At 38.4% G+C, this 50,591-nt stretch carries 49 protein-coding genes; 18 read left to right on the forward strand and 31 right to left on the reverse strand.

The window, feature by feature from the left end; translation table 11 throughout:
* Positions 1-68: 68 nt before the first annotated feature.
* The gene (locus tag PHY84_RS09745; RefSeq protein WP_299859312.1) at positions 69-1,175 is read right to left on the reverse strand and encodes a sensor domain-containing diguanylate cyclase; all 1,107 of its coding nucleotides are present in this window, start codon (positions 1,173-1,175) and stop codon (positions 69-71) included.
* A 190-nt stretch (positions 1,176-1,365) separates the two neighbouring features.
* Here PHY84_RS09745 and ychF point away from each other — a divergent pair, with 190 nt between their 5' ends.
* Complete coding sequence (ychF, locus tag PHY84_RS09750; RefSeq protein WP_299859314.1) at positions 1,366-2,466, forward strand: redox-regulated ATPase YchF; 1,101 nt, start codon at positions 1,366-1,368, stop codon at positions 2,464-2,466.
* A gap of 26 nt (positions 2,467-2,492) precedes the next feature.
* Here the strand turns inward: ychF and PHY84_RS09755 are convergent, their stop codons facing one another.
* The 6 genes from PHY84_RS09755 to PHY84_RS09780 are packed head-to-tail and all read right to left on the reverse strand — an operon-like array spanning position 2,493 to position 7,549.
* The gene (locus PHY84_RS09755) at positions 2,493-3,776 is read right to left on the reverse strand and encodes a diguanylate cyclase (RefSeq protein WP_299859316.1); all 1,284 of its coding nucleotides are present in this window, start codon (positions 3,774-3,776) and stop codon (positions 2,493-2,495) included.
* Complete coding sequence (locus PHY84_RS09760; protein ID WP_299859318.1) at positions 3,773-4,387, reverse strand: chemotaxis protein CheC; 615 nt, start codon at positions 4,385-4,387, stop codon at positions 3,773-3,775. The genes PHY84_RS09755 and PHY84_RS09760 overlap by 4 nt, the downstream gene beginning before the upstream one ends.
* A gap of 11 nt (positions 4,388-4,398) precedes the next feature.
* Positions 4,399-4,761, reverse strand: coding sequence for a response regulator (locus PHY84_RS09765; RefSeq protein ID WP_299859320.1), 363 nt, complete (start codon positions 4,759-4,761; stop codon positions 4,399-4,401).
* A 53-nt stretch (positions 4,762-4,814) separates the two neighbouring features.
* A complete protein-coding gene (locus PHY84_RS09770; RefSeq protein WP_299859322.1) occupies positions 4,815-5,636 on the reverse strand; it encodes a phosphatidylserine decarboxylase in 822 nt (273 codons plus the stop codon).
* Between the two features lie 2 nt (positions 5,637-5,638).
* On the reverse strand, positions 5,639-6,715 hold the full coding sequence (gene truD / locus PHY84_RS09775) for a tRNA pseudouridine(13) synthase TruD (RefSeq protein WP_299859324.1): 1,077 nt from the start codon (positions 6,713-6,715) through the stop codon (positions 5,639-5,641).
* A gap of 15 nt (positions 6,716-6,730) precedes the next feature.
* A complete protein-coding gene (locus tag PHY84_RS09780; RefSeq protein WP_299859326.1) occupies positions 6,731-7,549 on the reverse strand; it encodes a thiamine-phosphate kinase in 819 nt (272 codons plus the stop codon).
* Between the two features lie 78 nt (positions 7,550-7,627).
* Here PHY84_RS09780 and PHY84_RS09785 point away from each other — a divergent pair, with 78 nt between their 5' ends.
* From PHY84_RS09785 to PHY84_RS09820, 8 genes are all read left to right on the forward strand, one after another.
* Positions 7,628-8,824, forward strand: coding sequence for a diguanylate cyclase (locus PHY84_RS09785; protein ID WP_299859328.1), 1,197 nt, complete (start codon positions 7,628-7,630; stop codon positions 8,822-8,824).
* Positions 8,825-8,972: 148 nt separating this feature from the next.
* Positions 8,973-10,685 carry an FAD-dependent oxidoreductase gene (locus tag PHY84_RS09790; protein ID WP_299859330.1) on the forward strand — a complete coding sequence of 571 codons (1,713 nt, stop codon included), beginning with the start codon at positions 8,973-8,975 and terminating at the stop codon, positions 10,683-10,685.
* 9 nt (positions 10,686-10,694) lie between these two features.
* Entirely contained in the window at positions 10,695-11,672 is a 978-nt protein-coding gene (gene sdhB / locus PHY84_RS09795) for a succinate dehydrogenase iron-sulfur subunit (protein ID WP_299859332.1), read from the forward strand.
* An 11-nt stretch (positions 11,673-11,683) separates the two neighbouring features.
* Positions 11,684-12,565, forward strand: coding sequence for a CoB--CoM heterodisulfide reductase iron-sulfur subunit B family protein (locus PHY84_RS09800; protein ID WP_299859333.1), 882 nt, complete (start codon positions 11,684-11,686; stop codon positions 12,563-12,565).
* A gap of 141 nt (positions 12,566-12,706) precedes the next feature.
* The gene (locus PHY84_RS09805) at positions 12,707-13,342 is read left to right on the forward strand and encodes a hypothetical protein (RefSeq protein WP_299859335.1); all 636 of its coding nucleotides are present in this window, start codon (positions 12,707-12,709) and stop codon (positions 13,340-13,342) included.
* A 208-nt stretch (positions 13,343-13,550) separates the two neighbouring features.
* The gene (locus tag PHY84_RS09810) at positions 13,551-13,691 is read left to right on the forward strand and encodes a hypothetical protein (protein WP_299859337.1); all 141 of its coding nucleotides are present in this window, start codon (positions 13,551-13,553) and stop codon (positions 13,689-13,691) included.
* A 123-nt stretch (positions 13,692-13,814) separates the two neighbouring features.
* Positions 13,815-14,453, forward strand: a complete 639-nt coding sequence (locus PHY84_RS09815) for a GNAT family N-acetyltransferase (protein WP_299859338.1) — start codon at positions 13,815-13,817, stop codon at positions 14,451-14,453.
* A gap of 10 nt (positions 14,454-14,463) precedes the next feature.
* Positions 14,464-14,904: a hypothetical protein gene (locus PHY84_RS09820; RefSeq protein ID WP_299859340.1), complete on the forward strand. Its 441-nt coding sequence runs from the start codon at positions 14,464-14,466 to the stop codon at positions 14,902-14,904.
* A 33-nt stretch (positions 14,905-14,937) separates the two neighbouring features.
* On the opposite strand, the gene mog is transcribed toward PHY84_RS09820, so the two are convergent.
* The 12 genes from mog to PHY84_RS09880 form a co-directional block, all read right to left on the reverse strand.
* Entirely contained in the window at positions 14,938-15,468 is a 531-nt protein-coding gene (gene mog, locus PHY84_RS09825; RefSeq protein ID WP_299859342.1) for a molybdopterin adenylyltransferase, read from the reverse strand.
* 9 nt (positions 15,469-15,477) lie between these two features.
* Positions 15,478-15,999 (reverse strand): pimelyl-ACP methyl ester esterase BioV, encoded by a 522-nt coding sequence (gene bioV, locus PHY84_RS09830; protein WP_299859344.1) that lies wholly within the window; start codon positions 15,997-15,999, stop codon positions 15,478-15,480.
* Entirely contained in the window at positions 15,986-17,629 is a 1,644-nt protein-coding gene (locus PHY84_RS09835; protein ID WP_299859346.1) for an AAA family ATPase, read from the reverse strand. The genes bioV and PHY84_RS09835 overlap by 14 nt, the downstream gene beginning before the upstream one ends.
* Positions 17,616-18,863 (reverse strand): tRNA (N(6)-L-threonylcarbamoyladenosine(37)-C(2))-methylthiotransferase MtaB, encoded by a 1,248-nt coding sequence (gene mtaB / locus PHY84_RS09840; protein WP_299859348.1) that lies wholly within the window; start codon positions 18,861-18,863, stop codon positions 17,616-17,618. Before mtaB ends, PHY84_RS09835 begins: the two co-directional genes overlap by 14 nt.
* Positions 18,864-20,516 carry a mechanosensitive ion channel domain-containing protein gene (locus PHY84_RS09845; RefSeq protein ID WP_299859350.1) on the reverse strand — a complete coding sequence of 551 codons (1,653 nt, stop codon included), beginning with the start codon at positions 20,514-20,516 and terminating at the stop codon, positions 18,864-18,866.
* The gene (gene aroB / locus PHY84_RS09850) at positions 20,517-21,566 is read right to left on the reverse strand and encodes a 3-dehydroquinate synthase (protein ID WP_299859352.1); all 1,050 of its coding nucleotides are present in this window, start codon (positions 21,564-21,566) and stop codon (positions 20,517-20,519) included.
* 84 nt (positions 21,567-21,650) lie between these two features.
* On the reverse strand, positions 21,651-22,256 hold the full coding sequence (locus PHY84_RS09855) for a transglycosylase SLT domain-containing protein (protein WP_299859354.1): 606 nt from the start codon (positions 22,254-22,256) through the stop codon (positions 21,651-21,653).
* A 63-nt stretch (positions 22,257-22,319) separates the two neighbouring features.
* Positions 22,320-23,726 (reverse strand): TrkA C-terminal domain-containing protein, encoded by a 1,407-nt coding sequence (locus PHY84_RS09860; RefSeq protein WP_299859356.1) that lies wholly within the window; start codon positions 23,724-23,726, stop codon positions 22,320-22,322.
* Positions 23,727-23,729: 3 nt separating this feature from the next.
* The gene (trmA, locus tag PHY84_RS09865) at positions 23,730-24,839 is read right to left on the reverse strand and encodes a tRNA (uridine(54)-C5)-methyltransferase TrmA (protein WP_299859358.1); all 1,110 of its coding nucleotides are present in this window, start codon (positions 24,837-24,839) and stop codon (positions 23,730-23,732) included.
* Between the two features lie 12 nt (positions 24,840-24,851).
* Positions 24,852-25,592, reverse strand: a complete 741-nt coding sequence (gene fliP / locus PHY84_RS09870) for a flagellar type III secretion system pore protein FliP (protein WP_299859360.1) — start codon at positions 25,590-25,592, stop codon at positions 24,852-24,854.
* Positions 25,592-26,374, reverse strand: a complete 783-nt coding sequence (locus tag PHY84_RS09875) for a flagellar motor protein MotB (protein ID WP_299859361.1) — start codon at positions 26,372-26,374, stop codon at positions 25,592-25,594. The genes fliP and PHY84_RS09875 overlap by 1 nt, the downstream gene beginning before the upstream one ends.
* Positions 26,374-27,138: a motility protein A gene (locus PHY84_RS09880; RefSeq protein ID WP_299859363.1), complete on the reverse strand. Its 765-nt coding sequence runs from the start codon at positions 27,136-27,138 to the stop codon at positions 26,374-26,376. The genes PHY84_RS09875 and PHY84_RS09880 overlap by 1 nt, the downstream gene beginning before the upstream one ends.
* Positions 27,139-27,268: 130 nt before the next feature.
* Here PHY84_RS09880 and glmU point away from each other — a divergent pair, with 130 nt between their 5' ends.
* Entirely contained in the window at positions 27,269-28,570 is a 1,302-nt protein-coding gene (glmU, locus tag PHY84_RS09885) for a bifunctional UDP-N-acetylglucosamine diphosphorylase/glucosamine-1-phosphate N-acetyltransferase GlmU (RefSeq protein ID WP_299859364.1), read from the forward strand.
* A gap of 31 nt (positions 28,571-28,601) precedes the next feature.
* On the opposite strand, the gene PHY84_RS09890 is transcribed toward glmU, so the two are convergent.
* Positions 28,602-29,408, reverse strand: a complete 807-nt coding sequence (locus PHY84_RS09890; protein WP_299859366.1) for an HDOD domain-containing protein — start codon at positions 29,406-29,408, stop codon at positions 28,602-28,604.
* A 161-nt stretch (positions 29,409-29,569) separates the two neighbouring features.
* Positions 29,570-30,133, reverse strand: a complete 564-nt coding sequence (locus PHY84_RS09895; RefSeq protein ID WP_299859368.1) for a hypothetical protein — start codon at positions 30,131-30,133, stop codon at positions 29,570-29,572.
* Between the two features lie 107 nt (positions 30,134-30,240).
* Between PHY84_RS09895 and PHY84_RS09900 the strand changes: the two genes are divergently transcribed.
* Positions 30,241-30,531 (forward strand): CDGSH iron-sulfur domain-containing protein, encoded by a 291-nt coding sequence (locus PHY84_RS09900; protein ID WP_299859369.1) that lies wholly within the window; start codon positions 30,241-30,243, stop codon positions 30,529-30,531.
* Positions 30,532-30,539: 8 nt separating this feature from the next.
* Here PHY84_RS09900 and PHY84_RS09905 read toward each other — a convergent pair whose 3' ends face one another.
* Positions 30,540-31,646, reverse strand: a complete 1,107-nt coding sequence (locus tag PHY84_RS09905) for a multiheme c-type cytochrome (protein WP_299859371.1) — start codon at positions 31,644-31,646, stop codon at positions 30,540-30,542.
* Between the two features lie 144 nt (positions 31,647-31,790).
* On the opposite strand from PHY84_RS09905, the gene coaBC reads away from it, so the two are divergent.
* The 5 genes from coaBC to truA are packed head-to-tail and all read left to right on the forward strand — an operon-like array spanning position 31,791 to position 36,278.
* On the forward strand, positions 31,791-33,059 hold the full coding sequence (gene coaBC, locus PHY84_RS09910) for a bifunctional phosphopantothenoylcysteine decarboxylase/phosphopantothenate--cysteine ligase CoaBC (RefSeq protein WP_299859373.1): 1,269 nt from the start codon (positions 31,791-31,793) through the stop codon (positions 33,057-33,059).
* Entirely contained in the window at positions 33,056-33,733 is a 678-nt protein-coding gene (gene uppS / locus PHY84_RS09915) for a polyprenyl diphosphate synthase (protein ID WP_299859375.1), read from the forward strand. The genes coaBC and uppS overlap by 4 nt, the downstream gene beginning before the upstream one ends.
* Positions 33,733-34,548, forward strand: a complete 816-nt coding sequence (locus tag PHY84_RS09920; protein ID WP_299859377.1) for an A24 family peptidase — start codon at positions 33,733-33,735, stop codon at positions 34,546-34,548. Before uppS ends, PHY84_RS09920 begins: the two co-directional genes overlap by 1 nt.
* Positions 34,548-35,567, forward strand: a complete 1,020-nt coding sequence (locus tag PHY84_RS09925) for an LptF/LptG family permease (protein ID WP_299859379.1) — start codon at positions 34,548-34,550, stop codon at positions 35,565-35,567. Before PHY84_RS09920 ends, PHY84_RS09925 begins: the two co-directional genes overlap by 1 nt.
* Positions 35,568-36,278, forward strand: coding sequence for a tRNA pseudouridine(38-40) synthase TruA (gene truA, locus PHY84_RS09930; RefSeq protein WP_299859381.1), 711 nt, complete (start codon positions 35,568-35,570; stop codon positions 36,276-36,278).
* A gap of 3 nt (positions 36,279-36,281) precedes the next feature.
* Here the strand turns inward: truA and PHY84_RS09935 are convergent, their stop codons facing one another.
* The gene (locus tag PHY84_RS09935; RefSeq protein ID WP_299859383.1) at positions 36,282-37,055 is read right to left on the reverse strand and encodes a diguanylate cyclase; all 774 of its coding nucleotides are present in this window, start codon (positions 37,053-37,055) and stop codon (positions 36,282-36,284) included.
* 12 nt (positions 37,056-37,067) lie between these two features.
* The gene (locus PHY84_RS09940) at positions 37,068-38,051 is read right to left on the reverse strand and encodes a 7TM diverse intracellular signaling domain-containing protein (RefSeq protein WP_299859385.1); all 984 of its coding nucleotides are present in this window, start codon (positions 38,049-38,051) and stop codon (positions 37,068-37,070) included.
* A 141-nt stretch (positions 38,052-38,192) separates the two neighbouring features.
* On the opposite strand from PHY84_RS09940, the gene PHY84_RS09945 reads away from it, so the two are divergent.
* A complete protein-coding gene (locus PHY84_RS09945; RefSeq protein ID WP_299859387.1) occupies positions 38,193-38,930 on the forward strand; it encodes a hypothetical protein in 738 nt (245 codons plus the stop codon).
* Positions 38,931-38,941: 11 nt separating this feature from the next.
* On the opposite strand, the gene glyS is transcribed toward PHY84_RS09945, so the two are convergent.
* The gene (gene glyS, locus PHY84_RS09950) at positions 38,942-40,963 is read right to left on the reverse strand and encodes a glycine--tRNA ligase subunit beta (RefSeq protein WP_299859389.1); all 2,022 of its coding nucleotides are present in this window, start codon (positions 40,961-40,963) and stop codon (positions 38,942-38,944) included.
* A gap of 173 nt (positions 40,964-41,136) precedes the next feature.
* Here glyS and PHY84_RS09955 point away from each other — a divergent pair, with 173 nt between their 5' ends.
* Positions 41,137-41,523, forward strand: a complete 387-nt coding sequence (locus PHY84_RS09955; protein ID WP_299859391.1) for a class II SORL domain-containing protein — start codon at positions 41,137-41,139, stop codon at positions 41,521-41,523.
* Positions 41,524-41,575: 52 nt separating this feature from the next.
* On the opposite strand, the gene PHY84_RS09960 is transcribed toward PHY84_RS09955, so the two are convergent.
* From PHY84_RS09960 to PHY84_RS09985, 6 genes are all read right to left on the reverse strand, one after another.
* The gene (locus PHY84_RS09960) at positions 41,576-43,738 is read right to left on the reverse strand and encodes a nitrate- and nitrite sensing domain-containing protein (RefSeq protein WP_299859393.1); all 2,163 of its coding nucleotides are present in this window, start codon (positions 43,736-43,738) and stop codon (positions 41,576-41,578) included.
* 98 nt (positions 43,739-43,836) lie between these two features.
* The gene (locus tag PHY84_RS09965; protein WP_299859394.1) at positions 43,837-45,123 is read right to left on the reverse strand and encodes a response regulator; all 1,287 of its coding nucleotides are present in this window, start codon (positions 45,121-45,123) and stop codon (positions 43,837-43,839) included.
* 10 nt (positions 45,124-45,133) lie between these two features.
* Complete coding sequence (locus PHY84_RS09970; protein ID WP_299859396.1) at positions 45,134-46,591, reverse strand: response regulator; 1,458 nt, start codon at positions 46,589-46,591, stop codon at positions 45,134-45,136.
* Between the two features lie 16 nt (positions 46,592-46,607).
* Positions 46,608-47,774, reverse strand: coding sequence for a HAMP domain-containing sensor histidine kinase (locus tag PHY84_RS09975; RefSeq protein WP_299859398.1), 1,167 nt, complete (start codon positions 47,772-47,774; stop codon positions 46,608-46,610).
* Complete coding sequence (locus tag PHY84_RS09980) at positions 47,771-49,483, reverse strand: EAL domain-containing protein (protein ID WP_299859400.1); 1,713 nt, start codon at positions 49,481-49,483, stop codon at positions 47,771-47,773. The genes PHY84_RS09975 and PHY84_RS09980 overlap by 4 nt, the downstream gene beginning before the upstream one ends.
* A gap of 193 nt (positions 49,484-49,676) precedes the next feature.
* Complete coding sequence (locus PHY84_RS09985; protein ID WP_299859402.1) at positions 49,677-50,342, reverse strand: chemotaxis protein; 666 nt, start codon at positions 50,340-50,342, stop codon at positions 49,677-49,679.
* Between the last annotated feature and the right edge of the window lie 249 nt (positions 50,343-50,591).

A 50,591-nucleotide genomic window follows, 5' to 3' on the forward strand; every position in this document is an offset into this window, starting at 1 on the left:
TTACTTTTTTTCATTCTTAAAAACCACCATTTGTGAGAAAGGATTTTTATATTAAGAGTTAAATTACATTAGATTAAGCCATATTTAAGAACCGTGGCGCATTTTGTACCTTTATGTAAATATAGCCGAAGTGCTGCAAACTCATCCCCGCCAATGCGATAAGCATTGATATGCATATCCATAAACCACTGCGCAACTTGCGTAAGAATGCTGTCTGCTGCCTTGACACCAAAAAAATCATTTATCTCACGAAACTTATCTATGTTAAAAACGATGCAAGCATGCGGCTTTTTTTTAATGAGATCTTGCTGTATCTTTCGGCGATTCGGCAGTTCTGTTAAAATGTCAGTGTAGTTTAGTCTTTTAATCTCTTCTTGCGCATTTACCTTTGCAGTGTTGTCAAGCAGATATCCCTTGATGGATGCCACCTCTCCGTTACCCTCATACTCTACAACGGTAAAATCTCTTACCCATATCACATCTTTGTTGCGCTTAATGATGCGATAGTCTTGCGAAAAAGATGTTGCTTTCTTTAAAAAATACTCTGCTGCATCCTCTGCTACTTCTGCAAGATCTTCAGGATGGATAAACTGCACAAAAGGCATATTGGCATCTTCAATCTCCTCATACTCCACACCTAAAAGCCCTGCAACATTGCGAGAGACGTTTTTGATAGGCCATCCATTTTGCGGTAACCACTCAAAGAGAACAACCGGACCGGTGCTTGCAAGGTTGTTCATGGCAGTGATCGCTCTTTCTGTTTTTTTCTGAGCCGTGATATTGCGTCCGCTGCCTATAGTGCCGATAAGTTTTCCGTCTTTATCATAAAGCGGCGCTTTATGCACCTCTAGGTAAGTATGTTCACCACGGACGTTACCATATTCTTCAAACGCCATTGTCTCTTCATACTGAAGCACGATTTCATCACTGTTGAGGCAGAGTTCACCAAAAGTGTGCCACTGAGAGTTTTCAGGATGGCTCTCACGCTCTCTCTTTGCGAAGAAAATATCTGTTTTACCGATAACCTCCTCAGTATCGGTCATAAGCAGATTTTCACAAATAGCACGGTTGGCATAGAGATAACGCCCATGCAAATCTTTTACCCATAGCATGTCCGGAAAATGTTCAGTAATAAGCTCTAAAAAATTCTCTTCTATACTGTTTTTATGGCGCATGCTTTCCCCCTTCAAAAAACTTACATATACTATACACCAAAATATAACTTAGTGATATCAAATACGCATTTTATTATCAAATTTCTTTAAGATATTGTGTTGATTTGTATCAAGAAAACCCAATTTGCCATGTTCTAAGCAACCTTTTGCTATTATTGTGCAATTATTTTTATAGCACAAAAGGTCAATCATGGGTTTAGGTATCGGTCTTGTAGGACTTCCAAATGTCGGTAAATCAACAACTTTCAACGCACTTACAAAAGCACAAAATGCAGAAGCGGCAAACTATCCGTTTTGTACCATCGAACCAAACAAAGCAGTCGTTCCCGTTCCTGACATAAGACTGCAAGAACTTGCAAAAATAGTAAATCCTGAGCGTATCCAACACTCAACAGTTGACTTTGTCGATATCGCAGGACTTGTCAAGGGTGCGAGCAAAGGCGAGGGTCTGGGCAATAAGTTTTTATCAAACATCCGTGAAACAGAGGTAATTTTACACATAGTGCGCTGTTTTGAAGATGACAACATCGTCCATACGGAAGCTGGCATCGACCCGCTAAGAGATGTAGCAATCATTGAAGGCGAACTTATACTTGCAGATATAGAAGTTTTACAAAACAGGATGGACAGACTCAAAAAACAGGCAAAAAACGATAAAAATGCAGTTGGAGTTTTGGCCACAGCAGAAGAACTGTCGGAGTTTTTGGCAGATGGCAATTTGGCAAGGAACTTTCCAAAAGCCGACACGGAAGAGTATAAGCAGCTAAACCATGATGTAAGACTTTTAACAGGCAAAGAGATTATGTACGGTGCAAACGTCGATGAAGACGGTCTGCTTGAAGATAGCGGTTTTGTTCTAAAACTAAAAGAGCATGCGGCAAAAAACAACTGTGAACTTATCAAGCTTTGCGCTAAAGTAGAAGAGGAACTTGTAGGCTTAGAAGATGAAGAAGCAGCGGAATTTTTAAGCTCTCTTGGCGTAGAAGAGTCCGGACTTGAGCAGATTATCCAAAAAGGATTTGACAAATTGGGTCTTATGAGCTACTTCACCGCAGGCGTAAAAGAGGTTCGTGCATGGACTATCCGCAAAAACACAACCGCTCCAAAAGCAGCAGCCGTAATTCACAACGATTTTGAAAAAGGTTTTATCCGTGCAGAGGTTATCGCCTATGCTGATTTTGTCGCATACGGCGGAGAAAACAAGGCAAAAGAGGCAGGAAAAATGCGTCTTGAGGGCAAAGAGTACATCGTGCAAGACGGAGACATCATGCACTTTAGATTTAATGTATAAATTGTAGCAAGAGCATTAAAGCTCTGCTATTTTACAACAATCCTATTTCTTCCGCCATCTTTTGCTTCATAAAGTGCATCATCCACTCTCTTAAATGTCTCTTTTGGCTCTTCATTTTCTCTATATTTTGTCAAGCCAAAAGAAGCGGTGACTTTGATATCGTGACAAACAATATTTTTTTCTATGTTGCTTCTAACCTTTTCCATTATCTTTTGAGCTTCATCAAGAGTGACGTTTTTAAGCATTATGACAAACTCTTCTCCACCCCAGCGTGCAACAAGGTCATTTTCTCTTAGAGATTTTTTGATATTTTTTGCTACACATACAAGAGCGTCATCTCCGACTTGATGCCCATAAGTGTCATTTATGCGTTTAAAATAGTCTATATCAACAATAGCCAAAATAAAATCAACATCTGATTTTCGCTGATTCTTTGCTATAAAGTTGATGGTTTCATCAAAATGGGCGCGGTTATAGAGCTTTGTGAGCGGGTCTGTGATGTAGAGTTCCGCCAAAAGTTTCTCATTTGTAATATCATGAAAAACTGCACTAAACTCCACAATCTCCCGAAGCTCATTTAAGATAGGTACGACACGAGCCAAAAACCACTTTTTTTGCCCTTTTGAAGTCTTATACTGCAGCTCTCCGCTCCAAGGTATTTTGCTTCTTATGGTCTCCCATAAATCTCTGTAAATAACATCTGAGGTATCGGAAAGTTTAAACATAGATATATTTTTTCCCAACAATTCTCTTTTTGTTACTTCAAAAAAATCACAAAAAAATGAACTTACATCCCTGATAATGCCGTTTGTGGATGTTTTCATAACCATGATATTTTTATCTATGACTTCTTTATCTGCTTCAAGTTTTTCATTGAGTGTTTGTACTTTTTGCGCCTCTTTTTTTATAAGCAGTTTTGCTTCAAAAAGCTCACTTATATCATAAATGGAAATCATAACCTTATTTTCACAGGCGATATACGGAGAGATAGTCACCTGCTGCTGCATAAGCCTCAGAGAAGAGGTTGTAACTTTGTTACGCTCTATAGGGACAAATTTTTTAGCGCTGTTAACATCATAAAAAGTAGGCGTGCCTATAGTAAGAGCAGTTTTTATCTTTCTGTAAAGCACTTTATAGTTTATCTGCGGAAAAAACTTCTCTAAACTTTTGCCTATAATCTCCTCTTTTGGGATTTGGGTATTAATACTAAGCCATCTGTTCCAATAACTTACGTTAAAGGCATCATCAACAATCATATGTCCGTTTTCAAGTGAATCTAACAAAACATCAGGGTATTTTATCTCTATCATCCGTAAATCTCTTCCAGTTTTTCATCTATAAGCGCTCGCAAACTCTCTATAGCTTCATCTTTTGTAAGAATATAAATATTGCCCTTTATCTGCTGGTCTTGAAAATCCAAAATCGTACTGATAATGATAATCTTAGAGTATTTAGAGATATCCCCATCATCAACGATTGAGTGTGCGTCAGTAAAATGCAGATACGGAACAAAAAATTGAACTTGTATGCCCAGCTCTTGCGTAAGTCTGCTTACGATGGTTGAAGTAAGGATGTTTGTAAGTTCTATAACAGCATCATTTACCTCATCACAAGACGGTGTCTGTATGGCATATAGATGTCTGCCTAAATTTGTTGCCGATGCCTCAGAGACAAGGAAGATACACTCCCCGCCAAATTTTCCCGTAAAAAGCTGCTTAGTAACATAATACATTGAGTTTAAATCAACAGTTGACTCAATTTTATTTGAAAGTTCACTAGAGTTGCAAATCTCTATCTTTGGTATGTGCATTGTCCCAAAAGCATCCAAAAGACTTGCGAGGCTTGCCGTGGCAGCACCGATAGAGACATTCATAAACTCTCTTAGTGCATCAATCTGTTCTTCATTAAATTCTAAATTCATCCTCTTTGCCTTTATACTAATAAATCTTTTTCAAAAACCAATTTCACAATCTCATGGTTGATAGGCTTTGGATACATATTTTTAGCCCCCGCAGCAAGAACTCTTAGTTTTGCTTCACTTTGGATATCCGCACTCACGATGATAACCTGAGCCGCTTTGTCTATCTCCATAATCCTCTTAAGTGCCTCATAGCCATTCATAACAGGCATAGTCAAATCCAAAAAAACAGCCGATGGTCTCTCTTTTGCAAAAAGTTCTACCGCTTCTAAGCCATTGGTTGCTTCAAAAACTTCAACATCGGGCATAACCCCCACAACGTTTTTTATTACGCTAATTCTTGCGATTTTTGAGTCATCTACCACTAAGACTTTCAATACTGACCCCTTTTCATAATTTTTTATTATAGAACAACTTTAATTAATCTTATCTAAATTACCAACTTCGCTATCGTTTGAGCGTACTTCACATTTTCGCCTGCTTTTACATCAAGCTCCAGCATATCTTTTTGCGCCAAGACAACTATGGTAGAACCCATCTCAAAACAGCCAAAATCATCACCCTTGTTGCAGTAGAGATTTTCATAGCTATATGATGAGCTTTGCAGTGCGTCCGCATCTGTTTTTATGCGTGGCTCAAATGCAACCTGCATCACACCGACATTTAAGGCACTTACAAGCACTATATAAAACCTTTTTTGATTTTGAGTTTCACAAAGAAGCACTACCCTCTCGTTTTCTACAAAAAGATTAACCCTTTTTTTTAGTGATGGAATATTGACGGGATAAAATTTCCCCGGAATATGTACCGCTCGCAACACTTTCAAGTTTGTCGGCATATGGTAGCGGTGATAATCTCTCGGCGAGAGATAGAAGTTTATAAAAGTGCCGTCATGAACGATAGCTTTTTCTTCACTGCTAAAATGCTCCCCTAAAAGCTCATCAGAGTTATATCGCATCCCTTTTATCTGAAGTGCATACTCACTCTCTAACACACCGCATTCAGAGATAAGAGAGTCACACGGAGAAATAAAATCATCGCTATCAAGTGAAAAAACTCTATCTTCTCTTAGTTTTCTCGTAAAAAGCGCATTAAGCGAGCTGTAGGTTTGCGGTGCGTGAAACTCGCTCATGTCAAGCCCCATCAAAGAGACATAAGAACTGTTTATAAAATTTTGAATCGGTGTGGCAAACTCTTCGTTTGCAAACTTTCCAAATGCCTGTGAAATCGCTGATGTGATATGCTTCTCCATAATTACTCCCTAATCTCTCTTTTTGCTATCTCTTCAATAAGAACAGTTGCGTAACAACCCTTTGGAAGGTAAAAGTTAAGCTCATACTGTGCCTCTTCATCTTTGTAACGCCCATCTATATCTTTTGGAAAAACCCATGCATAGCGTCGTGAGCCGTCCTCATCAATGGTATCGTCAAAATCCTTCTCTATCTCTCTAGCCACTCCCGAGGCATGTTTTACTTTTTTACCGCACAAAAGTCCCGTAACAGAAACATCCCTCTCTAAAAATCTGCTCATATCATGCTCATCACCGCAGAACTCAAAGAGCCTTCCGTATGGGTAATGCTCCATGATGTCGCCGCTAATGAGCTTAAAAGGGTGTTTTTGGGCTTTCATCTTTGCAATCTCTTCTTTTGGGATATTTAAAAGATTCTCCAACTCATGCGGTGCAAATTTCTCGATAAGGGAGTTTATCTCAAGCCTTCTTGAGAGCCAAAGGTTAAAAAGATGGCTCTGATATGCACTGATGAGAAGCTCTCTTACTTTTGGATTGCGCTCCCTCTTCTCGCCTCTTGCTATCTTTTGCCCGTCAATGTGATTGTTGCCGTCCGTACCGAATCTTTGATACCCAAAGTAGTTTGGCATCCCGTAAGCGGCGATGTTTTTAAGTGCTTCATCTATCTTCAAAGCCGATGTCGGATTTACTTTTTTGAGCTTTATATAAAACTTGTTACCGCTAAGATGCCCTACCCTTATCTTATTGTTATGGTAAGTTTTTGAGAGAATCTTAACATCCTCATGCTCAAACGCATCCATCATCTGCTCAAACTTTCTATGCAAAGAGATATACTGTTTGGTCATGGCATGCTTATCTTTAAGCCCGGCATAGCCTATCTCTTTGTTTTTGATTCCCAAATATCTTGCAATCATAGAGACAAGTTCAAGAGTAGAAATCCCTTTTTTTCTCACAAAAAGCACAAGATGCTCTCCTTCACCGCAAAACTCATAAAGAGGTACCTCTTCTACTACGAAATCCCGCGGTGTCTGTTTAAAATGAAAATCTATACTTGAGTGAGAAAGCGAATAAAATCTGTTCATGTAAATCCTGTTTTTTTAAAAGTGATGCGCTTTGCATCTGTTTTTGTAATTTTTTCTAACGCACTCACCGATGATTTTTACGGGTGTTCGTGTTAGTTTGGCATGCTTCAAGAGTGCCTTTTTATCTCTTTTGTCAAAACCAAAGAGCATCTCATACTCCTCTCCGCTGCATCCGATGTTTTTTGGTATCTTTTTGTAAAACTGAACTCCAATGCCGTTTGCATTTGAGAGTTTACCCAAATCACTAAAGATTCCGTCTGAAATGTCCATACCCGCTTTTAAAAAACGGCTACACTTTGAGATAAATCTTTCTCTTAGTTCAATGTTTACAAACTTTGATTTCTTATGAAGCTTGCCCAAGTTCATCACTTTTTTAAGCTCTTTTGCGCTTCTGCCGACCACTCCGGTATGCGCTACAAGATAGCCTGTGCGCAACCCTTTTCGCAAAAGCGGTTTTTTCGCCTCGGAGATGATGGTTATAGTAATGTCAAGCTTGGTATTGCTTATGGTATCTCCGCCGATGATTTCTACACCATATTTTGCCGCACTCTCTAAAAAGCCTCTTGCCAATTCGCCTGCTTGCTCTTTTGTGATGCTCTTTGGCATAGCAACGCTTACAAGTGCATACTTTGGTTTTGCGTTCATGGCGATAGCATCGGAGACATTGACTGCCATGGCTTTGGCAGCTACCTGATAGTGGTTCATCCATGAACGTTTAAAATGTACATCTTCAAAAAAAGCATCTTTTGAGTAAACCATACCGCCAACAAGCGCACCGTCATCACCGATTTTTTTACTTTTAAATTGTTTTATAAAATAGTTTTCAAAATCCAAAACATCTCTTTAATAATCGAAATTATTTAATCTATGATAGAATAAGTGCCAATTATACCATTAATACAGGAGATTCCAATGAAGTACTCTATTAAAAGCGTCTTTAAAAATCTTTCACTCTTTCTTGTTTTTGCAGCAGTTTTTGCGGCTCTTGGTGTATTAGTCGCATTGGATCATACCACTAGCTATAAAAAAATCGACAATCTTGCAAACCAAAAATCCATAGCAGCAGATATTTTAAACCTCTCCAAAGAGAACTTAGAGCTATCTTTTATCCAGCTTCACGGCAAAACAACACAGCTGCTCTATGACACGGAAAAACTTCATACTCTTTATCAATATAGCATTATTGAAAGAGTGCTTCTCTCAACCTCAGAGGAGTATCTTAGTGATCTTAAAACGCTGGATGCCCTAAGAGCGGATTTCACAAAAAAAGCAGATGCCTACTTTAGCAGCACAAAAGACGAAGAGGTAAAAGCAGCAGAGCTAACCGTCAGTTTTGACTCTTTTAAAAGTCATATCAATGCAATTATGATTAAATCCATCTCTTATGATCAAGCAAAGTTCAACCTTCATAGACAAGTGACTTTTGTCGCTTTTATAATAGTTTTGTTCGCAGCTCTTTGGTTTAGAAAAAAACTTGCTCTGATATACAAAGATTTAGAACTTTTAAATAATCCAAACTTTGCAAATTATTCATTTTTCTCCCAAGAAGCAGGGGCTATCTCACTCAAAATAAAAAGAAAACCCCCTGCAACAGAAAACCCGACAATGCTTGATGCGGTAACCGGTATCAACAATCTCAAAGGGATGATAAACTCTTACTCTGAAAAAAAAGGGATAAAAGAGAGCAACTATACTTCAGTTACAGTTTTTGAGGTGGACAATTTTTCAAAAACAAACAAGCCCTACTCTCAGGAGCTCACTCAGTCTATACTTAAAAAAATTGCTTTTTCACTCTCTTTACACCAGCAAGCAACAGATGTCATAGCGCGAACAGAGTACAATCAATTTACGGTCATTCTTTCCCGCCCAAGCAAAGAGCAGCTTTTCAAAGATGCCAGCAGCATGCGTCAAGGTATTACAGAGCTTCAGGTAAGTTCTCCTGAGCTTGGGGAAATAGAGCTTTCACTCTGTGGCGGGCATGTCATCAAACCAAAAAATCTTTCACTTGAAGAGGCAATCAGACAAGCAAAGAAAATTTTACTTCATGCACAAAAAAATGGAAAAAATAGAATCTTTCAAGTAAAAGATGTAGCGCATAGCGAATTGTGAGAAGTATTTTCACACTTTGCCCATTTTTGCCACTCTAAAGTGAGACATTAAGTAACAGTCAGTTAAGAGAAATTTATTTTTTATTATACGCAAAGGCTAAAAAGAGTACAATCCCCCTTATTTTATTACTTTTAACAAAGGAAAGCTAATGGGTATTCCTATTTATACTTACGACGCAATTGTAGTTGGTGCGGGACTGGCTGGTTGCGCTGCCGCAAGAGAACTACAGGTTGCAGGAAAAAAAGTTGCCGTCATCACAAAGCTTCATCCGCTAAGAAGCCATTCTGGAGCTGCACAAGGCGGTATTAACGCTGCTTTAAGCGATAAAGACAGTGTTGAGCTTCACGAGTTTGATACAGTAAAGGGAAGTGACTATTTAGCTGATCAGGATGCTGTTGAGTTTATGTGTAAAAATGCACCTGAGACTATTCGCTGGGCTGAGAGAATGGGTGCAGCATTTAGCAGAAGCGCAGATGGCAAAATCGCTCAAAGACCTTTTGGCGGACAATCGTCTCCTCGTGCATGTTATGCAAAAGACAGAACGGGACTTACTCTGCTTCAGACGATTTACGAGCAAGCATTTCGCAGCGGCGTAAAGTTTTGGGATGAGTGGTATGTAAGTGATATCATCTATAAAGACGGCAAGGTATCCGGTGTTGTTGCCTTTAACATCAGAGATATGCAAGTGGCTATTTTCAACGCAAAGTCGGTAATGTTTGCAACAGGCGGATACGCAAGAAGCTACAAGATTAACTCAAATGCTCACGCAAACACGGGCGATGGTCTCTCTATCGTAGCAAGACACGGTCTTCCGCTTGAAGATATGGAGTTTGTTCAGTTTCACCCCTCAGGTCTTTCAGGAAACGGTGTTTTAATCTCTGAAGCGGCTCGCGGGGAAGGTGGACGTCTTTTCAACTCTCTTGGCGAGAGATTTATGGAAAAGTACGCTCCAAATGCAATGGAACTGGCTTCTAGAGACGTTGTAAGCCGTGCAATTTTAAATGAAATCAGAGAGGGTCGCGGTGTCGGTCCTAGAAAAGATGCGGTTTACATCGATGTCACGCATTTAGGAAAAGATTTGATTATGGAGAGATTGCCTGAGCTTCGTGATTTGGCACTGACTTTCTTAGGTCTTGATATGATAAAAGAGCCTATCCTTATCTCTGCTACTGCTCACTACTCTATGGGCGGTATTCCTGTAAATATAGCAGGAAATGTACGCAAAAACAACACAGAGTTCGTTGAAGGTTTCTATGCGGCAGGTGAGTGTTCATGCGTCTCCGTCCACGGAGCAAACCGCCTTGGTGCAAACTCCGTTCTTGAAGCACTCCTCTTTGGTCGTTATGTCGGCAAAACAATGGTGGCAGAGATAGATAGCATACCTCTTCGCCCTGCAACTGTTGAAGATGCCGCAACTGCACTCAAAGAGATAGCATTTGTGCTTAACAACAACGGCTCAGAGACGATTCCGGCTCTTAGAGAAGAGCTACAACAGTGCATGACTGCAAATGCAGGCGCATTTAGAACGGGAGAGACGCTCTCTATCGCCAGTGCAAAGATAAAAGAGCTTAGAGATAGATTTCAACATATCCGCATCAAAGACAAATCAAAAGTATTTAACACAGAGATGCAAGAGGCTATCGAGTTTGGGCACATGCTTGACTACTCGGCATTTATAGTAGAGAGCGCTATTGAGAGAAAAGAGAGCCGTGGAGCGCACTATAGAGAAGATTATCTTGCAAGAGATGATGAAAACTTCCTAAAACACACTATGGCATATATGGACAATGAGGGCAATATTTCTCTTGACTACATGGATGTCGTGCTTGGCAAACATGAACTTAAAGCAAGAAACTACTAAGGAGAAGATATGAGCGCAGAGAAAATTACTACACAAAAAGTTAACTTCAAAGTATTTCGCTTTAACGCCGATGCAGATTATCTACCGTACTATGAGAACTACACGCTGGATGTAACAAGCGAAGATGTAGTTTTAGATATTCTAAATAAAATCAAATGGGAGCATGACGGAAGTTTTTCATACCGCAGAAGCTGCCGCCACGGTATCTGTGGTGCATGTGCCATCAAAGTAAACGGTAGAAGCACTCTTGCATGTAAAGAGAGCATGACCACTATGATAGAGTACTTCGGAAACGAGATAACTCTTGAGCCGCTAAGCACAAAAAGAGCTGTTAAAGATATGATTATCGACAAGGGAGATTTTTGGGAAAAGCATGCGGCGGTTACTCCCTATCTTGTTGCCGACATAGACGAATGCCCATCATGTGAGAACTTAGTATCTCCGCACGATGCCGAAGAACTTGATGAAGCAGACCTTTGTATCCAATGCGGCGCATGTCACTACGCTTGCCCTGTTGTTGAGATAAACAGCGACTTCTTCGGACCTGCGGCGTTTGTAGCGGCTTATCGTTTTGAGTCTGATGTTCGCGATAGTGACGGCGAAAGACTTATCAATGTCAACGAAGAGAAACAAGGCGTTTGGGACTGTGCCAAGTGTTTTGAGTGTGCGGAAGTTTGTCCAAAAGATATCAACCCAATCAACAAAATCACCAAACTTCACCAGATGGCATTTCAAAGAGGTGTTGCAAAAAACAATGTTGCAACTCGCCATGCAGTCGGTTTCCTACACTCCATCAAAAAGAACGGCGTACTTGATGAGGGCGGCTTAGTACTTTACTCTGAGGGATTACATATCGTCAAGCACTTGCCTGTAGCACTTCAAATGTTTAGAAAAGGCAAAATTGTTCCTCCATGGGGTATTACAAAATCAGATAAACTTGATGAGATTCAAAAACTTATCAAATCATCATCAACAGTAAAGTTCTAGGAGTAAGAGATATGAAAAAACTAAAATATGCACTTTTTACGGGATGTACGGCAAAACAAAGCACTCCTGAACAGATGATGTCAACTATGGCGGTAGCTAGAAAACTAAACATTGAGATGATAGAGCTAACGGAGGCTTCATGCTGTGGAGCTTCTCACTTACAAGACTATGATGACTTTTTATCTCTTGTACTAAATGCTAGAAACATAGCTTATGCAGAAAAACACGGTCTTACAATGGTAACTATCTGTAATACATGTCAGCTAAATACCGCTATGACAAAACATAGACTAGACAAAAACCCTGAGCTAAAAGCAAGAGTAAACGAAAAACTTGCAGAAGTAGGACTTGAGTATAAAGGTACTTCAAATGTTATCCACTTTCTATATGCTATCATAGATGACTTCGGGCTTGATGAAATCAAAAAAATGGTTGTAAAACCTCTAAGCCAGTTCAACATAGCTCCGTTTTACGGATGTCACAATATCCGTCCATCAGAACTTCACGATGAGTCGCATAAAATGAGAGAAAATCCTTATAAGCCGACTTCTCTTGATGACCTTATCATAGCTTGTGGCGGTATGACTGTTGATTATGAAGAGAAAACAAAATGCTGCGGCTTCCATGTTGAGCTTCAAGCACCTAACACGGCAGCAGTTTTAACAGGTGCCGCTATAGCAGGTGCAACAGACAGCAATGCAGATATGATGGTAACACCTTGTCCTCTTTGTCATCTAAAACTTGACACTCAAACAAAAAGTGCTTCAAAAGCCATAGGGCGTGAAGTTGCACTTCCTGTTTTACATATGCAACAAATGGTTGGACTTGCTCTTGGATGCAGCCCTGAAGAACTTGGTCTAAAACACCATGTTACGGATGTGAATTTTATCTAATTTATGATTTTTGTATGCATTCCACCTCGGGGAGAGGTGGAACGAGGAAGTGTCTAAAATGGTGGTTGATACTTATTTTTTCCATTCATGGTATATTTTTTGCTTTTAAATACCAATATATTTTCTTAAAAGAGAACAGAAATGATAATTAACAATGCCACTAATGCTTATATGGCATATACTCCAACTCCAGAAAGAAAGTTTTTTGCTCAAGAAAATAGTCCTGTCGATTCATTAGCTTCAAGTTATACAACAGACACTGTTACTATTTCTAATGAGGCAAAAGCGGCGGCACAAGAACAGGAAATTCAGATCCGTCTTGATACCATTAAAACTAAGCCAATTATTCAGAGAACTAGTGAAGAAGTTAAATTTGTTAACACTAATGATAAATACCTTGCTAAAATAGCTGAAAAAGATCCACAAACACTTACAGCTGAAGAATTGGATTATCAGCAAAAAGCTGGTGGGTTCGTTAATACTATGGCTACTTTAAGTGCGAGTGAAAAAGCTCTTTACAATGAACTTGTTGCCAAAGGTGATTATGAAGCAGCAGCCGGGATAAATCTTATTGCTCTTTCTCGTACTGGAATGGAGGGACAGGAAGTCCAGCTTCCTAATGGCCAAAGTTTTAATCCAACAAATACAGAGATTACTGCCGAAAATATTAGAAAGTTTTTTCAACATATGTTTGTTGATTCTAGTGGTGAAATGAACCGCCGTTTTGAAGCTTTGGCAACATATTTGGATCAACATCCAAATGAAAAAGATGTCTAACATTCTTTTTGCAAAAATAAAATTATTTACTCGTTCCATCTCTCTCCTGAGGTAGAATGCATATATATACCCCATAGAACACATTAAGCCAAACCAAACTACAATACTCTTATGGGAAGAAGCAGATATAAAATATACGAAACGACACATCCGCATTTTGTAACATACACGGTGCTTCATTGGTTACCGCTCTTGACAAGACGAGATAATGATGAAAATAAAAGTAGATTACATACATAACAACCCTGTAAAAAGAGGCTATGTGGATGAAGCCATCCATTGGGGATACAGTAGTGCCAGGGATTATAGCGGTATGGTTGGATTGGTGGATATTGAGAAGTTGTGGTAAGGGAGATGTTGGATGAAAGTATGCATTCCACCTCGGGAGAGGTGGAACGAGGAAGCAGTAAGAATTTCCGGAATGTGGTCACGTTATGGAGAATAAAATTATATTGGGTGAGGAACAACATTTTTGCAAGTAACTATAGAATCTCTTTCTCAAAAAGATGAGAATGGTTTTAATAGCTTTTATGACATCTATAAGATTTCTTTTCCTGCAAGTGAACAAAAATCAAAAGAAGAACTTTTATCAATCCTAAACTCTAGCGATTATACAATTTTCACATCTAAGATTAGTAATGAAATAGTAGGTTTTTGTGTAATTTTTCATCCTGCAAGAGCCTCTTTTTATCTCTTGGAATATATGGCTATAAATGAAAGAAAAAGGGGGCTTGGTATAGGTTCAAAGCTTTTTTATGCTGCTGTTATGCAAACTTTTTCAAAACAAGGCATTAAGCCTGTAATTATAGAGATAGACTCTCCTGAAGAAACAAGCAATGAAAAAGATATAAGAGAAAAACGGGAACTTTTTTACAAAAGATTGGGATGTAGAAAAATTGAACCATTTGATTATATTTTACCGATAAAAAGTAGTCAAGTCGCACCACTTATGAAGCTTTTAGTGTATCATAGTGATATACAAAATATTTCAAAGTCACAACTTATGGAGTGGGTGGAGGATATTTATACGTTTGTTTACGGATGTACTAAAGATGATGAGAGGATTGATAAAATGTTCTCTAATACGCCAAAAATTTTAAAACTTATATAGGAGTGGTGGTATGGATATTTTTTTTAGCGAAGAATATACTGTATTGTGGGCAGCTATAAGCTCTATCATGGGTATCATAGCAACTATCATGGCTGTTTTTGCACTGCTTTATTCGATGCGAACATACAACAAAACTATGCAGATCGTTCACTACGGTGAAATAGATAAAATGTACTTTGAAATACTAAAAGAGGCTCTATCGAAACCTCATCTGGCAAGACAAAATATCATACGAACCGAAGAGCAAAATGTAGAGTATGATATTTATGCTTTTATAATATGGAATTTTTTGGAATCAATTTATGATAGATGTATGCTTGATGAAAATCTAAAAACGACATGGTTTCCGATTATAGAAGCAGAAAGGATTACGCATCTTGCATGGATACAGAATCCTCAAAACAGACTGAAATTTAAGGATTCATTTTTAAATTTTATAGATAGAAAATAGTTTTTCTTGTCACACCGTATTTAGAGGTGTCTTTTATACTTTGGGTCTAAATGCCTTTATAACATCTTCATTTGTCTCAATGTAAGGTCCTTCAATCAAATCTATACAGTACGGCACGGCAGGAAATACCGCGTCAAGACACTCTCTTATGGATTTTGGTTTTCCCGGCAGGTTTATGATAAGGCTTTTGCCTCTGATGCCTGCACTCTGGCGTGAGAGTATGGCTGTTGGTACATACTTTAGGCTTACCTGACGCATCAATTCGCCAAATCCCGGCATCATTTTTTGACATACATTTTCTGTTGCTTCAGGTGTTACATCTCTGAGTGCTGGTCCCGTTCCACCTGTGGTTACAACCAAACAGCACCCCTCTTTGTCACAAAGCTCTATCATGGTTTGCTCTATCATATCCTGCTCATCAGGGATACATCTGTAAACTATCTCAAACTCGCTTTTTAAATAATCTTTCATAGTGTCTTGAATGGCAACTCCCGATATATCTTCATAGATTCCCTTGCTTGCTCTGTCGCTTGCGGTTATTACGCCTATTTTTATTTGGCTCATCTCTTTCTCCTAATTTATTTGTAAAAAATGGTTTGCATCTTTCATGTATGTTACGGTTGCAACCTCTAAAAAAAACTCTCTTGCGCCCTCTGCGTCTATAACGGCATCTTTGCCGCCGAGGTAAACTTCTATTTTTACCCCTTTTTGTGCAAGATTTTTTAGCTCATCTATATTCCAGTTAAAATAAAGTAGCTCTTCTAACTCTTCAACACTATTTTCCTTGTGTTCTACACTCTTTCTTTGATATGGTAAAAAACATGATTTTATAAATTCAATTAAGTATAAATCTCTACTTTTTCTATAGCCTAAAAGTTGGAGTTTTTTAAACTTCTCCTCTTTTGTCTGAAAAAATGCAGGGGAAAAGAGCTGAAGAGTATCTACTCTTTTCTCAAATACCAACTGCTCTTTTGCATACTCAAAAGCTTTGATAGCTCCATAGCTAAAACCGCAAACAGTGTAGTCGGAGCGATTTATGTACGCATCAAAAAAGTGCTCATCACCTTTGAGAGAAAACCCGCTATAAAATCGCATCCAACCTCTTTTTCACATCTGCTTTTGTGATGCTCTCCCTCTCGTTTAAAACGCTCTCCACCTCCGCCATAACACTTTGTAGAGACTCTAAGAGTTCTCTTGTCTGCGTGTAGAGTTTTTGCATCAAAATCTCTTTTTCGTTTTGGCTTGCCATGAGCGAAGAACCCATGCCGTACTCTGTTATCATCTTCTCGACTATCTCTTTTGCCTCATCCAAATCACCCTTGGCACTGCTTGCGTGTTCATGGTATCTGATGGCGCATGCAACGACACCCGCCAAGAGCATTTTTACTCTTGATTCTAGCTCATGTTGCAAAAGAGGCTCATCGGTTGCGGGAGTTAGTTTTTCATTTGAGAGAAGCAGTTTTTCAAAAGGAAGGTCAAAGTATGTAGCACAGATAACTTTTGCGGCTTGGTATGTAACACGGTACTCTTTTTGTTTCGGGCTAAGAATCTGGAGCTTCTTTTTACCAAACATAACCTTGTCTTTGACCTGATGAAAATGCTCAATCGTCACTTGAAAGTCATGTTGTCTGATGGCAAGAAGCGACGCTTCATTTACAAGTGCCGCTAAAGATGCGCCGTTAAATCCGACTGTCATATTTGCGATACTGTTTACATCAACATTATGAGGCACTTTTTCTAAGTATTTTGACAAGATAAGCGCTCTCTCCTTGTTTGTCGGGAGTTCCACAAAGATACGTCTGTCAAATCTTCCCGCACGCAAAAGTGCAGAGTCTAAAACATCTATCTTGTTTGTTGCGGCGATAACTATAACCCCGCTTGAGTTTTCAAAACCGTCCATCTCCGTTAAGAGCTGATTGAGCGTTGCTTCTCTCTCGTCATTTCTCTGTCCGTCTCTTTTTTTACCGACTGCATCTATCTCATCGATAAAGATGATGGATGGCGAGTTGTTTTTTGCGGCAACAAAGAGCTCATGCACCCTTTTTGCGCCCATTCCGACATAAATCTGCACAAACGAAGCACCGCTTTGGTAGTAAAACGGCACACCTGCGGCATTTGCAACCGCTTTTGCTATCATGGTTTTACCGACCCCCGGAGGACCTACCAAAAGTACGCCGCGCGGCATTCTTGCACCGAAACTTTTATATCGTTTAGGTTTTTTCATAAAGTCGATTATCTCTTCAAGTTCGCTTTTTACATCACTGATGCCGCCGATATCTTCAAATGTAATATCGCTTTTTATAGACTCTATGGGTGTTGCATGCTCTGAGGCGTAGTGCCCTCTTGTCTCTTTTGCCTCTTGTGTTTTCAAAGTTCTGTTTTTTTGAAACCACCTGTAAAAAAGTGCTCCAAAACCCAAAAAAAGAACCAAAAACAGAAGATAGACAATGATGCTAGAACTGTTTTTTACTTTCACTTCATACTCAACAAACATCTTTGGCGAAACTTGAGAAGCTGCAATTTTGTAAAGCTCTTTTTCGGTTTTGAGATAGACATACTCCTGCGTTGCTACAACGCTTTTGACACTGTGATTTTCTAAAATCTTTGTTGCCTCTTTGAGCGTGATAGGCTCCGCATTATCCCGTAACAACGCAAAAAGAACAAGTACAATAACCAAAAAAGCCGATACATAAAGAACAATTCTGTTTGTCTTAGACTCTAGCATAATTTGCATCCTCTTTGGCTTCATACGAACCAATATCAATCCAGTTTCCGACAAGATCCTCTTGCGAATGAATCATTATCTTGTTGAAATGTTGGTCGTATCCTATAAAATAGTCATCTTTTTGGCTCTCCACGAGAACGCGAAGATCCCCGCCAAAAGCTCTTCTAAAAGCAAAGTTTTTTTCTGCCACGATATTTTCCAGCTCATGCAGTCTCTCTTTTGCCATCTTGCCGCTCACCTCCGGCTTCATCACGGCCGATGGCGTGCCGTCTCGTTTTGAGTAGGTAAATGCGTGCAGATGAGTAAGTGGAAGTTCTCGCACATTGCGCATCGCCTCTTCCCATAATTCTACGCTCTCCCCCGGATGCCCTGTGATAAAATCAGTCCCTATGGCAAATCCTTTGCTTGAGAGCAGTTCAAAGAGTTCTCTGTCCTGCTTATAAACATTTCGTCTGTTCATGTATCTTAGCATCTGCGGCGATGTGTGCTGAAGTGCAATGTGCAGATGTCGTTCCAGCCACGGTTCATCCAAAATCTCTTTGAACTCATCACTGATTTGAATCGGCTCAACGCTTCCAAGTCTGATGCGTCTCACACCTCGAATCTGAGAGATTTTTTTCATAAGCGAGGCAATAGAGCTTCCCGTTTTTTGCCCGTAACTTCCGACATTTGTTCCAGTGAGAATAAACTCTCCAAATCCGTTTGCGCCAAGTCTGCGGATTTGTTCTAAAATCTTCTCCTCATCCATACTTCGTGCATCTCCACGCACATAAGGAATGATGCAGTATGAACAGCGAAAGTTGCACCCCTCCTGAATCTTTATAAACGCCCTGCTTTTACCGATAAAATCATCCACTACACTCTCGTCTATGTGATTCAAATCCCCGGGTTCATAAAAAGGTTCTTCACGGCTGAGCATCGTGTCGATTTTGAGCTTTTCGCTCTGCCCAAAAACACCTGCAACACGCCCCTGTTCCAAGAGTTTTTCTCCTTTGGTATGCGCACCGCACCCTGTGAGAAATATCTTTGCACCGCCGCTGTTTTCTACATGAGAGATGTAGGAGCGGACATGCGAATCGGCACCGTTGGTAACCGTGCATGAGTTGACTACGACTATGTCGGCTTCATTTTCATCCTCGGTAATGTCATACTCCTGCATCGCACTCATCATAACCTGAGAATCATAAAGGTTGGTTCTGCATCCAAATGTTTTAAAATATACTTTTTGTTTCATTTATATCACCTCTTGCGGTGCGAAGGGCGGAGTTTTTTTCGCACTCTCTTCCAGATGAAGCATCTGTGTCGGATATGCTATAGTTATATCGTCTTCTGCCAAAAAAGCATCTATGATTTCTGTTGATATAGAACTTCTCAGCGTAAGCGTCGCATAAGCGTTTGTAAGATACCAAGCACTAATAGTGATACCGTTTGGAGCGATAAAAGAGAAGATGCGAGGATCGACATTGCTATTTTTAAGACTGTAGTTGCTTCTTAATCTGTTGAGCTGTTTTCTTGTGATATCCGTATATCCTTTTGAAAACTTCTTTGTTATCTCTTTTACCAAATGCATCGCTTTTTTATGGTTGGAATCATACGTAATGGTTATATCTATCCCATCCCATACGGTTTTGAGAGAGCTGTGGGTGTAGTTGGCTATCATTCTTGTAAAAATATAGTTGTTTGGAACAAAGATAATTCTTCCTGCACGTCTGTTTTCTAAAACTGTTGTCAAAGTGACATCTTCTAGCATAGTCATACGTAAAAGAGAGATATCCATAACATCGCCCACATAAACCTGTCCATCCATATCGACACGGATTCTGTCCCCAACATGAATACTGCCGCCAAAAACGATAACAAGCCAACCAAGTATGCTCATAAACCAGTCTTTCATGGCAATAGCGATACCCGCAGAAGCAAATCCCAAGATAGTAACCAAGTAGCTTACATTTTCTATATAGTTAAAAAATAGGATGAGAATAATGAGTGTAAAATTACCAAATGTAATAAATTTGTTTGCCATATAAAAGCGTTCATTGTCGGTAATATACTTTTTGATAATAAGTTTTAGTAAAAAAAAGATGAGGAAAACAAAAAGAACAATAACACTAATCTTGACAAGTTTTAACATCTGAGACTCTATCTCTTTATTGATATTTATCTCTATAATGTCTAGTCTCTTTTCATACACATCAACCGTAACATTCATGGTATCAAGAGCCGATTCAAATCTCTCAAGCTGCTTTAGTTTCAAATCAAACTGCTCTTTACGTGTATGTTCTGTATCTATAGCTTCCAATTGTGTATAGATATTTATCTCTGAACGTAAAAGCCCCACTAAAGTATTAAGCTCCTCTTTTTTTGCAATATACTCTTTAAACCCTTCATTGAGTGTTTTTATAAGTGAAATACCCATAAAAATATCCAAAGGATTAGTAACTGACGGCACTTCGTCTATATTTGGCGGCGTGATAAGATTTGAAAATGGAGAGCTGTCTTTTTTCTTCAACTTCTCAATCTGTGAAGTTAAAATTTTCTCACGTGCTATAAGCGCACTAAGCTCATCTGTTTCACTAAGCGATTTATCTCGCTTTTTTTGAAGGTAGTTGATTCTTTCAACTATCTTATCAAGGCTCTCTCGCACATCCAAAGAAGTAAGATATGATGCATAACTCTTTATCCATACACTCTCTTTTTTTGCAATATTTTCTTCTATAGTTTTTAATTCAAAAAGAAGCTGTACAATCCTCTCTTTTTTTGCGCTTTCCTCGGCGGCTTTAATACGCTCTATCTCTTCTGGAGTTTGAACTTGTTTTGTTTGCTCTGCAAGTGCTTGAGAAAAAAAGAGTATTGCAGTGATAAGCAGATAAAAAAATATTTTTTGCATTTACTCTTTTCCAAATTTATTTAAAACACACATTATAGTCCCGACATCAACTTTATCGGTAATAACAACATCACCGATTCCAAGAGGAAGAATAAAAGTGATGGCGGCATCAGAGCTTTTTTTATCCAAAAAGAATGCTTCATAAAACTTTCTTACATCATTTATGGTGTATGTCGTAGGCAAATCATACTTTTGTAAAAGCGCTTTAACACGGGCAACCTCTTTTTCGTTCATGTAGCCCATCTTCAGAGCCATCTCATTTGCCATTACCATACCTATGGCAACTGCCTCACCATGAAGATACTCTTTGTACGCAGTCTCATTTTCTATGACATGCCCAAAGGTGTGTCCGTAGTTTAGAGCGGCACGAAGTCCCTGCTCTTTTTCGTCTTGGCTTACCACATCGGCTTTTGTCTGGACAGATTGTCTAATCGCATCTTGAAGTATCTCCGGATTACTTAAATCTGCACGCTCCAAAAACTCAAAGAACTCTTTGTTAAAAGTAACCGCCATTTTTACTATCTCCGCAACTCCGGCGCCAAACTCTCTTGCAGGAAGTGTCGTCAAAAAATATGGGTCTATGTAAACCGCTTTTGGCTGATGAAATGCCCCGACAAGATTTTTTCCGTATCTGTTGTTGAAGCCTGTTTTTCCACCCACACTCGCATCCACCTGAGAGAGAAGTGTCGTTGGTATCTGAACAAAGTCAATCCCTCTTTGGTAGATACTGGCAGCATACCCTGTCATATCGCCAACAACACCGCCCCCAAAAGCAATAAGAAGAGATTTTCGGTTAAAACGGTGTTCAAAGAGTGAGTCTAAAATAGCATCGATACTCTCTTGGTTTTTATACTCCTCTCCGTCTTGAAGTGTGATAACATGAAGCTCTTTTGCACTGATTTTGCCAAGAAGATACTCTAAGTGCAAAGCGGAGATTGTTGTATTTGTTACAACTGCGACTTTTGTATCAAAATGTAGTTTTGGGAGGGTGTCTATGGTTATGTCGTAGGAATCATCAACAACTTTTTTAAGCTCTATATGTACTTGCATTCTTTATCCAAAAAATAAATTTTAAAAATGGATATATGATACTTTAAAAACAATAAAAAGTGGCTAAATATGGATTTTAGCAGCTTAAATGATACGATAAAAAAGGCGTTTTGAACTGTTTTCGTGTGCAAGCAGCAGTTTGCGCAACTCTGTAAATACTTTTGTATAGTATGTATTCCCGACTGCTGCACCGTTGTATGCATTGATGGCTTTATCGTTTGAGCGATGTTTTTTGTAACATTCCCATAAAATACCTGCCGCAACACTTAGATTTATATTTTCATTTAAAAGCGCACTAAGCGGTATTTTCAACTTTGAGAGCATCTCTTTATGCATGTTGTTTATCTGCATCAACCCTATATCAAAACTCGGATAGCGGTTTTGGTCTAAAAAATCAACAACACCCTTAGCCTCGGCACTGTTTTTACTGTCAATTTCTACTACTTTTGAATATATTTTATAAGAGATGTTTCTGCTTTGAAGCATTGAGTAGAGCTTCTGCTCTTGAGGTTTTGTCAATTTTTTGTAGTTTACGGAGATGATAAGCGGTCGAACATTGCTCTCAACTTTTGAGATGGCATAAAGCAGTCTTGGCTCTATACCATAAGCCTCGCCCGTACGAATCCACATATTTGTAACAGCATGTGCACCGACAGACAAAAGCATCAATAACCAAAAAACTCTCTTCATTAACACCTATCCCTCGCTCAAAAAACTATTTTTTTTCGCCTAAAGCAAAAGGTGTTCCTATTTTTATATCTGCACTGGAATAAAAATCTGATGGTGATTGTCAAGCTTAAAATAGAGTCTTTCGCTGTCGGTTGAAAAAATAGAGTAGAAATTTTTAACTGTCAACTTTTTTGTAAAAGGCAAAATCTGAATAAAATCATCCTTGTGATTGAGTTTTTTAATAGGATTTTCACTATCTTTGATAATCTTTACACTCTTGGAAAAGATAGCAGAAAGGTTTGTGTAGTGTTCTACAACCTGCTCTTTTGCGTCCTGAGCCTCATTAGTATAGTTATAAAGCTCTATATTAAGATTCATCTTCTCTGAAATATCGAAAATCGTAGATGAAATCTTCTCTAAATCACGGTTTTCTCCCAGTATGATAGAAGCATCCTTAACTAAAGAGAAATTTTTCTCTGCAATTTTAAGTACAGGTATATGTGCATCATAGAACATTGAACGCATTTTATGATTTTCAAATATCTCATTTGGAACAATAACAAGCCCGACATGATAGCTTTTTATATCATTAAAAAAGGAGCTCACTAGCCCTTTTGCATTATAGTTGATATCTACAATGACATTTTGCGAGCGGTACTCTTTGATTTTCCAAAGTAGCTCAAAATTGCTTGGGTTAACAACCTTAATAATGAGCGTACGTCCGAATTTTTGATGTGCAAAGATGGCTCTTGAAATAAACTTTTCTACTTTTTTGTGATTAAGCAGATCCATATCTAAGTAAATATATATATTTGACCCAAAAGGCTCCGGAAACTGCCCAAGCTCTCTTTTTATGGCTCTATAAACTGACTTGAGAACCTCAGGGTCACCAACCATTACCAAAAGGTCGTTTGGCTGAATCATCCTTCGGCGGTTTGGCATGATAAGCTTTCTGTTTCTGTAAATAGCAACAATTCGCCACTCTTTTTGCTCTATAACCCCGATATGTTTGTAAACAAAAGAGCTTCCAAAAGGAACAAGAACTTCCATTATTTCACCCTCTCCGATACCGACATTTTGTGCGATAACAGGAACATTCGGAAGATAATCAAGCATTCTTGAAGAGAGAATCTGTTTTGAGTTAATCATAACTATATTGGAATCTTCATTTTTGAGTTTCCATTTGTTAAGCACTATAATACGAAGCTGTTTTTTGATGCTTCTTATATTTTTGATGGTATTTTCGACATCCATAGGATTGTCCATAAGTATCATTACCTGTGCAAACTCCATTTTAAGAAGGTTTGCAAGCTTATAGAGGCTTGTAGGATCAAACTCATAAAATTTAAAACGTGCAGGATTGGCATTTGGAAATTTTTTGGCTTTTGTTTGAACTATATAATATATGTTTTCACTTGTATAAGCATCAATAACTCTATTTATAAAATGCTCGGCAGTTTCGCCTTCGCTAATAATCAATATTTTTTTCATACTCTATCTTTTCTTTGTAAGTTTTACGCCCATCTCTGCATGGTGCGTATAAGGAAACTGGTCAAAAAGCGCCATATCGCAAACAGTATGTGTTTGACACAAAATAGCCAAATCTCTAGCCAATGTTTCAGGATTGCATGAGATATAGATGATGTTTTCATAGCGTGCGGCAAACTTGCAAGTATCCTCATCCATACCGCTTCTTGGCGGGTCAACAAAGATGGTATGAATATCATAAGAGTCTAATTCTATCTCTCTCATTCTGTTAAAAACTCTTACGCCGTCAAGTGCTTGCACAAACTCTTCAACACCCATGCGCACGAACTCTATATTGGTAACGCTGTTTAAGAGCATATTTGTTTTTGCGGCGTTGATGGATGCTTTGGAAATCTCCGTTGCCAAAACTTTACGAAATTTTTTCGCAAAAGGAATCGTAAAATTACCGGCACCGCAATAGAGTTCAAGCAAATCGCCTGAAGTATCTGATAGGTTTTTCAAAACCCAGCCAATCATCTGCTCGTTTACAGGAGAATTTGGCTGTGTAAAGCTGTTTTCGATGTAGCAAAATCTAAACTCTTCTTGTGCAACATTCAAAATCTCCGTCACATAATCCTGCCCGATTACTACTTTTTGACCTCTGCTTCGACCTATGAGGTATATGCCAAGCTCTTTTGCAATCTCTGCTGCACTCTGGTTCCAAGCGGCATCCAGTGTTCTGTGATAGAGAAGCGAGACTACAATTTCACCGCTGCTTGAGCTTAAAAAGTCTGCGCCAAAGAGTTTAAAACCCATACTTTTTTCTTGAATCTTCTCTAAAAGCTTTGGCATAAGAGTGAAGATAAATGTGCTTACCTGTGGGCACTCATCTATAAAAACAACGCCGTTTTTGTCTGCATTGTTCATGGCATAAAAAATCTCTTCTCCCTCATGCCATATCTTAAACTCACTTCTTGAGCGGTAGTTGCTCTTTGGAGACTCAAAAACAGAAAATGCCCCGCTAAAAAAAGGTTGAAATCTCTCCTGATTGAGAGTGACTTTTGCACTGAGCTGTGCTTCATATCCGCCTTCATAAACCACACATGCACCACATCTGCCAAAATATTTACAATCCATAAAACTACCTAACTATTTGATTGAGGCTATAAGATTGCCGATAAGCAGATTCCAGCCATCAATAAGGATAAAAACAAGTATCTTGAAAGGAAGCGCAATCATAACAGGCGGCAGCATCATCATACCCATCGACATCAAGATGGATGCGACCACCATATCAATGACCAAAAATGGCAAAAAGAGTAAAAACCCTATCTCAAATGCAGTTTTTAATTCACTTATGACAAAAGCGGGAATAACGATAGAGAGAGGAACTTCCGCAACCGATGCGGGATTTTCCATCTTTCTAATACGTAAAAAAAGAGCCAAATCTTTCTCTCTTGTGTTTCTTATCATAAAGTTTTTAAAAGGGAGTGCTGTTTTGTCAAATGCCTCTTCATACCCGATTTTTTGCTCTATGTAAGGCTTAATTCCATCTTCATACGCCTTTACACCCACCGGTTCCATAACAAAAAAAGTAAGTATCATACCAAGCATAACCAAAAGCTGTGTCGGTGGGACCTGCTGCGTTCCCAGTGCTTGGCGCAAAAAACCAAAAACGATAACAAATCTTGTAAATGTAGTCATTACCAACACTAAGCTAGGTGCCAAGAAAAGAAGCGTTAAAAGTACAAGAACATTTAAAGAGCTGACAAGCTGCTGTGGAGAGTTAGGGGCCGATAGCTCAAAATTCATTGTAGGGATAGGAGGATTTTGCGCCCCCAAAAGTGAGACTCCACAAAAAAAAGAGAAAAGAAGCAAAAGTCTTAGCATTATCGGCTTACTGCCTTATCTAAAACTGTCTGCTGCACCTTTGGTTTGTCTTTCAAAGAACCGCCGATAAAATGAATTTCCACCCTGCGGTTCTGTTCTCTACCGCTCTCGGTTGCGTTTGTAGCTTTTGCTGAAAACTCTGCATAACCGGCTGCACTCAAGCGTTTTGGATCAACACCGTCTAAAATCAACTCTTGTAAAACTGCAATTGCACGTGCAGAGGAAAGCTCCCAATTGTCTTTATATGGACTTCTTGCATCAGGACCTCGATCGTCCGTATGTCCGCGTACACTGACAACTGTCTCACTTGGAAGCTCGCCTATAATAAGCGCGATACGCTTAAGAAAAAGAAGCATATCCTCATTTTGGATTGTTGCACTTCCGGATTTAAAAAGCAACGACGCAGGAAGTTCAATTGCAAATCCATCTTGAGCTTCCTGCAAAGATACCGTAGGTCCTGCACCCTGCCCTACATCTTGCATCTCATTAAGTTCTTTAATGGCTTCGGTTACTCTGTTTACTTGCTCGGTAGTCTCTTCTTGAGCTTCTATGGGAGTTGCTGATTGTTGCATTTTTTTTGAAACTTCCGTTTGGATTCCACCCTCTAAAACACTCATAGCACCGGCAAGTGAACCAATAGCCTCGGAGACTTTTTTTGCATCCATACTTGACATAGAGAGAAGCAAAACGAAAAAGCACAGAAGCAGAGACATCAAGTCCCCAAAAGCTGCGAGCCACTCCGGCATACATGTCGGACATTCAGGACATTTATTTTTTGCCATTAGTTAAACTGACTCACACGTTCATTTGGCGCAAGGTAGCTCAAAAGTTTTGCTTCTAATGCTCTTGGCGCATCACCGGACTGAATAGACATAATTCCCGTTATAATCATCTCTTTAACAAGTGCCTCATCATCATTTCTAATTCCCAAAATATTTGCTATTGGACCACCAAATATATTTCCTATCATTGCTCCGTACATGGTGGTAAGGAGCGCAACTGCCATGGAAGGACCGATGGCTGAAGGGTCTGCCATATTCATAAGCATCGCAACAAGACCTATAAGCGTTCCAATCATCCCCATCGCTCCGGCAAGACCTGACCACTGGCTAAAAATAGCGGCATTGCCCTTATGACGGGTGCTTGTCTGTTCCATCTCAATTTCAAGCAGTTCTCTTATACTGTCAGGCTCATTTCCATCAATCGCCATCGAAAGCCCTTTTTTTAAAAAAGCATTTGGTTCATTGTTGACTTCACTCTCTAATGCCAAGATACCGTCTTTTCTTGCTTTTGTCGCAAAACCCACAAGTTTTTTGATTAACTCCATTCTATCTTCTTGCGGAGGTTTGATAGCTATCATGAAAATTTTAACAAATGATTTCATTTGCGCAGGTTTAAAAGAGACCATTAAAGCACCGATACTTCCGCCGACAACAATCAAGACAGATGGAATGTCGATATAAGGACCTATCCCGACACCCATCGCCATAGAAGCAACTAGAAGCACTAAAATCAAAACAAGACCGATAACCGTACCTAAATCCATTCAAATACCTTACGACAAAATATCGTGCTTATAATACCACAAAAATAGTAGCCCCATCATTAAAAACATTTTAATTTAAAATATACGCACTACAAGATATAATTTTGCCAATTTACAACAAAGAGTTTTTATGAACAAAAGCAGCATCAGCATCGTTATCTTAGCGGCAGGGAAAGGGAGCCGTATGAAGTCTCCCAAAGCAAAAGTTTTGCACACGCTCTGCGGCAAAGAGATGCTTTACTACATTATCAAAACTTCACGCCTGATAAGCGATGATGTCACGGTTGTTGTCGCACATCAAAAAGAGGCTGTTATGGAGCAGATGAAGCGTTATTTTGATGACGTAAATTTTGTAGAACAAGATGCACAGAACTTTCCCGGAACCGGCGGCGCTATGAAAAACATCTCGGTAAAAAATGAAAAAGTTTTGGTTTTAAACGGAGATATGCCGCTTGTTACGCCAAAATCACTTGAAGGATTTTTGGAGAATGAGAGCGAGATTGTCATGTCAATTTTTGATTTGCAAAATCCGGATGGTTATGGGCGTGTAATCATTCAAAACGGGCATGTTGTAAAAATAGTAGAGCAAAAAGATGCTTCCGCTGCAGAGCTTAATGTCTCAACCGTCAATGCCGGAATCTATGCGTTCTCAAAAAAAGTGCTTGACAAGTACATCCCGCTTCTTGATAACAACAATGCCCAAAAAGAGTACTACCTCACTGACGTGATTTCTATGGCGAGAGCTGATGCACTAAATATCACTCCGCTACTTGTAGATGAGGAGCATTTCAAGGGGGTAAACTCCAAAAAAGATTTGTCGGATGCTGAGATAATTATGCAGGAGCGTATCAAGACTTCACTTATGGATAGCGGCGTGATTATGCAACTTCCATCCACTATCTATGTTGAAGAAGGTGTAGTTTTTGAGGGAGAGTGTATCGTTGAAAACGGGTGCCGCATAACCGGCAATTCACGCATCATCAACTCTCATATAAAAGCACACAGCGTTGTAGAAGACAGCATAGTCAAGAACTCCGATGTTGGACCGATAGCGCATCTACGCCCCGCTTCAAACATAGAAGACACCCATATAGGAAATTTTGTCGAGGTAAAAAAATCTACTCTCAGAGGTGTGAAAGCCGGACATCTTAGCTATATAGGAGATGCAAAGGTTGATGAGGGAACAAATATAGGAGCCGGAGTAATCACTTGTAACTATGATGGCATAAAAAAATATGAGACTCTAATCGGAAAAAATGTATTTGTAGGAAGCGACAGCCAACTTGTAGCACCTCTCATCATCGAAGATGATGTTATGATAGCAGCAGGAACAACCGTAACAAGCGGCACAATTAAAAAAGGCTCGCTTGCCATCAGCCGCACAAAGATAAGAACGATTGAGGACTTTTTTTATAAATTTTTTAAGAAGTAGAACTTTCCCCTATCAGCGGGGATAGTTCTTATTAAGAGTTTAAAACCTTATCAAGAGCTTTTTCGTAACTCTCCATATCAAGCCCAAACTCTTCAATAGTCTCTTTTGCTATAGCAATCGATGCTTCCGTTATTTCACCGTTTGGAAGCACGGTCTCTCTGATGGCTTTTAACTCTGCCGCCATCTCTCTCTCATCATCTATAGTACCCTCAGGATCATCACTATAGCGGATGATATGTATGATTTCCGGGTCAAGCTGCCAGTTGTTAAAAAGTGTCGCTGTTACATCTGTTGTTTGCATTCCGCAAGCATTTTTTTCTGCACGCGCAATATCTTTTGCATCGCCGATAGCCTCTTTAACCATCCCTGCTTTTCCATCTTCTATAATCGTTTTGCTGATGATTACCCGCCCCAAATCAACCAAAAATGCAGCCGGTGCCATTACTCCCAACCGTTTTGGCTGGCGGCGAATAAGCCAGTTTATAGCAAGAGCCAACTGTCTCTCACAGGCATAAGCAAACTGCTCTTTTGTCATTCCGTATGGGGAGAGGTCTATCTTAAAGCTCGCGTTAACAGCGCTGTTTAAGACAAACGCCCTAATTGCATCTTTACCAAGCAGAGATACCGCCAACTTTACACTATTGACAGTTCTTGATATCCCATACATCGGAGAATTTGCAATGCGCAATATATCTGCCGTTAAAATCGGGTCTTTTTCTATAGCTTTTTGCATATCTTCAAATGTCGCATTTTCATCTCTATAGATTCTCTCAACATCCTGTACGGACTCAGGAAGCGGTGGAATTGCTTCAATATTTTTAATAAGTGTTTTTGTCATCACATTTACCTTGGTTTGGTTTTGTATCGTCGCCACAATTCTAGTACATTTCTTTTCATAAGTTGAAGAAATATAACTATATTTGAAATTTTAATAAATGCTGTATATTTTGGTAACAATTGGAGGAAAAACAGTGAGAGGCAAGACGCAAAAAATGCGTCTTACTGAAGTTTTATAAATGCGTCACTTAGAGCAATAGAGACTTTTTTCGTAGCATTTTTAAGCAGTGTACGCTTATCGCCCTCTGCGTCACCCTCTGGTTTGATACCCAAAATCTTTGATTTGTCGATAACAATCTCACTTTTTGCATTTGCTGAAGCTCTGTTTCCGTTGTTGCGTGCTTGAAGAGTAATCATCATCATCAGACGCTCTTTTTCAACAGTCTTAAAGATATTTTCTTCACTTTTCTCTTTGTCTTGAGAAAGACTTACTTTTGTATCCAACAAATAATCGTTTTTGGATGGCAGCGTGTGTACACCATCTACTTTTGCAGTAGAAACGACAAAACAGTTTGTCTCTTTGAGTGCATTAACAAGTGCGATTGTAAACTCTTCGGGAGTAACGTTAAATGTTTGCGCATTGTTTTCAATATCCAGCGCATTGACATGGAGTGTTGCCATACTTTTTGTACACAATCCCATATTGTCGATAAATAAAACACTTTGCTTATCCACACACCCAACAAAAAACAGAAGCAACAACAAAGCGGAGAGAACTTTTTTCATTTCAGAATCCTTTTTTTTGATTTAGTCATATCCGGCATTATACCAAACTTGACAAACTTCTTATTATCAAATTATAATGGGCAATGAAAGAATTTTGAGGAGTACCTATGTGCAAAGATGCTGTTGTATTTGACAATAAACCAAAAGGCGTGACGCTGGATGCGTGGATTCCGTACTATATCTGTACGTGCGGCAGGAGTGAAAATGGAGTTTTTTGCGATGGGAAACATGAAGGGACTTCTTGTTTGCCTAAAAAAGTAACAGTTGAAAAAACCAAACAGTATCATATCTGCATGTGTAAAACAAGCAAAAATTTCCCTTTTTGTGACGGAACACACTCTCTTTACGCTGATGACGATGTTGGAAAAAACGTGAAAATAATCGCGGAAACAGAGTAGCCTTTAGGCTACTCTACGATAAAGCTTTTTTGCTTAAGAATGTTGAATTTTTGCAGCTCTTTGTGCTCTGCAATGTTAAGTTTTTCGGCAGTTTTTGACGTTACGATATAGTATCCGAGCTGTACTTCAACTTTATCGCCTTTTTTAAGTGCATCCGTATATGAAATAATCTTCTTCTCATTTGCCTTAATCATCGTATCTGTAACAATCTGGTTTGCAAGCCATGGCATGGATGGACCATTTTCGTTTCCTAAAGCACGTACAAAAGAGTGTGACATAAGTGAAGTTGCTTTAGATCCGTTTATAAGATTTACACGCAACTCCACAACACGCATAGGATGAAGCATCAAGTTGTGCGGTGCTTTGTTGTTGATAACTACATCAAAACCGCTGCTCCTTTTGTTCAACTCGATATCAACATATTTTGAGAGCATCTCAGGATTTTTATGTGTACCTGCAAAGCCGTGATACGCATGGTCTTGGCTCTGTCTAATAGTTGTTGCCGTTCCCTGCACTATTGGCATATGACAAGTAATACAGTTCTCCTCTTTTTTTTGTACACCCTCTTTGCCTGTTTCACATACTGTTAATTGCGCCGCATTTTGTCTATGAGAGTGACAACCCATACACATCTGACCGTTGTAAAACTTCTCGTTTGTATAGTCTATATTATGATAAGGAGAACCGACACTTGTCGTACTCATGCCAAACCAAGAACTCTCTTTTTTGTAAACAACCTTCTCTTTTTCACGTCCTGCTTCCGCAGAATAAAATGTTTTTGGGTCGCTTCCGTAAATATTTTTGTTTTTAGCAGCATGTTCCTCAACATCTTTGATAGTGTGACAACTCGCACATGTCACGCCATTTTTTATTTCATCTTCGTTTTTAGCTAAGGGTGCATGACACTCTTTGCAATTGTAATCGCCTTTTTCTTTGAGTGGATGCAAATCCCAAGCCCCTTTATGAATAGGGTCTTTATAGTATGTAGAACTTGCGTGCATAGAGCCTTCAAACTCATCTACGATTTGCGGGTGACACTTTTTGCATGTCTCTGTTTCACTCTGTGCAAACAGAAGTGACGACAATACAGCTGCCAAAAACAACATCTTTTTCATATAAACTTTCCTTTTAATTATTATAAGATGAAATTCTAACATATAAAATGGCTTTCAAATTGATTTATATCAATTGGTCAAAAATAAAACAATAAGATTTTTCCTGCTAAAATATCCCTTTTAATGTTTCAAACAAGGTTTTCTATGCTTATTCCATCCAATCTGCTTCAGGGTAAAAAGATACTTTTGGGAGTGAGTGGTTCTATCGCTCTGTATAAATCTCTTGAACTTGTACGGCTCTTTGCAAAGGCGGGGGCAGAGGTAAAAGTGGTGATGAGCGAGGCTTCAAAGAAGTTTATAACTCCGCTTAGTTTTGAGACACTCAGTACAAACCAAGTGCTAGATGATTTCAACGAATCATGGACAAATGCACATAACCACATAAAAGCAACCGAGTGGGCAGACCTTTTGGTCATAGCTCCCGCAACGGCAAACACCATAGCAAAATTGGCAAATGCGATAGCTGACAATATGCTCTTGCAGTGCGCTTTAGCATTCCCGCATCTTAAAATAATCGCACCATCGGCAAATACAAACATGATAAACAACCCAATCACAAAAGCAAATCTAAAGATGCTCGGTATTGCAAACTATGAGATAGTTGCAACACAGACAAAAGAGCTTGCGTGTAAAACAGTGGGTGATGGTGCAATGGCTGAACCTCTGGAGATATTTTGGCATAGTGCCAAAGCACTTTTAAGAGATCCTTTTTGGATGGATAGAAGAGTTGTCGTCACGGGTGGCGGGACTATAGAGAAGATTGATGATGTACGTTACATCTCAAATTTTTCAAGCGGAAAAATGGCATCTGCTTTGGCAACAGCGCTCTATTGCAAGGGTGCAGATGTAAACCTTATAGCGACAAAATTTGAACCTGAACTACCGCTTGAACTATACACGATCAATGTGAAAAGCTCCGGCGAGATGTTTGAATACCTCAAAGACTCTATCCGCATCGCCAAAAAAGGCAAACTATCAAAAGCGACACTTATGAGGGATGAGCAGATTCATCTTATACAGAAAAAGCCTTATCTTTTTATGGCGGCAGCCGTTGGTGACTATGTTCCTAGTTTTGAGCAGGTCGGAAAACTCAAAAAAGAGTCCTTGGGCAGTGAGTGGGAGCTTAAACTCAAAGAGAATGTTGATATATTAAGCAGTATTGACAAAGATGGTATAGTGAGTGTTGGTTTTAAAGCAGAGATGGATGCGCAAAACGCTCTTTCAAACGCACAAAATATGATAGACAAAAAAGGAGTTGATGCCGTTTGTCTCAACATTCTCAAAGACGCATCAAGCTTTGGCACAGAAACAAACAGTGTGGAGTTTCTCACAAAAGAGCGTCATGAAAGCATACCTCAAGCCGACAAACTTAGTGTTGCATTTGAGATTTTAGAGCATGCGAAAACTTTATGAATAAAGCAAGACATATCGCCATCATCATGGATGGAAACGGACGCTGGGCAGAGCTAAGAGGGCAAAAGAGGGTAAAAGGGCATGAGGTCGGCGCAAAAGTCGTAAGAACTATCACCGAATTTTGTGCAGCCGACAGTGACATAGAGCGATTGACTCTCTACGCTTTTTCAACAGAAAACTGGAAAAGACCAAGACTTGAAGTTGAGTTTTTGATGAAACTGCTCCAAAAATATCTTGATAATGAGCTAGAAACCTATCTTACAAACAATATCCGCTTTGAGCCTATCGGAGACATAAGAGCATTCTCGTCATCTTTACAAAAAACCATCTTTGAGGTGAAAGAGAAGACTGCCCATTGCGATGGACTGGTGCAGTCTCTTGCACTCAACTACGGCGCACATGATGAGATTCTGCGTGCCATCAACAGAGTAAAAAAATCTCAAGAAGACATAACCGAGGCAATGCTCTCCAATGCGCTTGACTGCAAACATAATGTTGATTTGCTTATCCGCACAGGCGGAGACCATAGACTTTCGAACTTTTTACTTTGGCAAGCGGCATATGCGGAACTCTTTTTTAGCGATACTCTCTGGCCTGATTTTACGACTGTGGAGCTGGAGAAAATTTTAAAAGATTTTACAAAAATTGAGAGACGCTTTGGAGGGCTTAAGTAATGGAACTCTTTGGCGCTTTTATATTTGGCATGCTTTTTGGCTCTTTTTTAAATGTTGTTATCTTGCGTCTTCCAAAAGATGAGAGTGTCGTTTTTGGCGCATCACACTGCCCGACATGTAACCATGCGCTCAAACCATGGCATAACATACCTCTTTTTTCATGGCTCTTTTTACGTGGAAAATGTGCTTTTTGCCAAACAGAAATCTCGGTGCAGTACCCTGCTATCGAACTTCTCTCCGGTCTGATTTTTTTTCTTATAGCCGCAAAAATGGGAGTGAGTATCCCATCTCTTTTAGTAGGTTTTAGCTTTTTAACACTCCTTGCACTCTCAATGATAGACTTTAAGTACAAAATGGTGCCCGATTCGCTCAATCTGCTTGCGCTCATCTTTGCCATCTTTGGAGCATGGAGCCTTGGCGGCATCGCAACAAACTTCCAAAACGCCCTGCTCTTTGCGGGTGGATTTACACTGCTTCGCTTTACGCTCTCTTACATTCTTACGGCTTTGGCGCACAAAGAGGCAAAAAAAACTATTACGCCATGGACTAAAAACTACCACACATACCCGTTTGTTGAGGCGATGGGAGAAGGTGACATTATGGTAGCAGCTACGATGGGAGCGCTTCTTGGAGTTAAACTTACGCTTGTTGCTGTTTTCCTCTCGGCATTGCTAGCTCTTCCGGTAATGCTTTTGGTTATGCAAGGCTCTAAAGAGGAGCAGAGAGTTCCTTTTGTCCCTTTTTTGGCTTTGGCAACATTGATAGTCTATCTTTACGACTCGCCAATTTTAAGATATATCGAGGCTTCATACTAATGCATATCCTTCAAAACTACATAAAACAGTCTCTTTCACTTATTTTTTTATCTATCTTTTTACCGCTTTTTTCCATTGCTTCTATCGTTTTTCTCATCAAACTTGCAACTTATACGGCGGTTATTCAACTCTCCATTTTAGAGATGGGCAAACTCTTTCTTTTTATGCTTCCCGAGCTTCTTTTTTATACACTGCCTATCTCTTTTTTTGTAGCTATAACGTTGGCGCTTTTTAAACTCTCAAATGACAATGAAATCATTGTTGTTTTTGCCCTTGGCATCCATCCTAGAGTTATTTTGCAGACACTTTTTAAACCTGCGCTCTTTCTCTCGCTTCTTCTTCTTTTTAACTTTTTTGTTTTATTGCCGCATGCAAAAACTTTGTCAAATAATTTTCTCTCTTATAAAAAAAGCGAAGCAAAATTTAACCTATCAGCCTCAGAATTTGGACATAAATTTGGTGAATGGCTTTTGTATATAGGCAAAGAAAATAAAAACGAGAGCTATGCAGATGTTATCTTGTTCAACAAAAATCAGGACGAAGAGGTTCTTATCGGAGCAAAAAAAGCGGAGATTATCAATGATGCGGGTATCTTGAGACTTAAACTAAGCTCCGGCGAGGGGTACAGCTACTCAAAAGAGAAGTTCACGCAGATAGATTTTGAAACTATGTTTATCAACGACACAATGAAAACAAATCTTGAAAAGTACGAAACACCGCTAGAGTACTGGTTTCCAGATACTCACTCCGCCAAAAAAAGAAAAATGCTTATAGCAAACATACTCTTTAGCCTTTTTCCCCTTCTTAGCCTCTATTTGGCAGCAACTATCGGAATCGTACATGCAAGACATCAAAAAGGGAAGATTTTTCTCTTCTTGTTTACAGGAATTATCATCTACTACTCTCTCGCTATTGCTCTTCAGCTCGTCATATTTGCCTATACTTTGCCGGTTTTGATTACTGGATGGCTTATCGTAACCTACACACTCTATAAAAAAACAATCGTGGCCAAGTTTTAGATGAGATGCGCACTTACAATTGCATATAACGGAACACATTTTTTAGGCTCTCAAAGCCAAAAAGAGTCAAAAAACACCATTCTTGGTGCGCTTGACGCAGCATTCAAAAAACTGGGCATTGAAACAAAAATAGTTGCAAGCGGACGTACGGACAGAGGCGTTCATGCAACAGGGCAGGTTTGTCATATAGACGTACCGCCATACTGGAGCAACCTAGAAAAACTTCGCCTATCCGTTAATAAAATAGTCGGACCATCCATCTTGATAAAAAAGATAAAAAGCGTAGATGAGACTTTTCATGCAAGATACGGCGCAAAAAAAAGAGTTTATCGCTATATCATCAAAAATGGCAGCAGTAACCCTTTTGAAGAGAGTTTTGTTACTTTTTTAGAAGATGTTGATTTTGCTCTGCTTCAAGAGAAAATAAAACTCTTTTGCGGCACATTTGATTTTAGATTTTTTATGAAAAACGGCAGTGATGTCAAAAGTACAACAAGAACCATCTATAGGGCTTTTGTCTATAGACACAAAGGCTACATCATCCTGACCTTTGAGGCAAACGGTTTTTTACGAAGTCAGATACGACTTATGGTCGGTGCTCTTTTTGCACTTAACTCTGAACAAATTATAGAGCAGCTTGAATGTAAAAAAAGATACAAAATCAAACCCGCACCAAGTAACGGGCTTTACTTAAGTAAAATCAAATACTGATTTTTATACCTCTTCAACCCTGTTTTTGCCATTTGTTTTGGCAAGAGCAAGTGCTTGGTATCCTCTTTTCATAATATCTTCAAGAGTGTCATCTCTTTTGCTTGACGTCACTCCAAAACTAGCCGTTGCACTTCCCACAAAGAAGAATTTGCTTTTTTCGATTAACATTTGAAGATGTTTTGCTGCTATAAGTATATTTTGCATATCTGTCTCCGGACACACGACAAGATACTCAGTCTCACTCCATCTTCCCACAGTATCAAGATAGCGTACATGGTGCATCAAAAGATCCGCCATCTCTTTCATCAAAGAGTTTCCTACCTCACGGCCATGCTTATCATTGATTTCTTTTAAGCCATCAATATTGATAACTATAATGCCAAAACAATAGTCATAACGTTTCGCTCTATGAAGTTCATTTGTAAGAATCTCTTCTAGTTTTGCTTTGCCGTAAAGCCCTGTTGTCTCATCCTTAGTTGTTACTTTTTCATACGCTTGACTCATTTGTAAAAGTTCAGCTTCAAGTCTTGTTATCTTTCGCTCAAATTTTTCATTTATCTCTCTTAACTCTTTTTTTGAGAGATTAAGTCTGTCTGAGAGTTCATGCTCCTTTTCAACTTTGGACGCAAACTCTGCCTCTTCATCTCTAATACGCTCAACCAAGGCGGATGAAATCATCAAAATATTTAAAACTGCCATAAGTGCAAATAAATCATAAAATTGATAACTGTAACCAATAAAGCCTAGAGCCGTTAAAAACGCTACAAGCTCACCCAACCCCAGAAAAATTCATGCAAAAAGCAGATAAAGCGCTCCTGAAATCTTCTCTTTATATGCCTTCGCCGAGAGATAAAAAAGAAAGAGAAAGATTAGCGATGCAAGAGCTGCAAAAAAGTAAACAAGAGCATTACTCTCAATTATGAGAAAAAGTAGTCCAAAAACAAGGGTTGCAGCTATAAAAACAGAAACGTATTTCCCTAATTTGGGAAAGTTCTCTTTGATTTGAAAAAAATGATTTACAAAAAGAAGTGCAGCTAAAAAACTAAAGGCAACCGTCAATGGAGCAAGAGTGCTATTGTGAAAAAAAAGCTCTCTATTGTAACCATAGTACGTTCCCATCAAGAAAAACAATCCGATAAGATAAAGACCATAATAAAGATAGTTTCTATTTTTAAGCGCTATGAAGTTGATAAAATTGTATAAAATCATAATAAGCATAATACCAATCAAGATACCGTTGAAAAGCAGCGTATAGTTTAGGCGCTGCGTGGCACCTTGTTTAGAATGTAGCATCGGTGCAAGGATGATGGCATTTTGGCTTTTTATTTTGATGTAAATCGTTGCTTTTTGCATCGGTTGAACAGTAAAAGGTACAAAAAAAGAGCGTGCACCGTTATACGGGTTGAGGGCATAAACCTCTTTATCCTTCTGCGCAAACGCTTCCATGGTATCAATCCAAGGAACGGGCATCTCAACAGTACCGTCAAAGTGTTTTTTACTCTCATTTACCACACTAAAACGAATCCAAATAGTCTCATTTGTGTAGCCATTTGCTATAGATTGTGAATCGGCAGGACGAAAATTATCTGCAAAAGAGTCTTGAGAGACTGCTTCATATCTAAAATGGTTTTGTGCATCAATAAAAAGTTCAGAGTGCGGCGTGAGGTTTATCTTATCACTCTTTTCATCTATCTTAAGAGCTTCTAGAGCAAAAATTTGTGTGGAAAAAATAAAAAAAATAAAAAATAAAAAAAACTTATAACTATTCCGCATTAAAAAAATCCTTCGTGAACATATGCTACCACATTGACATTAAAAGTTTACTTTTTTTAAAGCATATTCCATAAAATGCCCATGTACTCATGAATGATGGATTATAGTATAATTCGCATAAATATCTTAGAAGGACTCCCTTTGCAAGCATTTGGAAAGTTTTTTACAAAATTTGACCACGAATATCTAAAAGAACACTATATCTATATCCCAAAAGAGAATGAGCAAATCACGGTCGCAGAGCTTGAAGAGATGCTTAAAAACAGACGTAAAACCGTCATAGGAACTATCTTTTTATACAACCCTGCCCTCGCACCTGTCGGATACAACACAAATACAAGACTCTCGGCGCAAGGATATCTTTTTGATGAAAAGTTCTGCTCTCTTAGCTTTGACAACCACCACTATCTTTTTGCCTCTGCACTCAAAGATGAAAACTACAAAGGAAAACTTGTAGAGATAAAGTATCTCTTTAGCCTCAATAGACCAGACATAGAACCAACCTCTGTTTTAGAGACTTTTGATGATGATTTGGACAAATACCCAAGCGCACAGCTTACCCGCTACGACAAAGAACTCAACTACTTAGACTATCTCAACATAAGATTAAACGGCAAGTTTGTATTTTTTGCATGGGGAAATAAGTTTGACAGACACCATAAACATATCATCGCCTATGCAAAAAACATAGCGGCGCAAACGGCAAAATTGGGCAAAGCCATCGGATTTATGCATGACGCAAACTACGATGCACACGAAGCTGGGGAGATGGGACTTTTTCTCCCTGCACTTGCAACCGGAAAATTTAAAGATGTACGTGCAAATGCCTTTAAAAAGGCATTTTCATCATTTCCTCCTATGATTATAAAAACATCATAAGAAAAAACTAGCTAGATAGTTATCTCTTTAATCTCTGCGATTTTGGAGATACTTTTATAGATAGAGGCAACAAGTGCCTTTCTGTTGGTTCTTATGCGCTCATCTTCCGCATTTACCATCACATCGTTAAAAAACGTATCAAGTTCGCCCTTTAAACCAAAGAGTGCATCAAGCTCCTCTTCATAACTCTCATAAACACGCGTGCGTACCTCGTTATATCTTCTAAAGAGCGCCTCTTCTGCATTTTGCTCAAAAAGAGCTGGGTTCATCTCTGCAATGTTTGCAAGGTCGATATCTTTAGTTATGTTTGCAACTCTTTTAAAAGTAGAGAACGATTCGCCGAACCCTTCACTCTTTGCCAAGTTATCAAGTGCTTCTATCTTTTTGGCAATACTAAGCAGCTCTCTCTCACCGGTCATAAGCACGGCTTCGATAATGGATGGGTTGACTTTGAAGTACTGTCTGATTCGCTCAAGGAAAAAAGCTTCAAGTTTTGCAATATCAAAAGATTCATACCCCTCAGCCAAAAGCTTGAGCATTGCAACGATGTCAAAAGAGAGGTCATGTTCTTTTGTGATTCTTACAAGCCCATTTACCGCACGGCGAAGCGCAAAAGGGTCACGTGAGCCTGTCGGAATCTGGTTGATACTAAAGAGTGCCAAAAGCGTATCTAGCTTGAGGCTCATGGCAACGATAGCGCTCATCTTTGTAGATGGAAGTGCGCTCTCCTCGCCGTTTGGAAGATACTGCTCTTTTATTGCAGTCGAAACTGCCGCATTCTCTCCAAGTGCAGTTGCGTAGTAGCTCCCCATCAAACCTTGAAGCTCTGTAAACTCATAGACCATCTCGCTCATAAGGTCGGCTTTTGCGAGGCTAATGGCACGCTCAAGGTCCTCTTTTGTTGCATCTTGCGGGTTGTATATCTCAAAAAGGGTATGTGCTATTTTTCTCTCACGCTCTATCTTGTCCGCAACGCTTCCAAGCCCTTTCATAAAGACAACTTTTTCAAGTCCGGTCGTACTCAACCCTTTTTTAAGGTCGTTGTTGTAGAAAAAGAGTGCATCGGAGAGACGAGGACGTAAAACTCTCTCATTTCCCTCAATAACTTTTGAAAAATCATTCGTGAGTGCATTGGAGACCACAACAAACTTATTGACAAGCGCACCGCTTTTAAAAACAGGGAAGTATCTCTGATGCTCTTTCATGGAAGTAATGATGACCTCCGGCGGAAGCTGTAAAAACTCAGCATCAAAAGAACCCATTATGGCTGTCGGATTTTCCGTGATAGCAACAACTTCATCAAGCAAATCGGCATCAATTTCGATTTTTACACCGTTTTGGCTCTCTAGGGCTGCAAAATCTGCCAAAATCTTCTCACGTCTTGCTTCCGGAAAAAGGGTTACTCCGCCATTTTCAAGCACTTCAAAGTACTCTTTTGCTCCGCTGATAGCAGTTTTCTCAAAGTTGCTTATGCGGTGTACAAAAGTACTTTTACAAGAGCGAACCCCAAATAGTTCCATCTCTACGGATTCATCTCCAAAAAGAACATTTATCCAGCGGATAGGACGGATAAAACTCTCTTGCAAACTTCCCCATCGCATAGACTTTCCAAACTCTAAAGATTTTATCCACTCCTCAATGATGCTTGGAAGCAGAAGATACGACGCTTGCCCTTTGAGTTCTCTTTTATAGTAAAGAACTTCTTTAGCGTCTTTTAGGGCGTGAGAGATTTGGCTCATCTCCACACCGCATTTTTTCGCAAAACCAAGTGCTGCGGGAGTAGGCACGCCATCTTTGTAAGCAACACTTAACGGTGCGCCAAAAAACTCCTCGCTGCTGTCATCTTGCATACTCTTAAACTCTCTATGCCAAAAAACAAGGCGGCGCGGTGTGTAGTAAAACTCAAACTCACACAAAAGGGAGTTTTTTTCTAAAATAGCAGCATATTTTGTCTCAATATTTTTTAGTTCTTTTAAAAGCGGGATTGCCGGAAGCTCTTCTACTCCGACCTCTATCAATAGCGGCTTTACCATAATACAACTCTCTTTTTTTTTGGCGATTTTATCTCTTTTTTGCTTTAAGAGTGATTTAGAGGTGTTCTTTATTATATTTCTCTTAAACAATAACTATAGACTATCTTTTATGTTTTTAGTAAATGATTCTAAAGTTACAATGCCATACAAATTAAAAATAAAAAGGATAAAAGATGCCGACAATCAATCGTTATGTAGATATAGATACAGTTGAAAGAGAGAGTAAAAAGGATTATATAGACCGTCATTCACCCTTTATCCACTGTGCAGATAGTGCAAAAGAGGGTGAGATGTTTAGCGTAACGGTTAAGATGGGAAACGAATATACACATCCGGATGATTTTGACCACTACATCGCAAATATGGCACTTTACAATGGTGAGACACTTTTAGCACGTGCCGACTTTGTTGCGGGTGCGCTTGGCAATATGAAAGCGCATGCAACTGTTACTTTCAATATCATTCCAACAGGCAGCAAGCTTAAACTTACTGCGCAAGCATACTGCACAAAACACGGTATCTGGGAGTCAGATCCAAAAGTAGTAGAAGTCACAAAATAGTCAGACTTCACTAAAAGCCTCGCAATGAAAACATTGCGGGGAAATCTTCTCTTTACTTTATCTCTTCAGCCATAGAATCAAGAACAACAAACAGCTCCTTGGAAGCTTTTTCTGCTTCACTAAATCCTGTAACAATTTTTGACGCATTTTTGATAATACCGCCTTGAATAGCGTCCGGAATCGCTCTCACTCTATCATGTACAACTTTATGGATTGGGTCAACTTTGGCATAAGAGGATGTTTTTGAAAATGTCTCTTTTCCATCAGAGAGATACCATTTTCCAAAACGACAACTTGTATGGTCTGAGAATTTGAAATTGTGGTCATCTTTAAAGACTGCGTTATAGCCGCTTAGTTTAAATGCTATATGGTCAAGTTTTGCAAGAGTAATAAAGAGTTCGTTGGAAACCTTTTTGTTTGCCAACTGAATATCTTTCGCACCGTCAAGCAACCCATGCAAGCTTTCGTTAAAACGGTCAAGTTTTTGTAGAGATTCTGACACCTCGCCATCCATCTGTTCTGAAAACTCTTGCATTGCAGAACTGTTTTGCTTAAGAAGGTTGATGTTAAGCTCTACTTCATTTGTAGCTCTTTGGGTGCGCTCTGCGAGCTTGCGCACTTCATCGGCGACAACCGCAAATCCACGTCCATGTTCCCCTGCCCGTGCTGCTTCTATGGCTGCATTGAGTGCCAAAAGATTTGTTTGGTCACTGATATCTTTGATAAGCGAGATAACATTGGAAATTTCAACAACACTGCTGTTGAGCTGATACGCATTCTCTCTGCTGCTTTGCATCTTTTGGGATATGTTGTTTAGAGAATAAACCATATCTTCCGTAGAGTTTTTAACATCATCGACTATAATCTCTGTATTTGCATTTTTCTCATTAATATCACGAAGTGATGACATATTTTGAACAACACCTGCTTGAACACTTCCAACTCCCCAGACTGCTCCATCGTTTAGCAGTTCTGTTAATGAAAGAGTCAGTTTGTTTGCTTCAAGACGCTCTTCACTCTCTTTAGAGTGTGCCTGCACTTGCTCTAAACTCGCTTTTGCATCTTCGATAGCTTTATATGCTGCACGTGCCAGATGATTTGCCGATTGCTGGATAAAGCCTATCTCATCTGTTGCACAGTTTGTGATTTTTTTTGAGAAGTCATTTGAAGAGACGATAGCGTCTATCTCTTGCTTAAAACGCTCTATGCGTTTTGCAAGGCTGTTGGATATAAAAAAGCTGACACCCACAACTAAAAGAACGATGAAAATACTAAAAGCGATTCCAAAAATCATACTATTTAAGGCTTGTTCTTGGAGTTTGCTAATGCTTGTTTGAAGGTTTTGTGTTATCTCATCTTCTACTTTTTTGAGCAAATCTATTTTTGAGGTGATAGTGCCAAACCAGTGTGTAGCATCGACGCTAAAGCCGCCATTTGGTTTAGAGAGTGCAGTTTTACGCATCTGCTCTACCTCTGTAACTACCGGTGCGCTCATGGTTTGCGTGTAGAAAGATTTTAACTCCTCCGGAGCTAAGAAGAGAAATTTGCTCATAAAAAGCTCTTGCACATTTAAAAGCCCGATAAACTTCTCATAAAAACCCTCTGCAAAGTTATCTCGTGAAAATGTCGAGGAGAGTACCGCTCGCTCTAGCCCTGCTCTCTCTTTAGAAGCAAGAAAATTTACAAATGCGTTGATAAGGTTGTTCATCTTTGCATTTGAGCTCATCTTTGCAATCTCTTCGATAGAGGTGATAAAGTCGTTGTTTGTGTTCGTATAGTATGTAACAGGTACTCCGACCGCAACGCCAAGAGAGGAGACACCCTCACGAATCTCTTGAAGTTTTTGCATATTTTGCATCGCTTTGGTTATTTTTGCTTGAAGCTCTGCTACATAACTCTTTGTCTTCATTGTTGCGTGGTACGCTTTGAGCTCTTCATAAGCAGCATCGGTGTCTTTACGAATCGCTTGAAGCTGCGGTGCAAACTTCTCTCCTTTAGAGCTTATAAACCCAGCAGAAGCGCCACGCTCTTTTTGGAGGTTGTGTACAAGGGCACTACTTTTTTGCGTATAGTAAACCATCTCCTCTATCTGCGCTAGAACCTTCACTTCATTGTAACTTTCATAACTCCCTTTGCCTAGAGAGATCAGAATAACGACGATTGGTATGATAGACATCAAAACCATTTTTAACTTAATTGAAAGGTTATTCAACATCTTTTACTCCTCTGCTTTTTATTAGTAATTTTATCGCTTATTTTAGCTACTTTGCTATTAATTTAATAGTCAGATAATGAAAAAAATCACAAAACACATTAGACAAAAGCCTTTGAGAATGGTTTCTTTAGATTTTCTACGGTATATAACATTCCTTCTGTATTTTCCAGTATGTTATCAATGGATTCCTCTTTTTGTATCTTTTCTTCAATATAATCCAACTCGAAAGGTATTTCACTTCCGTATTCATAGTAGTATTTTTTGCCAAAGTTGTGAAGTCTTGCTGCTATATCATCAGAAAATTCTTTTTTTACTAGCAAAATGTACCTGTTTGTTTCAAAGAGATAAATAGAAAGCTCATTGTTTTCTATATCTAAAGAGAACTCATGCTTAAGGCTCTTTGCAAAATTGTTATAGATAGCATGCATTTTAACGCCGCCGTATCTATCTATAAATTTTTTAATATTTTTTATGCCAATGCAAAAGATAGAAAAGCTATCCTCTTGTGTATTTTTATACTCAGAAACACTTTGAATAAATGAATCTCTTTTTGGAAAATAGTCAATTTGATTTTTAAATCTATTTAGTTCTGCATATATAGCGTCAAAATTTACAATACTTACCAAATATTTTGTCTCATCTTTAAATATAGAGATATTAAGATTGAATTTTTTAAAAATCTTCTTATTTGCATCCATAAGTTCAAATATTTTTTGTTTTGAATCTTTTAGTGTATGTGCAAGAGTGGCATTGCCCATAGATATATATTTGCTATCTTTAAAAATATAGCCAAGATGAAAACAACTAGAATCATCCAAGTCTGTTTTTGTAAAAAATTGCTCTTTAAAACTTTTGTTTGCATATACTATAGCATCTCCATGAAAATAAGCAACAGGAAGAAGAACTTTATCTAAAAGCTGTGCCTGAAGCTCTTTTTCGTGTTTGAGTCTATTTTCAAGCTCGCTTTGTCTTTTTTCTCTATAAATTGCGATGGCGATTTTTGAGATGGAAGATAAAAACTGATTCATATCTATAGGCTTGATTATAAATTTATCAATCCCAATCTCAATAAGCTTTACGAGATACTCCGTATCATTGTGTGCGGATGTAACGATGATGTTTTGATCGCTATTGAGAAGTTTTATATTTTTTGACATCTCTATACCATCCATAATAGGCATTGAAATATCTGTGATAACGATATCCTGTCTGTTTTTTTGAAAACTCTCTAATCCCAAGAGACCATTTTTCTCTATGCTTACATCAACAAAAATCTTTCTAATCAACTTCTCTAAATGTTGCGATACATCTTTGTCATCCTCTACATAGAGTACGGAAATATTTTTACAAATTGTACGAAGTTTTTTGATTTGTTCTCGATCCATCTATTGTCCTTTATTTTGGAAGTACGATTGTAAACATAACACCGTCTTGCGTATTTTGCACAATGAGTTTGGCATCCAAGTTCTCTTCAACAATGATTCTTGTCATATAAAGCCCAAGACCAGTCCCATTTTTTTGGCTTTTTGTTGAGAAGTATGGAGTAAATATTTTTGACATAATATCCTCTTTGATACCGCCTGCATTATCGCTAATGGCGATAGAGATGGTATTTTCTTGCTCCATGCACTCTATTTTTATCTTTGCCTTTTGGATATTTCGCTCAACCAATGCCTCTTTTGCATTGGAGACGATGTTTATCATAGCCTGCAACAACTCATCGCTATAAGTAGCAATAGGATAGTTGTCGCAACCGTTGAAAACCTCCATTGATATCTTTTGCTCTCGCAGTTCATCTTTGGTAAGCATAAGAAGCTCTCTGATTATATTTTTCAAGTGTACCCTCTCTTTTTTCTTATTTACTTGCAAAAAGTTTCTAAAGATATCAATAGTGTTAGAAAGATACTTAACATGCGTATCGATTGTCTTAAGGCTCTGGCTCAGCGTATCATTATCTAGTTCATCCATCATCAGATCAAACTCCAAATTGTTGGCTATCATACCGATAGAGGTGATAGGCTGTCTCCACTGATGCGCTATCATGGCGACCATCTCACCCATAGCGGCTTGCTTTGACTTGAGTTGAAGCTGGCTTGATGCGGCTTTTAGCTCCGTAACATCGATGCTTGTAGCACTATAACCTATGAGTTTTTTTCTATAATACATCGGAGATATAACAATCTGAACCGTATAAAAAGAGCCATCTTTCCTCTTGTTTGTAATCTCTCCTTGCCATTGCACAGACCTATTGAGATTATTCCACATATCGGCATATAGCAGATCTGCCGTCTCTTCGCTTCTTAAAATAGCATGTGACTTTCCTATAAGTTCTGCTTTTGTATAGCCGCTTATATATTCAAAAGGTTTTGAAACATAAGTAATAACACCTTTTATATTTGTTTCTACGTAGATAATATCGTTATCTATCATCGCTTTTTTTGCTTCAAGTTCGCGCTTAATAAAGAGAGCATCCACAACATTGTTAACGCTCTTAAGAAGTTTGTATATATTGATAGGTTTACTTAAAAACGCTTCTATGGAGAGTTCTATTATCTTCTCCCGCTCCAAATAATCATCAAAACCGGTTGTAACGATTACCGGAATATTGCATCCATTTTTTCGGATTTCTTTTATCATTTGGTTACCGTCTAAAATAGGCATGATTAAATCTGTGATGATAATATCTATCTCATCTTTGTGCTGTGCAAAAATCTCTAACGCTTCTGCTCCATCATGTGCAACATAAATTTTATGAAATATAGACTCAATGCTTAGCACTGTGTTTTTTGCTAAGAATTTGCTGTCTTCGACGTACAAAACAGTGATTGATTTAAGCCTGTCAAACTTTTCCAAACTACTTTTCCTACTACTATTTTTTTACTGGCATCACGATACTAAAAACCGCTCCACCATCTTCATTTCTAAAAAACATCTCTGAATTGAGATGTTTTTGTAAAATGATTTTTGACATATAAAGCCCAAGACCGGTACCATTTTTCTCTTTTTTTGTTGAAAAATATGGTTCAAATATTTTGTGTATCACATCCTCGCTTATACCGCCTGCATTATCTTTTATTTCTATAAAAAGATTGTTATCTTTTGTAAAAGTGGATATTGTGATTTTTTTGTTATTATTTTTTTGTGTTTCAAAGGCATCCTTTGCATTGTTTAGAATGTTAAGAAGCACTTGGTTTAGCTCATTTTTATATGTATTTATTATTAAATCATCGCAACAGTTATTTATTTCCACTTTTATACTGCTGTGTTCTAACTGTTTTTTGATTAACGATACACTTCTATGTAAAACACTATCTATTTGAACAGCTTCTTTTGTTTTGCTCTCTTTGAAAAAACTCCTAAAATCATCTATGGTATGAGAGAGATACTTTATCTGCTTATCTATTTCGTCAATATCATTTTTAAAAAACTCTTTATCAAGCGGCTCATCTTCACTCATAATAATGTTAAAGAGCATATTGTTAGAAATCATCCCGATAGAAGTTATGGGTTGTCTCCACTGATGTGCAATCATCTCAAGCATTTCACCCATGATGGCATTTTTTGATTGTAAAACAAGCATCTCTTCATGCTCTCTAATTTTTTTAACCGCTTGAGTAATTCTTGATTCAAGATTTTCATTCAACCCTTGAAGTTCTTTGACACCTTCACATGCACTGATAGCAAAGTTAATTTTTCTCTTAAAATTGCAAAGCATCGCATATATCTCATTGATAGCAACCTCTTTTGAATAGACAAATTTTATAAATCCCGCTTTGAGCGGTAAAAAAATAAAATAGTTTTTTGCTTCATCTTGCAAAAGGCACTCTTGCGGATATGTTTTGAGTACAAAATCCATCTCTTTTCCTGCCGATATTAACGGTTTTATAGCACGATAATCATCGTAGTAACCCACATAGAGTGCTTTTGTGGATTGATAAAAAGTGATGACGATCTCACTCATCATGCTCTCTAGCTCAAAAGAGTTTCCTATAGCGCTTAGACATTCGTATGACATTTTCAAATATTTTTCTTTCATAATGTCTCCAAATTTTTAAGATACTCCGGGGCAGGATAACCTATAAAATAACCCTGCATCGCATCAACTTTAAGCTCTAAAAGAGCATCATAAATCTCTTTTGAACTTACAAACTCTGCGATGACTCCCATACCAAGCTTATGAGCAAAATCAATTATCGTCTCGACAAAAATGTAAACAAATTTATTATCAAGCATATCTTTTATAAGTGAACCGTCAATCTTGATACAATCAGGATTGAGCAAAAATATATGCGCAAAATTTGAGTAACCGCTTCCAAAGTCATCTATGGCTATTTTAACTCCATATTTTTTAAATCGCGCAATAAATGCTTTTACAACATTGATATTATCAAGATGCTCCGTCTCTATGATTTCAAAGATAAGTCTCTCTCCTAGATTATGCTCTGCTATGCGCTCTTGAAGTTTTTGCATCAATGGCTCATTTTTCATATCCTGATAAGAAAAATTGATAGAAAAAGTTTCATTATTATGCAACATCGCATCAATGGCCTTGAAGATAACCATTTTAGAAATCTCATTATAAAAACTGTGATTTTTCGCAATTTCTAAAAATTTTCCCGGCAATATCGGCGCTGATGGATCTACCTCATTTTTTATTCGCATCAGCACTTCATATTTGAACTTCTTATCTTTTGTCAGGATTGGCTGATAATAAGGGATAATGCTATCATGCTCTATACTGTTTTTTAAGAGCTCTTTTACCTCTATAATGTTTTTCATATTCTCTCTGTCGTCAGGAACATCCCTAAAACATGCATAGCGCAGACCATATCTTTTAGCATGCAAAAGCGCACGATGCAAGTTTTCAAGCAGATACTCGCTACCCTGCGCTATTCCCATAGTTACATTGACACTAATATCTTTCACACCTATAATGGAGTACTTTTTTTTATCCAGCACAGCCAACATATTCTTTACATTGAGTAATACTTCATCGCAGTCAAATGGAAATTCTTGCCTCAGAAGCACAAACTCATCTTTTGAGAGCCTAAATAATTCATAGCCATATTTTTGAGACTCTTTTCTTAAAAGCTCTGCAACTTGAAAAAGAAGATGGTTACCGTGAGCAAAAGAGTAGTAGTCATTAATAAGCTTAAAATCGTTGATATTGACTAAAATAGCAAGTTTGATATGCTCATTATCAATAATTTTTTCAAGATATTTTTCATTGTGCAAAGAGGTGAGAGTATCTTTATATAAAAAATCCTCATCATTCCATTTTGAAGTATCTAAAAGCTCTTTTTTCATATCTTCATAGTGATACTTCATCATTTTGTTAGCGTAGATATTTTTGACTATAAGATATATTTTTTCAAGCATAATACTCATATCTATAGGCTTTAGTAAAAATGCTGCAATGCCTATGTCGATGAGTTTTAAGATTTCATCAACCTCTTTGTGAGCCGAGACAAGAATAATCTGCTGTTCCTTGTTTACCTCGACTATCTTTTGACAAAGTTCAATACCATCCATCTTTGGCATTTTTAAATCGGTAATAACCAAATCATAATCATTTTCTATGTATTTTTCAAAAGCATCTTCGCCATCGACCGCTACATCCACTCTGTCAAAGAGCTTCATGAGCATCTTGTAAACTTGTTCGCGTATGCTCTGTTCATCCTCTATGTACAGGACGCTCACAGAGCTCCAAAAAACTCTAATCTGCTTTACAAGCTCTAAGTTCATTTTTGTTTACCTTGTTTTATTTTTTGAAGCTAAAAAATTGACAAATGCATTGATGAGATTGTTCATCTTTTATTTGACATTGAATGTCCATTGTAACCTCATCCTAGCCCAGCCCTATAAGCTTGCATCATCCAATGTCAAAGAGAGAAGAAAAGCTGAAAATGCCAAAGTAATTAATGCATATAAAAACATATCACCCATTCTTACTAGTACAAAATTGAGCAAGCATCTCTTCGATTTCTTCATTTGAAGCTACCTGTTTATGAGTATCTCCGATTATATACTGTGATGAAGAGACTCTTTTTGCATTATCTACTTTTCCGCCTTCAAGCAAAGCATTCATATACTTTGATAACGAGCGCATAACATTGATAACTCTCTCTATTTTTTGACGATGAATATCTTGATATTGCATAATATCTACAGCATCCATTAGCTCAAAATTGACTTTTTCCAAAATTTCATCTATCTCTTTTGCATTTTTCAGACCATTTTTATTTATCTCTAAGTACTTTGCAAAAGCTTTAACATCCGGAAATTTCGTATGCAGCGTAGTAAAAAATTTTACACTGTCATCAAAGTGCGCAATCGTATTTTTCATTAATTTTTGATTTTGTATTATTTCATTTGAAATGGCTTCTACATTGTCAAAAATCTCAACAGCCTTTTCCTCACTCTCTCTTGTAACATTATCAAGCTGATAAACCATTTTATTTTCATCAATAGCGGGCATCGGCAAAAGAGATGCTTCACTCTCTAGTATGGCATCTATATCTAAAGCATCTTCCTGGCTATTTTTTATCAGCAAACAATCCAACTCTTCTTGCGTCATATTTAACTCTCCGTAAACCAATGACATTAACGGCTTAAAAAACTTAAGTTTTAAAGTCGTTAATTCAATTTGCAAAACAAGTGTAATAAAAAAGTGTCGCGGAAGTGTCGCGGTAAGAAAAAAATGGACAAAAAAATTACAACTTAATGACTCAACTTTCGCACATAAAACCCAGCTCTTTTTTGGTGTAAGCACCGATAACAGCGACAAGATGTTGTAATTCCTTTGAAGTCTTGAGATTTTTATGGATATTGGCTATGTTGGTAAGGATTTGTA

Source organism: Sulfurimonas sp. (assembly GCF_028694605.1).
In the GTDB taxonomy this organism is placed as follows: Bacteria; Campylobacterota; Campylobacteria; order Campylobacterales; family Sulfurimonadaceae; genus Sulfurimonas.

What these genes read in the sequence shown, in the direction of transcription:
- PHY84_RS09745 (WP_299859312.1), bottom strand. Translation starts at nt 1,175, where the DNA reads ATGCGCCATAAAAACAGTATAGAAGAGAATTTTTTAGAGCTTATTACT.
- ychF (WP_299859314.1), top strand. Translation starts at nt 1,366, where the DNA reads ATGGGTTTAGGTATCGGTCTTGTAGGACTTCCAAATGTCGGTAAATCA.
- PHY84_RS09755 (WP_299859316.1), bottom strand. Translation starts at nt 3,776, where the DNA reads ATGATAGAGATAAAATACCCTGATGTTTTGTTAGATTCACTTGAAAAC.
- PHY84_RS09760 (WP_299859318.1), bottom strand. Translation starts at nt 4,387, where the DNA reads ATGAATTTAGAATTTAATGAAGAACAGATTGATGCACTAAGAGAGTTT.
- PHY84_RS09770 (WP_299859322.1), bottom strand. Translation starts at nt 5,636, where the DNA reads ATGGAGAAGCATATCACATCAGCGATTTCACAGGCATTTGGAAAGTTT.
- truD (WP_299859324.1), bottom strand. Translation starts at nt 6,715, where the DNA reads ATGAACAGATTTTATTCGCTTTCTCACTCAAGTATAGATTTTCATTTT.
- PHY84_RS09785 (WP_299859328.1), top strand. Translation starts at nt 7,628, where the DNA reads ATGAAGTACTCTATTAAAAGCGTCTTTAAAAATCTTTCACTCTTTCTT.
- PHY84_RS09790 (WP_299859330.1), top strand. Translation starts at nt 8,973, where the DNA reads ATGGGTATTCCTATTTATACTTACGACGCAATTGTAGTTGGTGCGGGA.
- sdhB (WP_299859332.1), top strand. Translation starts at nt 10,695, where the DNA reads ATGAGCGCAGAGAAAATTACTACACAAAAAGTTAACTTCAAAGTATTT.
- PHY84_RS09800 (WP_299859333.1), top strand. Translation starts at nt 11,684, where the DNA reads ATGAAAAAACTAAAATATGCACTTTTTACGGGATGTACGGCAAAACAA.
- PHY84_RS09805 (WP_299859335.1), top strand. Translation starts at nt 12,707, where the DNA reads ATGATAATTAACAATGCCACTAATGCTTATATGGCATATACTCCAACT.
- PHY84_RS09810 (WP_299859337.1), top strand. Translation starts at nt 13,551, where the DNA reads ATGATGAAAATAAAAGTAGATTACATACATAACAACCCTGTAAAAAGA.
- PHY84_RS09820 (WP_299859340.1), top strand. Translation starts at nt 14,464, where the DNA reads ATGGATATTTTTTTTAGCGAAGAATATACTGTATTGTGGGCAGCTATA.
- mog (WP_299859342.1), bottom strand. Translation starts at nt 15,468, where the DNA reads ATGAGCCAAATAAAAATAGGCGTAATAACCGCAAGCGACAGAGCAAGC.
- bioV (WP_299859344.1), bottom strand. Translation starts at nt 15,999, where the DNA reads ATGCGATTTTATAGCGGGTTTTCTCTCAAAGGTGATGAGCACTTTTTT.
- PHY84_RS09835 (WP_299859346.1), bottom strand. Translation starts at nt 17,629, where the DNA reads ATGCTAGAGTCTAAGACAAACAGAATTGTTCTTTATGTATCGGCTTTT.
- mtaB (WP_299859348.1), bottom strand. Translation starts at nt 18,863, where the DNA reads ATGAAACAAAAAGTATATTTTAAAACATTTGGATGCAGAACCAACCTT.
- PHY84_RS09845 (WP_299859350.1), bottom strand. Translation starts at nt 20,516, where the DNA reads ATGCAAAAAATATTTTTTTATCTGCTTATCACTGCAATACTCTTTTTT.
- aroB (WP_299859352.1), bottom strand. Translation starts at nt 21,566, where the DNA reads ATGCAAGTACATATAGAGCTTAAAAAAGTTGTTGATGATTCCTACGAC.
- PHY84_RS09855 (WP_299859354.1), bottom strand. Translation starts at nt 22,256, where the DNA reads ATGAAGAGAGTTTTTTGGTTATTGATGCTTTTGTCTGTCGGTGCACAT.
- PHY84_RS09860 (WP_299859356.1), bottom strand. Translation starts at nt 23,726, where the DNA reads ATGAAAAAAATATTGATTATTAGCGAAGGCGAAACTGCCGAGCATTTT.
- trmA (WP_299859358.1), bottom strand. Translation starts at nt 24,839, where the DNA reads ATGGATTGTAAATATTTTGGCAGATGTGGTGCATGTGTGGTTTATGAA.
- fliP (WP_299859360.1), bottom strand. Translation starts at nt 25,592, where the DNA reads ATGCTAAGACTTTTGCTTCTTTTCTCTTTTTTTTGTGGAGTCTCACTT.
- PHY84_RS09875 (WP_299859361.1), bottom strand. Translation starts at nt 26,374, where the DNA reads ATGGCAAAAAATAAATGTCCTGAATGTCCGACATGTATGCCGGAGTGG.
- PHY84_RS09880 (WP_299859363.1), bottom strand. Translation starts at nt 27,138, where the DNA reads ATGGATTTAGGTACGGTTATCGGTCTTGTTTTGATTTTAGTGCTTCTA.
- glmU (WP_299859364.1), top strand. Translation starts at nt 27,269, where the DNA reads ATGAACAAAAGCAGCATCAGCATCGTTATCTTAGCGGCAGGGAAAGGG.
- PHY84_RS09890 (WP_299859366.1), bottom strand. Translation starts at nt 29,408, where the DNA reads ATGACAAAAACACTTATTAAAAATATTGAAGCAATTCCACCGCTTCCT.
- PHY84_RS09895 (WP_299859368.1), bottom strand. Translation starts at nt 30,133, where the DNA reads ATGAAAAAAGTTCTCTCCGCTTTGTTGTTGCTTCTGTTTTTTGTTGGG.
- PHY84_RS09900 (WP_299859369.1), top strand. Translation starts at nt 30,241, where the DNA reads ATGTGCAAAGATGCTGTTGTATTTGACAATAAACCAAAAGGCGTGACG.
- PHY84_RS09905 (WP_299859371.1), bottom strand. Translation starts at nt 31,646, where the DNA reads ATGAAAAAGATGTTGTTTTTGGCAGCTGTATTGTCGTCACTTCTGTTT.
- coaBC (WP_299859373.1), top strand. Translation starts at nt 31,791, where the DNA reads ATGCTTATTCCATCCAATCTGCTTCAGGGTAAAAAGATACTTTTGGGA.
- uppS (WP_299859375.1), top strand. Translation starts at nt 33,056, where the DNA reads ATGAATAAAGCAAGACATATCGCCATCATCATGGATGGAAACGGACGC.
- PHY84_RS09920 (WP_299859377.1), top strand. Translation starts at nt 33,733, where the DNA reads ATGGAACTCTTTGGCGCTTTTATATTTGGCATGCTTTTTGGCTCTTTT.
- PHY84_RS09925 (WP_299859379.1), top strand. Translation starts at nt 34,548, where the DNA reads ATGCATATCCTTCAAAACTACATAAAACAGTCTCTTTCACTTATTTTT.
- truA (WP_299859381.1), top strand. Translation starts at nt 35,568, where the DNA reads ATGAGATGCGCACTTACAATTGCATATAACGGAACACATTTTTTAGGC.
- PHY84_RS09940 (WP_299859385.1), bottom strand. Translation starts at nt 38,051, where the DNA reads ATGCGGAATAGTTATAAGTTTTTTTTATTTTTTATTTTTTTTATTTTT.
- glyS (WP_299859389.1), bottom strand. Translation starts at nt 40,963, where the DNA reads ATGGTAAAGCCGCTATTGATAGAGGTCGGAGTAGAAGAGCTTCCGGCA.
- PHY84_RS09955 (WP_299859391.1), top strand. Translation starts at nt 41,137, where the DNA reads ATGCCGACAATCAATCGTTATGTAGATATAGATACAGTTGAAAGAGAG.
- PHY84_RS09960 (WP_299859393.1), bottom strand. Translation starts at nt 43,738, where the DNA reads ATGTTGAATAACCTTTCAATTAAGTTAAAAATGGTTTTGATGTCTATC.
- PHY84_RS09965 (WP_299859394.1), bottom strand. Translation starts at nt 45,123, where the DNA reads ATGGATCGAGAACAAATCAAAAAACTTCGTACAATTTGTAAAAATATT.
- PHY84_RS09975 (WP_299859398.1), bottom strand. Translation starts at nt 47,774, where the DNA reads ATGAAAGAAAAATATTTGAAAATGTCATACGAATGTCTAAGCGCTATA.
- PHY84_RS09980 (WP_299859400.1), bottom strand. Translation starts at nt 49,483, where the DNA reads ATGAACTTAGAGCTTGTAAAGCAGATTAGAGTTTTTTGGAGCTCTGTG.
- PHY84_RS09985 (WP_299859402.1), bottom strand. Translation starts at nt 50,342, where the DNA reads ATGTCATTGGTTTACGGAGAGTTAAATATGACGCAAGAAGAGTTGGAT.